Below are 55125 nucleotides of genomic sequence, written 5' to 3' on the forward strand. Positions count from 1 at the left end.
TGGCAGTGCTGCCGCGCCGCGAGCTCGACGAGCTGCTGCGGCGGGAGGCCGTGGCGCACGGCGCCCGCTGGCTCGCGCCGGCGCGCTTCGAGGCGCCGCTGTTCGATGCCGACGGCCGGGTGGCGGGTGCCAGGCTGGCCTTGCCGGACGGCAGCTCGCGGGCGCTGCGGGCCCGCTGGACGGTGCTCGCGACCGGCGCGGCCGCCGGGCCGCTGGTGGCGGCCGGCGTCTGCGAGCGCCGCCTGCCCAGTGGCATCGCCCTGCGGGGCTACGTGCGCAGCGAGGCGCTGGCCGTGCGCGTCGCCGGGCTCGAGGTGGTGTGGCACCGGGCGCTGCGGCGCGGCTACGGCTGGATCTTTCCGTGCCGGGACGGGGTCTTCAACATCGGCGTCGGACTGACGCGGGGCCGGGGCGCCGGTGCCGTGCCGCCCGAGGCCAACCTGCGCGAGCTGTTCGACGCCTTCGTGCGCCTGCATCCGACCGCGCGCGAGCTGATGGCGACCGGCCAGTCCCTGGGGCCCTTGAAGGGCGCGCCGCTGCGCTGTTCGCTCGAAGGGGCACGCTGGTCGCGGCCCGGGCTGCTGGTCGCGGGCGAGGCGGCAGGCAGCACCTACCTGCTAACCGGCGAGGGCATCGGCAAGGCGCTGGAGGCCGGCCTGCTCGCGGCGCAGGCCATCGCCGAGGGGTGCGAGGCACGGGCGCCCGATGGCGCGGTGCGCGCGCGCTACGAAGCCGGCCTGCACGCGCTGAAGCCGCGCTTCGCCGCCTACGAGCAGGCCAACCGCATCAACGAGCACCCATGGCTGGCCGATCTCGTGATCTGGCGCGCCCGCCGCAGCCGGCGCCTGGTGCGTCAGCTCGGCGAAGTGCTCGAGGAAAGCCGCAGCCCGGGCCCGCTCGGGAGCGCCGGGGGCCTGCTGCAACTGCTGCTGCCGCTCGGCGGCTCCTCTTGATTAGGGCCAGCCTTGAGCCTATAAGTCGTTCATGGTTTCCTGGCTCGTCGCAAGACGAAAAGGAGGGTGCCGTGAAAAGACGCATCTACTGGCTGATGCCGGACCTGGCCAGCGCCAGGCGTGCCATGCGCGACCTGCTGCAGGCCCGCGTCGAGGTCGCGCATATCCATTTCGCCGGGCCGGAAGGCATGGACATGACCGGCCTGCACGCGGCCAACGTGTGGCAGACCTCGGACGTGGTCCATGCGGCCAAGACCGGGTGGACGCTGGGCACCGCCTGCGGCATCGCCGCCGGCTTGGTGGCCGCGCTGCTGTTCCCGCTGGTCGGCGAAGAGCCCGAATGGGGATTCGCCGCGCTGGTCGGGGTCCTGGGCGGCGTGGTCGGCGCCTGGTCGGCCAGCATGGTCGGCATCTCCATCCCGAGCCCGCGGCTGCAGCGCTTCGAGGGCGCCATCGCGCAGGGCCAGATCCTGCTGATGGTCGACCTGCCGGCGATGCGCGTGCGCGAGATCGAGGACCTGCTGCAGACCGCGCATCCCGAGGCCCGGTTCGAGGGCGAGGAAGGGCAGATCCCGGCATTCCGCTGAGGCGCGTCCGCGCGCCGCAGCGTCGATGCCGACCCCGGGGGAACGCACATGACCATGGCCGTCGTCCTGCTGCTCATCGTGGTCGGGTCGGTGCTGTTCCACGTCTTCAATCCGTGGTGGACGACCCCGCTGGCCTCGAACTGGCAGCAGATGGACGACACGCTGACCATCACGCTGGTGATCACCGGCGCCTTCTTCGTCGCGATCAACCTGTTCGTCGTCTATGCGCTGGTGCGCTTTCGCCACCGAGAGGGCCGCCGGGCGACCGAGCAGCCCGAGAGCAAGCGGCTGGAGCGCTGGCTGATCGGCGGCACGACCGTCGGCATCATGGCGCTGCTGGCACCCGGGCTGGTGGTCTATGCGAACTACGTGCGGGCGCCGCACGACGCGCTGGTGCTCGAGGTCGTGAGCCAGCAATGGCAATGGCGCTTCCGCTTCCCGGGCGCGGACGGCAAGCTGGGGGCGAGCGATGCGCGCTTCGTCGGCGCCGCCAATCCCTTCGGCCTCGACCCGGCCGACCCCGCTGGTCAAGACGACCTGCTGGTCGCGGCCGACGAGGTGCACCTGCCGCTGGGCCGGCCGGTGCTGGTCCTGATGCGCTCGCACGACGTGCTGCACGACTTCTTCGTGCCGTCGTTCCGCGCCCGCATGAACACGGTGCCGGGCCAGGTCAGCCGCTTCTGGTTCACGCCCACCGTCGCCGGGCGCTACGAAGCCCTGTGCGCCCAGCTCTGCGGCGTCGGCCATCCCAACATGCGCGGCTTCGTGGTGGTGCAGGACGTGGCCGCCTTCAATGCCTGGCAGGCCGCGCTGCCGACCTTCGCCAGCACCCAGGCCAAGGCCGCCGCCCCGGCCGGCGCGGCGGCGGGCTCCGCCGTCGAGCAGGGCCGCGCCCTGGCCGACGCGAAGGGCTGCACGGCCTGCCACACGATCGACGGCAGTCCGCGCGTGGGGCCGACCTGGAAGGGCCTGTACGGCAAGACCGAGACCATGGCGGACGGAGGCAGGGCGCTGGTCGACGAGGCCTACCTGCGCGCCTTCATCCGCGATCCGCAGGCCCGCCAGGTGAAGGGCTTCGCGCCGGTCATGCCCAAGATCGACCTGAGCGACGAGGAGCTGGCGGCGCTGGTGGCCTACATCCAGAGCCTCGGCAGTGCGCCGACGCAGGCCGCCACCGACAAGGGGGTGCAGCGATGAAGCCCGCGACCAAGAAGTTCCTGACGCACTATGTCTGGAGCCAGGACCACAAGGTGATCGCGATCCAGTACGCCTGCACCGCCATCGCGGTCGGGCTGGTGGGCGTGGTGCTGTCCAACCTGATGCGCCTGCAGCTCGGCTTTCCGGGCCAGTTCGAGTTCATCAACGCCGAGCGCTACTACCAGTTCGTGACCATGCACGGGATGATCATGGTGATCTACCTGCTGACCGCGCTGTTCCTCGGCGGCTTCGGCAACTACCTGATTCCGCTGATGGTCGGCGCCCGGGACATGGTCTTTCCCTACCTCAACATGCTGAGCTTCTGGGTCTACCTGCTGTCGGTGGTGGTGCTGATGGCGAGCTTCTTCGTCGAGGGCGGCCCCACCGGCGCGGGCTGGACGCTGTACCCGCCGCAGTCGATCCTGCCCGGCACGCCCGGCCATGCGGGCGGCATCGTGCTGATGCTGGTGTCGCTGGTCATCTTCATCGTGGCGACCACGATGGGCGGCCTCAACTACGTGACGACCGTGCTGCAGGCGCGCTGCGAAGGCATGACGCTGCTGCGCATGCCGCTGACCGTCTGGGGCATCTTCGTCGCCACCATCCTGGCGCTGCTCGGCTTCCCGGCGCTGTTCGTGAGCGGCGTCATGCTGCTGCTCGACCGCACGCTCGGCACCAGCTTCTTCATGCCGGCGCTGGTGTCGATGGGGCAGGCGAGCGGCTACAAGGGCGGCAGCCCGCTGCTGTTCCAGCACCTGTTCTGGTTCTTCGGCCACCCGGAGGTGTACATCGTGGCGCTGCCGGCCTTCGGCATCGTCTCCGACCTGATCAGCGTGCACGCCCGCAAGAGCATCTTCGGCTACCGCATGATGGTCTGGGCGATCGTGGCGATCGGCGGCCTCAGCGTGGTGGTGTGGGCGCACCACATGTTCGTGAGCGGCATGAACCCGTACTTCGGCTTCTTCTTCGCGACCACCACGCTGATCATCGCGGTGCCCACGGCCATCAAGGTCTACAACTGGGTGCTGACCCTGTGGCATGGCGACATCCACCTCTCGGTGCCGATGCTGTTCGCGCTGGCCTTCGTCTGCACCTTCGCGATCGGCGGCCTGACCGGCCTGTTCCTGGGCAACGTGAGCGTGGACATTCCGCTCTCCGGCACCTACTTCGTGGTCGCGCACTTCCACATGGTGATGGGCGTGGCGCCGCTGCTGGTGGTGTTCGGCGGCATCTACCACTGGTTCCCGAAGATCACCGGCCGCATGCTGGACGACCGGATCGGCAAGATCCACTTCTGGATCACCTTCCTCGGCACCTACGCCATCTATTTCCCGATGCACTACCTGGGCGTGCTGGGCATGCCGCGGCGCTACTACAGCTTCGAGGGCTACCAGTTCATCCCGGCCTCGGCCTTCAGCCTCAACACCTTCATCACGGTGGTCGCCCTGGTGGTCGGCGCGGCCCAGCTGCTGTTCGTCTTCAACCTCGCCTGGAGCGCCTGGCGCGGCCGGCCGGCCACGGCCAATCCCTGGCGCGCCGCCTCGCTCGAATGGCAGACCCCGACGACGCCGCCGGGCCATGGCAACTGGGGGCCGCAGCTGCCGGTGGTCTATCGCTGGGCCTACGCCTACGGCGTGCCGGGCCAGGGCGAGGACTACATCGCCCAGAACGCGCCGCCCGAGGCCGGGGGGCTGGAGCCCGAGGCGCGCGGCCGAAGCGAGGGTGAGGCCCGGGGGGCGCCTGCATGAGCCGCCGGGCCGCTCCCAAGGCGAATACCGTAGCGCTGCTGCGCGGAGGTATGCCAATGAACGCCAGCGCTGCCTTGCGCGCCGGCGTCGCCCGCGGCGGCCGGCCGCCCGACACCCGGGCCAGCGCGGCCGGCATCGGGCTGTGGGTGTTCATGGGCGTGGCCACGGCCTTGTTCTCGCTGTTCGTCATGGCCTACGTGATGCGCATGAACGGCAGCGATGCGGTCGCCATCCCGCTGCCCTGGCAGCTCTGGCTCAGCTCGACGCTGCTGGCCATCGGCAGCGTCGCGCTGCAGCGGTCCGCCACCGCGGCGCGCGGCGCCGAACCGGCGCGGGCCCGCCGCCTGCTGTGGGCCGGCGGCCTCTGCGCGCTGGCCTTCCTGGCGGTGCAGCTCTGGGCCTGGCAGGCGCTGACGAGCACGCAGGTGACGCCGGCCGGCAATCCGGGCGCCGCGTTCTTTTACCTGCTCACCGCCATGCACGGGCTGCACGTGATGGGCGGGCTGGCCGCATGGGCCTGGACGGTGCACGCCGCCTGGCCCGACCCCGCCGCGGCCGCCTGGCGGATCGCGCTGTGCGCGCGCTACTGGCATTTCCTGCTGGCGGTGTGGGGGGTGCTGTTCGCCCTCTTGGGCTGGGTGACGCCGGAGGTGGCGCGTGCCATCTGCGGCACGCCGTGAAGAGTAGGAGGCCGCGATGAACGCCGTGTCGATCGCACCAGGGATGCCGAGTGCTGCCACGCCGGCCACCGGATGGCGCGGGCTGATCGCCGACTGGTCGTCCGACCGCCAGGCCTTCCACGTCTCGTGGGGCAAGGCGATGATGTGGATCTTCCTGTTGAGCGACACCTTCGTCTTCAGCTGCTTCCTCACCGGCTACATGACGGTGCGGGTCTCGACCACCGTGCCGTGGCCGAACCCGAGCGAGGTGTTCGCGCTGCATGTGGGCGGGGCCGACATTCCGCTGCTGCTGATCGCGATCATGACCTTCGTGCTCATCAGCAGCAGCGGCACGATGGCGATGGCGGTCAATTTCGCCTACCGCCGCGACCGCGTGAACGCCGCCACGCTGATGCTCGTGACCGCCACCTTCGGCGAGCTCTTCGTCGGCATGCAGGCCTTCGAATGGTCCAAGCTGATCCTCGAAGAGGGCGTGCGGCCCTGGGGCAACCCGATGGGGGCGGCGCAGTTCGGCTCGACCTTCTTCATGATCACGGGCTTCCACGGGCTGCATGTGTCGGCCGGCGTGGTGTTCCTGTTCATCGTCGCCTTCAAGCTGGTCCGCGGCGACTACGAGAAGACCGGCAACTACCAGATCGTCGAGATCGCCGGCCTGTACTGGCATTTCGTCGACCTGGTGTGGGTGTTCATCTTCGCGCTGTTCTATCTCTGGTGAGGTCGATCATGAATCCAGCCACCGCCCAGCAACAACATCCGATCAGCCTCTACCTCAAGATCTGGGGGCTGCTGTTCGTGCTCAGCACGCTCTCGTACCTGGTCGACTACTTCCATTTCCAGGGCTATCTGCGCTGGGGCCTGATCATCCTGTTCATGCTGCTGAAGGCGGGCTTGATCGTCTCGGTCTTCATGCACATGGCCTGGGAGCGGCTGGCGCTGGTCTACGCGATCTTGCTGCCGCCGCTGTGCCTGCTGGTGCTGGTGGGACTGATGTTCGCCGAGGCCGGCCACACCTTGCTGACGCGGCTGCTTTTCTTCCACTAGGAAGGCGCTGGCCCGACGCGCTCAGCGGTGCACGATGTAGCGCGTCACCACCGGCAGCGTCTCGCCCACGTGGAACGCCAGCCGCCGCTCGCGCAGCGCCATGTCGGCCGCGGTCGCGCGATGGAATCGCCGCAGGTGCTCGGTCCAGGTCTCGTCGACGATCTGCTCCAGGTAGCGGCCCGGTTCCCCGATGTCGTGCAGCAGTTCCCAGGCGATCGCGCCCTGGCTCAGCCGCGCGCGCCGGGTCTGGTGCATCACCAGGTGGAAGGCGGCGGCGCGCGCCGGGTCGATCAGGTACTCGACGGTGACGACCACCCGGCCGGCCTCGTCCGGCGCGCTGGCCGGCGGACCGGCGGCCCAGCCGTGCTGCGCCGGGCGGGTGTCGTCGTCCTCGCCCGCGCCGTCGGTCACGTAGCGCAGCGCCAGCCACATGCACAGGACCCCGGTGGTCGCGGCGACGCCCAGGCTGACGTAGATCGAGCTGAGCTCGGCCACCTGGCCCCAGAGCGCCGCACCCAGGGCGCTGGCGCCCATGATTGCCATCTGGTACATCGACATGCCGCGGGCCCGCACCCAGTCCGGCAGTGCCAGCTGGGCCGACACCGAGAGCGAATTGGCGACCGTGATCCAGGCCATGCCGCCGAGGAACATCGCCGGCACCGCCACCCAGGCGTTGGGCGCGACCGCCATCACCGCGGTGGCGCCGGATTGCAGCAGGGTGCCGCGCATCACCAGCTGGTCGCGCACCAGGGCCTGGCGCAGCCGCGGCAGGAACAGCACGGCCACGATGGCGCCCGAACCCATGGCGGCCAGCAGCAGCGTGAAGGTGCCGGCGCCGCCGCCCTGGAGATTGCGCGCCAGCAGCGGCAGCAGGGCCAGCACGGCGGTCGAGTGCAGGAAGAAGATCGAGATCCGCGTCAGCACGGCGCGCATGCGCGGCGACTGCCGCACGAACTGCACGCCGACCCGCATCGCGCTGATCAGCCGCTCGCGGCCCAGGGGGTTGGGCGTGTGCTCGCGCCGCCAGTGCAGCACCACGAAGCCCGAGGCCACGCACAGCACGGCGTTGAGCGCGAACACCCAGACCGTGCCGGCGCTTGCGATCAAGGTGCCGGCGACCAGCGGGCCGATGATGCGCGAGGCGTTCATCGAGATGCCGTTGAGTCCGAGCGCGGCCGGCAGATGGCTGCGCGGCACCAGCTCGGGCACGATGGCCGAGAACACCGGCCAGCGCAGCGCCAGCCCGATGCCGTTGGCGAAGGTCAGGGCCAGCAGCAGCGGCGCGCTCATGAGGTCGAAGACCACCGCTGCGCACAGCACCACGGCCGAGCCGGCGAGCCAGAACTGGGTGGCGACCAGCCAGCGCCGGCGGTCGAGGATGTCGGCCAGCGCGCCGCTCGGCAGCCCGAGCAGGAACACCGGCAGGGTCGAGGCCGATTGCACCAGCGCGACCCAGATCGGCGAGGTGGTCAGCGAGGTCATCATCCAGGCCGCCGCGACGTCGTTCATCCACATGCTGACGTTGGCGATCAGCCAGGTGCTCCAGAGCATTCGGAACACCGGGATCCGCAGCGGCTCCAGCGGGCCGACCCGGGAGGCTGGGACGGGCGGCGTGACGGGGGTTTCCTGGGGCGAGATCGGCGGCATCGCGGCCTATTGTCTTCGGCCCGGCCGCGCCGGCGTGTCGGCCGGGCGCCCGGGCGCCAGATGCTCGAGCGGCAGGGCCCGGCTGGCCTTGACCTCGCCGAGCGAGAAGCTGGTGTGCAGGTCCTTCACGTTGGGCAGGCTCATCAGGTGCTGCAGCGCGAAGCGCGAGAAGCTGTCGAGGTCCTGCGACACCACCTGCAGCTCGAAGGTGCCGGTGCCGCTGATGTAGTGGCAACTGGTCACCTCGGGCAGCCTGCGGATGGCGTCCTCGAGCTTGCGCGTGGCGTCGACCGTGACCCGCTCGGTGTCGACGCGCACGAAAGCGAGCACGCCGAGCCCGATCTTGTGGCGGTCGATCTCGGCGTGGTAGCCCTTGATGTAGCCGGCTTCCTCGAGGGCGCGCACCCGGCGCCAGCAGGGGGCCGCCGACAGGCCCACGCGCTGCGACAGCTCGGCATTCGTCAGGCGGCCGTCGGCCTGCAGTTCTTGCAGGATCGCGAGGTCAAACTTGTCGATGCCTTCCATTTGGTGCCATTTTAAGCAAGAGTCTTTCAAGAAGGTGGCTTGAATGGGTACAAAACGCAAACACCTGTCGAGACAGCAGGCATACACTTTGCGTCATGATGGCCGAGGGGCAGCCGACCCGGCTGCCCCGCAAAGCCACGCCCACAAGGCCCAGCCCTGGAGACAGACACGATGAACGCCCCCCTGCCCGAGCACATCCGCCGCGCCCTCGAAACGGTCACGCTCGACGACAAGTACTCGCTCGACTACGGCCGCGCCTTCATGAGCGGCGTCCAGGCGCTGGTCAAGCTGCCGATGCTGCAGCGCCTGCGCGACCAGCAGCAGGGCAAGAACACGGCCGGCTTCATCAGCGGCTACCGCGGCTCGCCGCTCGGCGGCTACGACCAGGCGCTGTGGAAGGCCAGCAAGTTCCTGAAAGAGCAGAACATCGTCTTCCAGCCCGGCGTCAACGAAGAGCTGGCCGCCACCGCGCTATGGGGCACCCAGCAGCTGGGTTTCTCGCCGGCGGGCACCAACAAGTTCGACGGCGTCTTCGGCATCTGGTATGGCAAGGGCCCGGGCGTGGACCGCTGCTCGGACGTCTTCAAGCACGCCAACATGGCCGGCACGACCGAGTTCGGCGGCGTCATCGCGGTGGCCGGCGACGACCACATCTCGAAGAGCTCGACCGCGGCGCACCAGAGCGACCACATCTTCAAGGCCTGCGGCACGCCGGTGTTCTTTCCCGCCAACGTGCAGGAAATCCTCGACCTCGGCATCCACGCCTTCGCGATGAGCCGCTTCGCCGGGATCTGGTCGGGCATGAAGACGATCCAGGAGATCGTCGAATCCAGCGCCACCGCGATGATCGACCCCGAGCGGGTCGACATCGTCATCCCGACCGATTTCCAGATGCCGCCCGGCGGGCTGCACATCCGCTGGCCCGACCATGCGCTCGAGCAGGAAGCGCGGCTGATGCACTACAAGTGGTACGCCGCCCTCGCCTACATCCGCGCCAACCGGCTCAACCACAACGTGATCGAAGGCCCGAACGACCGCTTCGGCATCATGGCCAGCGGCAAGGCCTTCAACGACACGCGCCAGGCCCTGATCGACCTCGGCCTCGACGACGCCGCCTGCCGCCAGCTCGGCATCCGGCTGCACAAGGTGGCCGTGGTGTGGCCGCTCGAGGCGCAGCTCACGCGCGAATTCGCCACCGGCCTGCAGGAGATCCTGGTGGTCGAGGAAAAGCGCCAGGTCATCGAATACCAGCTCAAGGAAGAGCTCTACAACTGGCGCGGCGACGTCCGGCCCAACGTGGTCGGCAAGTTCGACGAGGGCGAGGTGCACGAGGCCGAGGGCTATTCGGGCGGCGAATGGTCGATGCCGAACCCGACCGCGCACACGCTGCTGCGCGCCAACGCCGACCTGAACCCGGCGCTGATCGCCAAGGCGATCGCCCAGCGCCTCAAGAAGACCGGCCTGCTGGCTGCGGCCGGCGCCGACATGGCGGCTCGCATCGACGCCCAGCTGGCGATCCTCGAGGCCAAGGAGCGCGCGATGGCCGCGCCCAAGTCGCTCGGTGCCGCCGACGCCACCCGCCAGCCCTGGTTCTGCTCGGGCTGCCCGCACAACACCAGCACCGTGGTGCCCGAAGGCTCGCGCGCGATGGGCGGCATCGGCTGCCACTTCATGGCGACCTGGATGGATCGCTCGACCATCGGCTTCACGCAGATGGGCGGCGAGGGCGTGCCGTGGGTCGGCCAGCAGCCCTTCACGACCGACCAGCACATCTTCGCCAACCTCGGCGACGGCACCTACTTCCACAGCGGCCTGCTGGCGATCCGCCAGAGCATCGCGGCCGGCGTCAACATCACCTACAAGATCCTCTACAACGACGCGGTCGCCATGACCGGCGGCCAGCAGGTGGGCGAGCGGCCCGAGGGCCATTCGGTGCTGCAGATCGCCGAGAGCCTGCATGCCGAGGGCGCGGTCAAGGTGGTGGTGGTCACCGACGAACCCGAGAAGTACCAGGGCGTCAACGTGCCGGGCGAGAACGTCAAGGTGCGGCATCGCGACGAGCTCGACGAGATCCAGCGCGAATTCCGCGAGATCAAGGGCACCACCGCCATCATCTACGACCAGACCTGCGCCACCGAGAAGCGGCGCCGCCGCAAGCGGGGCACGGCGGTCGATCCGGCGGTGCGGGTGGTCATCAACGAGCTGGTCTGCGAAGGCTGCGGCGACTGCAGCGTCAAGAGCAACTGCCTGTCGGTGGAGCCGCTGGAGACCGAATTCGGCCGCAAGCGCACCATCAACCAGAGCACCTGCAACAAGGACATGCGCTGCCTGAAGGGCTTCTGCCCCAGCTTCGTGACGGTCGAGGGCGGGCAGCTCAAGAAGAAATCGAAGAGCAAGGGCGCCTCGCCGGCCGAATTGGGTGCGCTGCCCGACCCCGAGATTCCGGTGCTGGGCGAGGGCCAGGTCTGGGGCGTGGTGGTGGCCGGCGTCGGCGGCACCGGCGTCATCACCATCGGCCAGCTGCTCGGCATGGCGACCCACATCGAGGGCAAGGGCATCGTCACCCAGGACGCGGCCGGCCTGGCGCAGAAGGGCGGCGCCACCTGGAGCCACGTGCTCATCGGCGAGACCCAGGACGCGATCCGCACCACCCGCGTCGGCACCGCCGCGGCCGACCTGGTGCTGGCGGCCGACCCGCTGGTGGCGGTCAATGCCGAAACCACGGCGCGCATGCGCGAAGGCCGCACGCGGGTCGCGCTCAACAGCCACAGCACGCCGACCGCCGCTTTCGTGCGCAACGCCGACTGGGTCAACCCGCAGCAGGATTGCGCCAACGAGATCGCGCGGGTGGTCGGCGCCGATGCGGTCGGCGCCTTCGACGCCGATGCCGCCGCCACCGCGCTGATGGGCGACAGCCTGTACGCCAACCCCATGCTGCTGGGCTTCGCCTGGCAGAAGGGCTGGATTCCGCTGGACCACGCGTCGCTGATGCGGGCGATCGAGCTCAACGCCGTGGCCATCGACAACAACAAGCAGGCCTTCGAGTGGGGCCGCCAGGCGGCCGAACGCCCGGCGGAGCTGCAAAAGCGGGTGCAGCCGGGGCAGGTCATCGAGTTCAAGCGGCGCGAGACCGTCGAGGCCCTGGTGGCGCGCCGCGCCGAGTTCCTCACCGGCTACCAGAACGCCGCCTACGCCGACCAGTACAAGGCCTTCGTCGCCCGGGTGCAGCAGGCCGAATCGGCGCTCGGCAAGAGCAGCCTGACCGAGGCCGTGGCCCGCTACCTGTTCAAGCTGATGGCCTACAAGGACGAATACGAAGTGGCGCGGCTGCACGCCGACCGCAGCTTCCTCGACCGGGTCGAGGGCATGTTCGAGGGCGACTTCAAGCTCAACTACCACCTGGCGCCGCCGATCATCGCGAAGAAGAACGCCAAGGGCGAGCTGCAGAAGCAGAAGTTCGGCCCGGCGATGCTGACCGGCTTCAGGCTGCTGGCGAAGCTCAAGGGCCTGCGGGGGACCGCGCTCGACATCTTCGGGCGCACCGAGGAGCGCCAGACCGAGCGCGCGCTGATCGGCGAATACCGCGCCAGCATCGAGGAAGTGATCGCCGGCCTGACGGCCGCCAACCACGCCACGGCGCTGGAAATCGCCGGGCTGCCCGAGCAGATCCGGGGCTACGGCCACGTCAAGGAGCGCAACCTGGCCGCGGCCCGGGTGCGCTGGGCCGAGCTGATGGCCAAGTGGCGCCATCCCGAGGCGGCCGCCCGCGCCGCCGCCTGAAGCACCGGCGCCAGGGGCCGCAAAGCCCCGAAAACCCCAAGCACGGCCCCGGAATAGGGTCGTCTGCCCTCTATACAATGCCCGGTGCTGTGCGCGGCCAGGTTCCGCGCTGCGTGGCCGCTGGGTGCGGCCGCGGATGCACCGGTCCTTTCCCATCCGGAGGGCCGGCGCTCCTCTTCTTTCCCTCTGTTGGAGACTCCCTTGTTCATTTCTTCTGCTTTCGCCCAGGCCGCACCCGCCGCCGGTGGTGGCGACATGATGTCCTCGCTCGGCAGCATGCTGCCGCTGGTGCTGATGTTCGTGGTCCTGTACTTCGTCATGATCCGCCCGCAAATGAAGCGCCAGAAAGAAGCGCGCGCCATGATCGAGGCCCTGGCCAAGGGCGATGAGGTCGCCACCTCGGGCGGCATGCTCGGCAAGATCACCCAGCTCGGCGAGCAATACCTGACGGTCGAGATCGCCAAGGGCGTCGAAGTCCAGATCCAGCGCAGCGCCGTGATCCAGGTCTTGCCCAAGGGCGCGATCAAGTAAGTAGTGCCACAACACGGGCGCCGGACGCCGCGCGCCCCCGAAGGTTGAATCGATGAACCGATATCCGGTCTGGAAGTACGCGATCATCGTGGTCGTGCTGCTGGTGGGGCTTGTCTACGCCTTGCCCAATTTCTTCGGCGAGGCGCCCGCGGTGCAGGTGTCGTCGGCCAAGTCGACCGTCAAGGTCGACGCCGGCACCCAGGCCCGCGTGGCCGAGGCGCTGAAGGTCGCCGGGCTGGTGCCCGACCTGCTGACGCTCGACGCCACCTCGGTGCGGGCCCGCTTCGCCTCCACCGACGACCAGCTGAAGGCGCGCGACACCCTGCAGCACGCCCTGGTGCCCGACCCGAGCGACCCGCCGTACACGGTGGCGCTCAACCTGGTGTCGCGTTCGCCGAGCTGGCTCACTGCGCTGCATGCCTTCCCGATGTACCTGGGCCTCGACCTGCGCGGCGGCGTCGACTTCCTGCTGCAGGTCGACATGAAGGGCGCCATCGACAAGCGCGCCGAATCCTTCGCCAGCGACCTGCGCACCGGCCTGCGCGACAAGAGCGTGCGCGGCAGCGCGGTCAGCCGCAACGGCCAGACCATCGAGATGCGCTTCCGCGATGCCGCCGGCCTGGATGCTGCCAAGCGGCTGCTGCAGGACCAGTTCCCCGACCTCACGGCGGTCGAAAGCCAGGAAGGCACCGACTTCAAGCTGGTCGCCTCGATCAAGCCCGAGGCCGTTCGCCGGCTGCAGGACGCGGCCCTGAAGCAGAACATCACGACCCTGCACAACCGGATCAACGAACTCGGCGTGGCCGAGCCCGTGATCCAGCAGCAGGGTCTGGACCGCATCGTCGTCCAACTGCCCGGCGTCCAGGACACGGCCAAGGCCAAGGACATCCTGGGCCGCACCGCCACCCTCGAGATGCGCCTGGTCGACGAGAGCGCCGAGGGCCGTGCCGCCGAGTTGGGCACCGGTCCGGTGCCCTTCGGCTCGGAGAAGTTCCTCGACCGCCAGGGCCGCCCGGTGATCGTCAAGAAGCAGGTGCTGGTCACCGGCGAGAACCTCACCGACGCCCAGCCCGGCTTCGACTCCCAGACCCAGCAGCCCAAGGTCGACCTGACCATGGACGCCAAGGGCGGGCGCATCATGCGCGACGTCAGCCGCGAGAACTTCCGCAAGCGGATGGCGATGCTGATTTTCGAAAAGGGCAAGGGCGAGGTGCTGACCGCGCCGTCGATCAACGGCGAGCTCGGCAACCGCTTCCAGATCTCGGGCTCGATGAGCGTGGTCGAGGCCAACGACCTGGCGCTGCTGCTGCGCGCCGGTTCGCTGGCGGCGCCGATGGAGATCATCCAGGAACGCACCATCGGCCCGAGCCTGGGTGCCGACAACATCAAGAAGGGCTTCGACAGCGTGATGTACGGCTTCGCCGCGATCATGGTGTTCATGTGCCTGTACTACGCGCTGTTCGGCGTCTTCTCGTCGATCGCGCTGGCGGTCAACCTGCTGCTGCTGGTGGCGATCCTGTCGATGCTGCAGGCCACGCTGACCCTGCCCGGCATCGCCGCCATGGCGCTGGCCATCGGTGTCGCGATCGACTCCAACGTGCTGATCAACGAGCGCATCCGCGAGGAACTGCGCGCCGGCGCCTCGCCGCAGGCCGCCATCCACGCCGGCTACGAGCGCGCCTGGGGCACGATTCTCGACTCCAACGTCACCACGCTGATCGCGGGTGTCGCGCTGCTGGCCTTCGGCTCCGGGCCGATCCGCGGCTTCGCGGTGGTGCATTGCATCGGCATCGTGACCTCGATGTTCTCGGCCGTGTTCTTCTCGCGCGGGCTGGTGAACTTCTGGTACGGCAGCAAGAAGAAGCTCAAGACGGTGTCGATCGGCACCGTCTGGAAGCCCGACACCACCGCCGTGGCCAACGCGAAATAAGGGGCACGACAAATGGAATTCTTCCGGATCCACAGGACCATCCCGTTCATGCGCCACGCGCTGGTGCTGAACGCGGTGTCCTTCGTCACCTTCGCCCTGGCGGTGTTCTTCCTGTTCCATCGCGGGCTCCACCTGTCGGTCGAGTTCACCGGCGGCACGGTGATGGAGGTCGCCTCCCAGCAGTCGGTCGACGTCGGCCGGGTGCGCGAGACCATCGCCAAGCTGGGCTACCAGGACGTGCAGGTGCAGAACTTCGGCACCTCGCGCGACGTCCAGATCCGCCTGCCGGTGCAGAAGGGCCAGACCTCGGCCCAGCAGAGCGAGCAGGTCATGGCCGCGCTGAAGGCGGTCGACCCGACCGCCATCCTGCGCGGCAACGAGTTCGTCGGCCCGCAGGTCGGCGAGGAGCTCACCACCAACGGCCTCAAGGCCCTCGGCATGGTGGTGGTCGGCATCATGATCTACCTGGCCTTCCGCTTCGAATGGAAGTTCGCGCTGGCGACCGTGCTGGCCAACCTGCACGACGTCGTGATCATCCTGGGCTTCTTCGCCTTCTTCCAGTGGGAGTTCTCGCTGGCGGTGCTGGCGGCGGTGCTGGCGGTGCTGGGCTACTCGGTCAACGAGTCGGTCGTGATCTTCGACCGCGTGCGCGAGAACTTCCGCCGCTTCCGCAAGCTGAGCACCCCCGAGGTGATCGACAGCGCCATCACCTCGACCATCAGCCGGACCATCATCACCCACGGCTCGACCCAGCTGGTGGTGCTGTCGATGTTCTTCTTCGGCGGCCCGACCCTGCACTACTTCGCGTTGGCCCTGACCATCGGCATCTGCTTCGGCATCTACTCCTCGGCTTTCGTGGCGGCATCGATCGCGATGTGGCTGGGCGTCAAGCGCGAGGACCTGGTCAAGACGCCGACCAAGCGGGAGGGCGACCCGGACGACCCGAACGCCGGCGCCACCGTCTGATCTTGGGGTTGCCGAGCATGGAGAGCCCTTGTGCGGTTACGCTTCCCGATGCAAGCTCGTCCTTGTCGTCGAATCGAATCCATTGCCGTCCTGACCATCCATGATCCAGCGGTCCCATGCAGCCTCCCTTCAACTCTCCCGAGAGACGCGCGAGCGTTTCGTCGCCGCCACCGAGCCGCTGATCGCGCCGGTCGCCCGGGCCATCGGCGAACGGCTGACGGCCCTGGCCTCCCAGACCGGCAATGCGCGCGAGATGCAGGAGAACCGCGACGGTTTCCTGGCCTTCCAGACCCACGGCGCGAACTGGGTGGCGCAGTCGCAGGCGGCCTGGCGCAAGGCGCTGGCCAGCAGCGCGATCGAAGGGGCGTCCTCCAACTCGCTGTCGCGCCTCGAATTGATCGGCGACGAGGTGGTCGAGACCGGCATCTTGTCGTCGCGGCTCGCGCAGGCGATCCAGGACAAGGCCAGCTTCGAGCTCAACGACCTGCGGCTGCGCATCCAGCATCTCGAAGGCACCCATGAACTGGACACAAGGGACATCCTGAAGCCCGAGGCACTGGCCAAGGTCCTGGTCGACCAGTGGCTGGCGACCGGCCTGAGCCGCGGCCTCTGGACCAAGGTCCAGGAGCAGGTCCAGCAGCACATGGTCGAGCCGGTGGTCAAGGCCTACAAGGACGCCAACGCCTTCCTGGTCGGCAAGGACGTGATGCCCGAGATCGATCTCAAGAGCTTCGTGCGCCGCACCGGATCGGTCGGCTCCGGCAGCGCGCCGCTGGGTGGCAGCTTCGCGGGCGGCGCGAGCGCCAGCGCTTCGATGGGCATCGGCCAGACGCGGATGGTGCCGGGCGGCTTCGGCGCGCCGGCCGGCAGCTTCGCGCCGGCGGCGATCGGCGTCGGCCGCGGTCCGGCCGGCATGGGCCAGCAGGCGGGTGGCGACACGCTGGTGGCCACCGGCGGCTCGCCGCTGCTGATGGCGCGCCAGCGGGCCCAGGGGGTGCTGCTCAATCTCAAGCGCTTCGTGACCGCGCGCATCGGCGGCGACATCACGCTGCCGCGCGGCCAGGGCGGCGGGGAGATGGCGGGCGGAGCCGGCGGCGCCGCCTCTCCGGCCTTCGTCGCCGCGATCGCCGACGCCGAGGCGGCCTACCAGGTCGCGGCCTCGCAGTACGTGGTCGGTGAAGAGGCCACGGCCATCCACAACGCATCGGCCGAACTGCGCCGGCGCACCAGCGAACTCAAGAAGAAGGCGCCCACCACCGCCGACAAGGCCACGGTCGAGATCGTGGCGCTGATGTTCCAGGCCATCCTGGCCGAAGAGCGGATCCCGTTCTCGGCCCGCGTCTGGTTCGCGCGGCTGCAGATGCCGGTGCTGCGCGTGGCCATCGCCGAGCCCGAATTCTTCGGCACCTTGCAGCATCCGGCGCGCATGCTGATCGACCGCATGGGCTCCTGCGTGATGGGCTTCGATGCCGCCGCCATTTCGGGCAGCGCGCTCGAGGGCGAGATCCGCCGCGTGGTCCAGGTGATCGAGCAATATCCGGAAACCGGCCAGCGGGTGTTCAAGCTGGTGTTCGACGAATTCGTCGCCTTCCTCAACAAGTACCTCACGCAGAGCGACACCACCCAGCGGGTGATGAGCGTGGCGCAGCAGGTCGAGCAGAAGGAGACGATGGCGATCCAGTACACCATCGAGTTGCGCAAGATGCTCAACGACATGCCGGTGCGCGAGGAGATCCGCGAGTTCCTGTTCAAGGTCTGGGCCGAGGTGCTGGCCATCGCCGCGCTGCGCTACGGCGCCCAGGACGAGCAGACCGTGACGCTGAAGCGGGTCGCCTCCGACCTGGTCTGGGCGGCCAGCGCCAAGCCGAACCGCAACGATCGCACCCGCGTCATCCAGGACCTCCCCAAGCTGCTGCAGCGGCTGCGCCAGGGCATGACGCTGCTCGGCATCGTGGGCGAGCCCCAGGAAGCGCACATCAAGACCATCGGCGCGACGCTGTCCGATGCCTTCCTGTCGAAGACCGAGGCGATCCCGCCGGCCAAGATCGAAGCCATGGCCAAGCGCCTGGCCAACCTCGAGGATTTCGTCTCCGACGAGGGCACCACCGACCTGCCGCTGGACGCCGCGAGCATCGAGCTGCTGCTCGGCGTCGATGCCGCCTCGATCGAGGTCGTGCCCGACACCGGCACCAAGGTCAGCGAGGACATGCTGGCCTGGGCGCACGAACTGCAGGTCGGCACCTGGTTCATGCTCGACCACAACGACCGTGTGAGCCAGGTCCAGTTCGTCTGGCGCAGCGACCGCAAGCAGCTGCACCTGTTCGCGTCCAGCGACGGCCGCAGCTTCCTGATCCAGGTCGGCCGCCTGGCGTCCTACCTGCAGGCCGGCCTGCTGGTGCCGGCGGAAGAAGAAACCTTGACCGTGCGGGCCACGCGCGAAGCGCTGGCAAAACTCGACGCCAACCCCGAGCGTCTGCTGAATTAGCTAGTGCGCGACGCGGTCGCTCGAAGCGTCGCAGAGCTCGTCCAGCACCAAGGCGTCGGGTTCGACGCCGGTGCTCCAGTGCACCATCAGCACGATGATCTTGAGTTCGTCGAGCGCCAGCGGCTCGCCCGGCGTGGCCATGGCGCGCTCGACCACGATCTCGCGCATGCCGCCCGGCAGCACGCTCGCGGATTCGAGGAAGCTGATGAAGCCCAGGCACTCGGCGCCGATGTGCTCCTGCTCGGCACTGGAGTAGACGCGCATCGCATCGGCCGACTGGGGCAGCGCGGCGTCGGCCGCGATGCCCGGCAGCACGGTGGCGCTGGTGCCGTCGGCATGGCGCTCGAGCTGGACGCCCCGGGTCGCCAGGCTCAGGCCGTCGAGCCAGTGCAGCGCCTCGCGGATTTCGTCCGCATCGAAGCCTTGCGCGCTGAGCTTGCGCCCCAGCTGCTCGGGTTCGGGGCAGGCGTCGCCGCGCCAGTAGTTTTCGTAGACATACACGAGCACTTCGAACATGGGTTCAATATAGCCCACTGGAAGCGCCGGCCGTCGAAAGTTGCGCCGACACGACGTTGACCGGTCCGGCGTCCGGCTGCACAAGGCGGCCTGCGGCCCCTCGGGAGCTGCGACGCACACGCGGACGGACCCTGGTTGATGCCCCAGGAAATGTTGCAAGTCTTCCTTCGCTTGCTGCTCGGCATTCGGAAGAAACTGCCAATTCTGTCGTGATCAATTCCTGCGGACGCTCCGTAGTATTACGGACTCTTCGCGTATTCGCACGAGTATCGGTGCAGCGCCTTCTTCGAAACAATTCTGATCGGCCTTGACGTCTTGCTTTCAAAAGACGATGCGTCGGCAAGGCCGTGGCCACGATGGCATGTTCAATCAGAAAACAGGGAAGGCATCTCCGTGAAGATAAAAATGACGCTGTCCGCAATCAGCGCAATGTGTGGAATTCTGGCAGCTCCGGTTGCCATCGCAACGCCAAACGAGGAGTTGGGTTGGTATGGCTCCATCAAGGCCGCACAAACCTCCCAGCGCGTCAGCGACATGGAAGATTCGTTGCGTCCGGCAGGCGCGGTGCTGCCGCAGGAGACGAGGCAAGAATTTGTCAATGGCTCCTTGGGGATGGGTTACCAGTTTGGCGCTGGCTGGCGTGCCGAGGTGGAATACACCTTGCCCCAGAAACAGGAGTACACCAGCGACGTCGCAGGGCGATTTCGTGGCAGCCTGAATCACCATGAAGTGGATGCCGAGCGCATGATGGCCAATGCCTATTACGATTTGCCCGTCAAGGAAGATATCGCCGTGTTTGCTTCTGCCGGTCTTGGCTGGGCCAAAGTCAAGTCTTCCGGTTGGCAGGGCAATGTCGCCCGTCAATTCGAAAGCAAAACTGTCAATAACCTGGCCTACTCGGTAGGCGCAGGGGTGACGTATTCTCCCGTGAAGAAAATCTCGCTCGACGTGGGTTACCGCTATGTTGATATGGGCCGCATTGAAAGCGGCTTGAACAACTTCGCCAATGCTCGTGGTTTGCGCGATGAAAAAATGAAGGCCAAACTGGTCAGCCACGAGATTTATATTGGCGGCCGTTATCGCTTTTGATGGCGGCCTGCGGCTCCTTCGGGGCCAGTGGCGCCATTCAACCAACCGCGATGCGCTGAAACAATCCGCCCGGCAGCCGCGCGACGTGGCCGGAAAGCTCGAGTTCGAGCAGACGGACTTGCAGCATGGCTGGAGAAAAACCGGTGCGGGCGCACAAGGCGTCGAGGCTGACCGGGTCGAAGCCTACAGCGCGCAGCAGCGCCGGTTCGGCCGCCTCGGCGTCGGCACCGGAATCGGCGGAATTGGCGGAGACGAAGGGGCGGGGCCGCGCAGGCTCGTCGGCCAGCCGCAACTCCTCCAACACGTCGGCCACCGATTCAACCAGCTTGGCGCCTTGCCGGATCAATTCGTGGCAGCCCCGCGATTGCGGCGAGTGGATCGAGCCCGGAATCGCGAAGACCTCCCGCCCCTGCTCGGCCGCGAGCCGGGCCGTGATCAGCGAGCCGGAGCGCAGCGCGGCCTCGATCACCAGAGTGCCGCGCGCGAGCCCGGCGATGATCCGATTGCGCTTGGGGAAGTTCTGGTTCAGCGGCGGCGTGCCCAGCGGGTACTCGCTCACGATCAGGCCACGCCCGGCGATCCGGTGCGCGAGCTCGCGATGGCGGGCGGGGTAGACGCGGTCGAGTCCGGTGCCGACCACCGCCACCGTGGCCAGCCGGTCAGGTCCGCCGGCCTCGAGTGCACCTTCGTGGGCGGCACCGTCGATGCCGAGCGCCAGACCCGAGACCACGGGAATTCCGGCTTCGCCGAATGCGCGTCCGAAGGCTCTTGCATTCTGGGTGCCTTGCGCCGTCGGATTCCGGCTGCCGACGATCGCGATGCTGGGGTCCAGCTGCGCGAGCTCGAAGCCGGGCGCACCGAGCAGATAGAGCAGCAGCGGCGGATCGCCCGTTTCCAGCAGCGAGGCCGGGTAGCCCGGGTCGCCGAGCGTCAGGAGACGGCGGACGGCACCCTGGTCGTCGCTGCCCTGAAGCCAGTCGAAGGTGCGCTCGAGCAGCGGGGCCAGCGTGGCAGGCAAGCGCTGCAGCGCCCCGGCCTGCGCGCTGCCGACGACCTGCAGCAGGGCCTCGTGCGATTGCGTGAAGATCGCGGCCGGCAGTCCGAAGGCCGCGAGCAGCGTGCGGGCGGTGGCGTTCCCGATGCCTGGCGTCAGCGAGAGGCGGAGCCAGCTCGCGAGTTCCTCACGTTCCACGCCAAGATGACGCTCGCGTCAGGGGTTGACCAGCAGGTCGCCGACCCGCGGGGTGTCGTTGATCTCGAGCACCAGCGCGTAGGAGGCCTTTTCGAACGGCCGGAACACCATCAGCAGGCCGATGCGCTCGTTCGGCAGCTTGAGCACTTCCTTGCCGGTGTCGTTGGGCGCGCCGGCGCGGTCGACGATGGTGTCGCCGTTCTTCAGGATGGCCAGCACGTGGCCGGACTCGATGCCGTCGCGGGTTCCCTTGTTGATGACCACCACCTGGTTCTGGGCCGCGAACTGCACCGCGTTGCCGTAGACCGAGACGATGCGCCCGTCGATGATCTGCTCGGGCGCGCGCGGTGCATAGCTGAGCAGCTGGCGCGTCGGCTCGGGCAGCAGGCGGTCGCCCGCGCGCATCTCCTCGCGCGCGGCCACGATGTCGATGGTCGCGGGGACCACGTTGACCACGTCCTTGCCCTCGACCAGTTGGGTGGCGACGGTCTGGCTGCGCTTGAGCTGGGCCTTGCCGAGGTAGGCCGCCTCGTAGCCGAGCAGTTCGCCGGTGGCGGGGTCCTTCAGCGGCGTCGCGTTGCGGAAGATGCGGTAGGTCTTGATCGGGCCGGCGGTCTCGATCAGCTGTTCGTCGGCCTGGCCCAGTGCGTAGGCGCGGTCGCCGCGGGCCAGCAGCACGCGGCTGTCGTTGCCGGCCACGATGTGGGGCGCGGCCTTGAGGGTGTCCTCGTCGACGATGATCGGCTCGCTCAGGAAAGGCTCGATCAGGCTCGGGTTGAGGGTCGGCAGCGCCATCCCCGACAGCGACTCGTAGCGAGCGCGCGGCGACAGCTTGATGGTGCCGTCGGAGGCGCCGCCGCGGCGGGTGCTGAGGCGGGCCCGGCCGCCGCTCTTTTCCAGGTAGAGCACCTGGCCCGGGTAGATCCGGTGCGGGTTCGAGATCTCCTTGATGTTCATGCCCCAGAGCTCGGGCCAGCGCCAGGGGCTGCGCAGGAACAGGCGGGAGATGGCCCACAGCGTGTCGCCGGGCTTGACCGTGTATTCGTCAGGCGCGTTGGGCGCCAGTTCGCCGATCGGGATGCCGGCCTGCGAGGTCTGCTGTGCCACCGCCCGCTGTTGTGGCGTGACCGGATAGTTCTGCGCGAAAGCGGTCGTCGCGCCAGCGGCCCCGAGGGCGACGGCCGCCAGGGTGGCCAGAAGGCTGGGTCGCAGGCTATCGTTGATTCGGAGTTTGGTCATGGTTTATGGTGTGCACACACTACGCCACGCAGGATGTACGAATCCTCACAATTTGCTACGAATTTTGCGCTGAAGCCCTTGATAGGGCAACGTATTCGGGCTGTTCCCCGGCAGGGCGTCGCGGAAATGGCGAAAATAGCGACAACTTCTCCTCGCTTTCATGGCAAAAAGAACCATTTTGAGTTACCCGGATCCCCGCCTGCACACGGTGGCCAAGCCGGTCCAGGGCGTCGATGCGCGCATCAAGACGCTGGTCGCCGACATGCTCGAGACCATGTACGACGCCAGCGGCATCGGCCTTGCGGCGACCCAGGTCGACGTCCACGAGCGGCTGGTGGTGATCGACATCTCCGAAGAACGCGACAAGCCGATCGTCCTGATCAATCCCGAGATCGTCTGGGCCAGCGACGAGAAGGTGCTCAATGAAGAAGGCTGCCTCTCGGTGCCGGGCATCTATGACGGCGTCGAACGCTCGACCTCCGTGCGCGTGACCGCGCTCGATGCCGACGGCGAACCGCAGACGATCGAGGCCGAGGGCCTGCTCGCGGTCTGCATCCAGCACGAGCTGGACCATCTGCTCGGCAAGGTGTTCGTCGAATACCTGTCGCCGCTGAAGCGCAACCGGATCAAGAGCAAGCTGCTCAAGCAGCAGCGCGAAGACCAGAAATCGGAACAGCGCGAAGGGCGGCGTTGAGCATGCGGGGCCTGTGGCCGGCGGCGGCGGCGCTGCTGGTGGCGCTGTCCGGCTGCGCGCTCGACCCGACGCGGCTGCCGCTCGGCAGCACCCGCGCCGAGACGCTCCAGAAGCTCGGCCAGCCGACCGCCACCTATGCGATGCCGGGCGGCGGCGAGCGGCTCCAGTATTCGCGTGCGCCATCGGGCTTCGCGGTCAACAACGTCGACCTCGACGCCGGCGGCCGGGTGGTCTCGATCCGCCAGGAGCTCGAAGACGGCATGTTCGACATCACGATCAAGCCCGGTGTCTGGCGGGTCGACGACGTCCTGCGCAGCTACGGCCGGCCGTTCGAGATTTCGCAGGTGCGGCCCTTCGACGGCGATGTCTGGGCCTGGCGCTTCAAGTCGCAGAACAACCCGCGGCTGCTCTATATCTATATCGACCTGGACGGCGTGGTCGACCACTACCACACGGCTGACGACCTGCGCCAGCTGATGACGGACCAATGAGCTCACTGAAAGTCGCGTTCGCGGGCACGCCCGAGTTCGCCCGGGTCGCCTTGGAGGCGATCGCGGCGGCCGGATTCGAGATCGTCCTGGTGCTGACCCAGCCGGACCGTCCCGCCGGCCGCGGCATGAAGCTGCAGGCTTCGCCGGTGAAGCAGTTCGCGGTCGGCCGAGGCTGGCCGGTGGCGCAGCCGCGCAGCCTGAGGCTCGACGGCAAGTATCCGGACGACGCGGCCGCCGCGCGCGAGGCCATCGCGGCCGCGGGGGCCGACGTGATGGTGGTCGCCGCCTACGGCCTGATCCTGCCGCAGTGGGTGCTGGATGCGCCGCGGCTCGGCTGCCTGAACATCCATGCCAGCCTGCTGCCGCGCTGGCGCGGCGCGGCGCCGATCCACCGGGCCATCGAGGCCGGCGACGCGCAGACCGGCGTCACGATCATGCAGATGGACGCCGGCCTCGACACCGGCGACATGCTGCTTCGCGAAGCGCTCGACATCGGCGCCGACAGCACCGCACGGCTGCACGACCGGCTGGCCGGAATGGGCGGCCGGTTGATCGTCGATGCCTTGAGGCAGGCGGCGGCCGGCACGCTGAAGGCCGAGCCGCAGCCGACCGAAGGCGTGACCTACGCCCACAAGGTCGAGAAGGCCGAGGCCCAGATCGACTGGTCGCTGGACGCCGCGGCGATCGCGCGCCGGGTGCGCGCCTTCGACCCCTTCCCCGGCGCCAGCAGCCTGCTCGACGGCGAGACGATCAAGCTGTGGGCCGCCGAGGCCGAGCCGGGCGGGCCCGTGGAGGCGCCCGGCACGGTGCTGGCCGTGACGCCTTCGGGCATCGCCGTCGCGGCGAAGGACTCCGTGCTGCGGGTCACCGAACTGCAGCGCGCCGGCGGCAAACGCCTGGCGGTCGCCGACTTCCTGCGTGGATTCGACGTCAAGCCCGGCCAGCGCTTCCACTGATGTTTCTCTCCTCCGCGATCCGGCGCCAGCCGGAATTCCGCCAGGGCGTGAGAGACATGTCCACGGTCGCCATGGGCATCGGCGCCTGGGGCCTGATGACCGGCGTGGCGATGCTCAAGTCGGGCATGAGCGTGTTCGAGTCGGTGGCGATGACGCTGCTGGTCTACGCGGGCAGTTCGCAGCTGGCCGCCATCCCGTTGCTGATGGCGGGCGCGCCGGCCTGGGTCATCCTGGCCACGGGCTTCTGCGTCAACCTGCGCTTCGTGGTCTTCAGCCTGCACCTGCGGCCCTATCTGATGCACATGCCGCGCTGGCGCCGCATCACCCACGGCTATCTCACGGCCGACATGAGCTATGCGCTGTTCACCCGCAAGTACGCGCAACCGCCGCGCACCCGCGCCGAGGAGCAGGCCCAGGAGGCCTACCTCACCGGCAACTACTGCGTGACCTGGTGCGCCTGGATGAGCATGAGCCTGCTCGGCATCGTGCTGGCCAACATGATTCCGCAGAGCTGGGGCCTGGGCTTCGCCGGCGTGCTGAGCCTGGTGGCGATCGTCTGCTCGATGGCGACCACGCGGCTTCGGCTGCTGGCGGTGCTGATCGCCTCGGCCACCGCGGTGGCGGCCTATGCGCTGCCGCTCAAGCTCAACATCGTGGCCGCCATCGGCGTCGCGGTGCTGGCCTGCTTCTGGCTCGAGAAGCAGTTCGGGCTGGATGTCGATGCGGAGGATGACAAGTGAGCGCAGCAATCGAGGGCACCGACCTCTGGACGCTGGCCGTGATCCTCGGCCTGGCCGGCGTCACCGTGCTCACGCGCTGCTTCTTCTTCATCCTCGACCGGCCCTGGGGCCTGCCGGAGTGGGCCCACCGGGCGCTGCACTACGCGCCGGCGGCGGCGCTGGCGGCGGTGATCGCGCCCGAGATCGTCATGACGCAGGGCCACCTGATCTCGACCCTGCACGACGCCCGGCTCTACGGCGCCGTCGCCGGCACCGCCTATTTCTTCTGGCGGCGCGGCGTGCTCGGGACGATGCTGGCGGGGATGGCGGTGTACCTGCCGCTGCACCTGGGGCTGGGCTGGTAGCAGGTCCGCCGCCGGGCCGCCCTCAGCCGCGCAGCGTCTGCCACAGTTCGCGGTCGCGCTCCGCGGTCCAGACCACCGGGTGCTCGATGCCGCGCAGCTCGTCATAGGCGCGCGACACGTCGAATGGCAGCACGTGCTGGAACACCGGCCAGTCGCCGAAGCGCGGCTTCATCGCCAGCTCGGCGCGCTCGAAGCAGCCGCGCAGGCTGTCGCCGGCAACGATGCCCGAGCGCACGCTGGCCAGCAGCGTCGACAGGAAGGCTTTCGTGAGTTCGATCGCCTCGGCGCAGCCCGCCGCGCCTTTCACCACCGCGCCGCGACCCGGCACCAGCACCTCGGGGTTGAGTGCGGCGACGGCATCGAGCGTGCCGGCCCAGTCCTGGATGTAGGCGTCGCCGGCATACACGCCGCAGCGGTTCTCGACCACGTCGCCCGAGAACAGCACGCCGCAGTCGGGCAGCCAGGCGACCGTGTCGCCGCCCGAGTGGCCACGGCCCAGGCACATCAAGCGCACCTCGCGCGGGCCGAGCCACAGGCTCATCTCGCGCTCGAAGCTCATCGTCGGCACCGTGAGTCCGGGGATCTCCTCGACGCCGGCAAAGAGGCGCGGAAAGCGCCCGACCTCGGAATCGAAATCGGCCTGCCCGCGCTCGCGCACCCAGTCGAGCGTGCCCTGGCTGGCGATGATGGCCTGGACCTCGTCGAAGGCGCTGGCGCCCATCACGCGCACCGCGTGGTAGTGCGTGAGCACGATGAACTTGATCGGCTTGTCGGTGACCGCGCGGATGTCGGCCAGGAAGTCGCGCGCCATGCGCGGCGTGGGCCGCGTGTCGATCAGCACCACATGCGCATCGCCGACGATGAAGCCGCAGTTGGGATCGAAGTCGCTGATGTAGCCGTACACGTTGGGCGCGAGTTCGCGCACCTGCGGCTTCTGCTCGCGGGTGTCGGAGGCGGAGGCGAAGGAAACGGAAGCGGTCATGCGGGGCTTCGAGGTGGGGTTTCGGACGGCGTGCCGGCTTCTCGCGCGGCATCGATGCAGGCCAGCAGCACGGCCTGGTCGCCGCACTGGTTGGCCAGCAGCAGCACGAGGCGGGCATTGAAATCAGCGCTCTGCGCCTCGGTCAGCCCTTCATGGGCGCCGACCCAGGCCGCGTAGAAGCCGTCGGGATCGGGGATGTGGGGTTCGGTGATCATGTCTTGTGACCTTCAACGGTGCGCCAGCGCGGCGTGGACCGCGGCCGAGATCGACGCCGGCGTGGGCTTGTCCAGCAAGGTGGCGCGATAGGCGTCCGGACGCACCAGGCACAGGCTGCCCGGGGCCGGGTTGCCGAGGTGGCGCGCCAATGCCTCGTCGGGCTGCAGCGCAGGCAGGCCGCTGTCGCCGCCCACCGCGACCAGCCGCAGCGGCAGCGAGGCCGCGACATCGGCCGCGGCTTCCGCCTGCGCGCGCGTCGGCGCGAACCACAGGCCCAGGCAGCGGGTGCCGTCGGCCAGCAGTTCCATCAGCGTGGTCGGCGTGCCGTCGAGGTGGCGCAGCGGCAGGTTCTGCACGCTGCGTCCGCCCTCGGGCAAGTGAGGTGCCGCAGGGTAGTCGTTGGCGACCGACATGCGGCCCGTGTTCACCAGTGCGCGGGCGAAGGCATGGCGCGATGCGAGCGCGACCACGGCCCGGCGGAGCGTGTGCTCGGCCGGCGTCCGCGGTGCGAGGAAGCGTGCCGAGCGGCTGGTGACGCGGAGGTTCTCGATCGCCGCCGGGCGGCGTTCGGCGTCGTAGGTGTCGAGCAGCGCATCGCCGGCAAGACCCTGCGCGACCAGCGCCAGCTTCCATCCGAGGTTGGCCGCGTCCTGGATGCCGCTGTTGCCGCCGCGGGCGCCGAACGGGCTCACGACGTGGGCCGAATCGCCGATGAACAGGATGCGCCCGTGCCGGAAGTTGTCGAGCAGATGATCGCGGTAGCCGTACGGGCCGATCCAGACGAACTCGAATTCCACGCCGGGGCCGAGTTGCTCGCGCAATCGCGCGCCGGCCACTTCGGGCCGGCTGATGTGGGCCGTGTCGCAGTCCTCGGGCATCTGGTAGTCGATGCGCCAGACGCCGTCGCCCATCAGGTGCTGCCACACGGCGCGGCCCTCGTTGAAGGGCGCATCGACCCAGGTCCAGCGCTCGGTCGGCAGCGGCTTCTTGAAGCGCACGTCGCTGATGCACCAGCGGTCGGTGCTGCGCGACGGGTGCGCGTCGATGCCGAGCCGGGTGCGGATCGGGCTGTTGGCGCCGGTGGCGTCGATCAGGTGGTCGGCTTCGATCGTGTAGCGGCCGGCGGGTGTTTCGACCTCGATGCGCACGCCGTCGGCGAGCGGCGTCACGTCGACCACGCGGTTCTTCCAGCGCAGGTCGGTCAGGCCGAGTTCGATGATGCGCTCGACCAGGAACCACTCGATGTAGAACTGCTGCAGGTTGATGAAGGGCGGCTGCGCCGAGACGCTGTCGGTCTTCAGGTTGAAGTTGTAGACCTCCTGCTGGTCCGAGAAGGTGCGGCCGAAGGACCAGGTGATGCCCTTCTCTGCGACGCGCTCGTAGATGCCCAGCCGGGCGAATATTTCCAGGCTCTTCTGCGCATAGCAGATGCCGCGCGACGAGGCGCCGCGCACGCCGACCGTGTCGTCCTCGTCGAGCAGCAGGGCGCGCACGCCGCGGCGGGCGAGATCGCAGGCCAGCGTGAGTCCTGCCGGGCCAGCGCCGACGATCACGATCGGGTGGCGCGCGACGCTGTCGCTGCCGAGTTCGGGCGGCGCCACGAAGGGCCAGCTTGGCAGTTCGTAGGCGGGGGCGAACTTGTACCTTTCCATGGCAATGCTCACAGCGCGTGCGCCCATTCGGCGATCGCATCGGCGGCTTCCTGCACCAGTTGCGGCTGGCCCGCCAGGTAATGGTTGCCGCCGACGATGTCGACGTTGCGGATGCGCGCACCGCCGGCGGCCAGCCAGGCATCGCGGGTGCTCGGGAAGGTCGACTGGTCGCCGGTGTAGGTCAGCAGCAGCTTGGGCACCGTGGTGCGCGCCAGGTTCGACGGGCCGTCGGCCTGAGAGCGCGACGACCACTGCGAGAGAAACGCGGTCAGCGAGGTGGTGCGCCCCATCGCGTTGGCTGAATAGTTGACCTGCCGCGCATCGCCCCAGACGCTGCCGGGCGCGCGGTCGTTGGCGTCGATCGACAGGTCGACGCAGCGCGGATCGGCATGGGTGCGGTAGACGATGAAGGCCTGGTCGCGCGGCGCGCCCGGGGTGCTGCGCAGCTGGCGAAGCCGTTCGAGCGACCAGCGCTCGATGCGCTCGAGCCGGGCCTGCTGGGCGGCGCTGAAGCGGGCCAGGAATTCGTCGCTGTACGGCAGCGCGTGGCGGGTGTCGTACATGTCGAGTTCGGGGTCGACCGACAGCGGGTCGTGCTCGTCGGTCACCGAGGGATCGATCCAGTCGCGCATCAGCTTCGAGCGGCCCTGGTGCGCTGCGCAGAGCGAGATGCCGTCCACCGGCGGCAGGTCGTCCGGGTGCAGGTGGGTCGGGTCGCCGTCGGCGAAGCGGTGGGCCGTGAGCTGCTCGGCCTGCGCCTGGTAGAAGCTGGCCAGCGCGGCGCCGCCCGAGTTGCCGATCAAGACGACCTTCTCGTAGCCGGCCGCGCGCAGGAACTGCACGCCGGCGCCGAGGTCCTGGATCGCGCGCTCCATCAGCAGCACCGTGTCGTTGCCCATGTAGCGCGAGTTGAGCCCCATGCAGCAGATGCCGCGCGCGGCCAGCGGGCCGATCAGGTAGTGGCCCATGAAGTTGCTCGTGGGATGCATCACGATCGCGGCGACCTTCTTCGGGCCGGCCGGCGCCTGGTAGGCGCCATAGATGCGCGGGCGCAGCATCTGCAGGCCGGACTGGCTTTCGAGCGAGGCGCCGGGCTTGACGTCGATGACGGCGAGTTGCAGCTCAGGCATGCGCAGCCTTTCCGGCGGCGGCCGCGCGCAGCCCGGCCTTGCGCTGCGTCCAGGCGTCGAGGTCGGCGCGCGCATGCAGCGCGTGGGCGTCCATCTCGGCCTGCGGAACGGTCGGCGTCGTCAGCTCGACGCGGATGCCGTTCGGATCGAAGAAATAGATCGATTCGATGATGTGGTGGTCGGTCGGGCCCAGCACCTCGATGCCGGCAGCTTCGAGCCGGGCCTTGGCGCTGCGCAGCTCGGCCTGCGAATCGACCCGCAGGGCAATGTGGTTGACCCAGGCCGGCGTGTTCGGCGAAGGCAGCGCCGCGATGTCGTCGCCGAGGTCGAAGAAGGCGATGTACGAGCCATCGCGCATCTGGAAGAAGATGTGGACGTAGGGGCAGTACTCGCCGGTGCTCGGCACGTGGTCGCTCTTGATCACGTGTACCAGCGGCAGGCCGAGCAGGTCTTCGTAGAAGCGGCGGGTCTCCTCGCTGTCGCGGCAGCGCCAGGCGAAGTGGTGCAGGCCGCGCACGGGCACGGGGGGGGGTGGGGGGTGGGGCATGGTGCGTCTCTCTTTAGTCAGTTGAGGACAGAGCAAAAACTGCTGCGCAGTTTCTTGGTCTGTCCCGCAAGGTCTCAGGTTGGTCGAGGACCGAGCAAAAACCTGCTGCGCAGTTTGTTGGTCTGTCCCGCAAGGTCTCAGGCTTGCAGGGTCGGAGCGATTGGGCCGCCATTCTTCTTATGATTCAATCGAAATAAATTCATCGATTGATGAAGCGAGGCCATGAATCTGACCCTGCGCCAACTGCGCGCCTTCGCCGCCGTGGCCGAGACCGGCAGCTTCACCGCTGCCGCCGCCACCCTGCACCTGACCCAGTCGGCGCTCAGCGTGCTGGTGCGCGAGCTCGAACGCGAAATGGGGGTGCAGCTGTTCGACCGTCACACCCGGCGCGTGCTGCTGTCCGAGGCCGGGCGCGAATTCCAGCCCTCGGTCCAGCGCCTGCTGGCCGACCTGGCGGGCGCGGTGGCCGGCGTCACCGACCTGCGCGACAAGAAGAAGGGCGTGCTGCGGCTGGCGGCGCCGCAGCTCATGGCCTGCACGCTGATGCCGCGCGTGATCGCGGCCTATCGCGAGCGGCATCCCGACGTCGATGTCCGGCTGGCCGACACGCTGCCCGAGCACCTGCTCGACGGCCTGCTGTCGGGCGAGGTCGAGCTGGCGGTCGGCCAGGATGTGGCGGTGGACGCCGCGCTGGTCGAGCGCCGGACGCTGTTTCGCGACCGGCACTGGCTGATCTGCCCGCCGGGCCACCCGCTCGAGCGCCGGCGCAAGGTGCGCTGGAGCGAGCTCGGGCCCTATACCTTCATCGCGCCGACCCGCGACTTCCGCCAGCGCGTGCTGCCCGAACTCGCCGCCGACACGCGCGACTTGATGCTGCGCGCCAGCACGCAGGAGGTCTCGTACATGACGACCGCGCTCGGCATGGTCGCCTCCGGGCTCGGGCTCACGGTGTGCCCCACCTATTCGGCCTCGCTGGTGCGGGCCCACGGGCTGCAGATGGTGCGGCTCGACCAGCCCGACTTCCACCGCGAGGTCTGCGTCTACGGGGCGGCGAAACGCTCGCTCTCGCCGGCGGCTGCGAGCTTCGTCGAATTGCTCCAGCAGGTCGCCCGCGAGCCGGGCCTGGCGGGCTGAAACCTACAATGGGCGCTGCCCGTCGTGGCCCCCTCCATCCGCTTTCAGATTGCCACCCATGAACGTCCTTCGATTCACCGACCTCTGTGCGCAAGGCAAGGCCGCCGGCCAGCGCGTTTTCATCCGAGCCGATCTCAACGTGCCGCAGGACGACACCGGCCGCATCACCGAGGACACCCGCATCCGCGCCTCGGTGCCCTGCATCCGTGCGGCGCTCGACGCCGGCGCCGCCGTGATGGTCACCTCGCACCTGGGCCGGCCCACCGAAGGCCAGTTCAAGCCCGAGGATTCGCTGGCCCCGGTCGCCGCCCGCCTGGGCGAGCTGCTCGGCCGCGACGTGCCGCTGGTGTCGGACTGGGTCGACGGCGTGCAGGTCGCGCCGGGCCAGGTCGTGCTGCTCGAGAACTGCCGCCTCAACAAGGGCGAGAAGAAGAACGACGAGGCGCTGGCGCGCAAGCTGGCCGCGCTGACCGACATCTACGTCAACGATGCCTTCGGCACCGCGCACCGGGCCGAGGCCACCACCTATGGCATCGCCCAGTTCGCCAAGGTCGCCTCGGCCGGCCCGCTGCTGGCGGCCGAGATCGATGCCATCACCAAGGCCCTGGCGCAGCCGCAGCGGCCGCTGGTGGCGATCGTCGCCGGCTCCAAGGTCAGCACCAAGCTGACCATCCTGAAGAGCCTGGCCGAGAAGGTCGACCAGCTGATCGTCGGCGGCGGCATCGCCAACACCTTCATGCTGGCCGCCGGGTTGAAGATCGGCAAGTCGCTGGCCGAGCCCGACCTGATCGACCAGGCCAAGGCCGTGATCGATGCCATGCGCGCGCGCGGCGCGGCGGTGCCGATCCCGGTCGACGTGGTGACGGCCAAGGCCTTCGCGGCCGACGCCGCGGCGACCATCAAGGACGCCACCGACGTCGCCGACGACGACCTGATCCTCGACATCGGCCCGAAGACCGCCGAACTGCTGGCCGCCCAGCTGCGCGAAGCCGGCACGATCGTCTGGAACGGCCCGGTGGGCGTGTTCGAGTTCGACGCTTTCGCCAACGGCACCAAGACCATCGCCCAGGCCATCGCCGAGAGCAAGGCGTTCTCGATCGCCGGCGGCGGCGACACGCTGGCGGCCATCGCCAAGTACGGCATCGAGGACAAGATCGGCTACATCTCGACCGGCGGCGGCGCCTTCCTGGAAATCCTCGAAGGCAAGACACTCCCCGCCTTCGAAATCCTTGCCAAGCGCGCAGCGGGTGGATAAAGCTCTTCCGGTACTCCTATAAAGTGTATACAGTACGGCATACAAACACTTTGCGGGACAGACCAAGAAACTGCCCGGCAGTTTTTGCTCTGTCCTCAACTGAATAAATGGAGACAACGATGAGCACGCCCCGCCTGCCCCGCCACGCCACCAAGATCGTCGCGACCCTCGGCCCCGCCTCGAACACGCTCGAGCTGCTCGAGCAGATGATCCATTACAAGGTCAGCGTGGTGCGGCTCAACTTCAGCCACGGCACGGCGCAGGACCACATCAACCGTGCCGCGATGGTGCGGGAGGCGGCCCGGCGCAGCGGTCGCGAGGTGGCGATCATGGCCGACCTGCAGGGCCCGAAGATCCGGGTCGGCAAGTTCGCCGAGGGCAAGGTCTGGCTCGAGCCCGGCGCCAAGTTCATTCTCGATGCCTCGCGCACCGAGCCGGGCGACGTCGACGCCGTCGGCCTCGACTACAAGGACCTGCCGCGCGACGTCAAGCCGGGCGACAGCCTGCTGCTGAACGACGGCCTGATCGTGCTGACGGTCGACGCGGTCAAGGGCGATGCGGTCCACACCACGGTGCGCCTGGGCGGCGAGCTGTCCAACAACAAGGGCATCAACAAGCAGGGCGGCGGGCTTACCGCGCCGGCGCTGACCGCCAAGGACATGGAGGACATCAAGACCGCGATGAGCTTCCAGGCCGACTACGTGGCGGTGAGCTTCCCCAAGAACGCGACCGACATGGAGATGGCGCGCCAGCTGTGCAACGTGGCGGCGGCCGAGTTCGGCCACAAGCCCGGCATGATCGCCAAGATCGAGCGCGCCGAGGCGATCCCCAAGCTCGAGGAGATCCTGCGCGCCAGCGACGGCATCATGGTGGCGCGCGGCGACCTGGCCGTCGAGGTCGGCAACGCGGCCGTGCCGGCGCTGCAGAAGAAGATGATCCGCATGGCGCGCGAGATGGACAGGGTGGTCATCACCGCGACCCAGATGATGGAGTCGATGATCACCAATCCGGTGCCGACGCGGGCCGAGGTCAGCGACGTCGCCAACGCGGTGCTCGACGGCACCGACGCCGTGATGCTCTCGGCCGAGACCGCCTCGGGCCGCTACCCGCTCGAGACGGTGCAGGAGATGAGCAAGATCTGCGAGGCCGCCGAGGCCGCCGAGGACCTGCAGCTCGACGCCGACTTCAGCGGCAAGAATTACAGCCGGATCGACCAGTCGATCGCGATGGGCGCGCTGTTCACGGCCCACCACCTGGGCGCCAAGGCGATCGTGGCGCTGACCGAATCGGGCTCGACCCCGCTCTGGATGAGCCGCCACCGGGCGCACATCCCGATGTATGCGCTGACCTCGCGGCTCTCGACCCAGCGCAAGATGGCGCTGTATCGCAACGTGCGGCCCTTGCTGATGGATTCGGAGAGCGATCGGGACACGGCGTTGGAGCAGGCCGAGGCGCATCTGAAAAAGCGCGGCATCGTGCAGACCGGCGATGTCTACGCGATCACCTGCGGCGAGCCGATGGGCGCGCCGGGTGGCACCAACATGCTGAAGATCTGCCGGGTCGGCTAGCGCGCCCCCGCGGTTGCACGGGCCATCGGAGCCGTCCTACAAGGGCCCTCGGTAGAATCCCGGGAGTTCTTTTGTCTTCATCCCTAGATTCCCGCGAGGTATTTCCATGGCACTCGTCTCGATGCGCGAACTGCTCGACCATGCCGCCGCCAACGGCTACGGCATTCCGGCTTTCAACGTCAACAACCTCGAACAGGTGCAGGCCGTGATGGAGGCCGCCAAGGAAGTCGGCGCCCCCGTCATCCTGCAAGCCAGCGCCGGCGCCCGCAAGTACGCGGGCGAAGCCTTCATCAAGCACCTGATCCAGGCCGCCATCGAGGCCTATCCCACGGTGCCGCTGGTGATGCACCAGGACCACGGCCAGAGCCCCGATGTCTGCCGCGGCGCGATCGACCTCGGCTTCAGCTCGGTCATGATGGACGGCTCGCTCGAAGCCGACGGCAAGACCATCGCCAGCTACGACTACAACGTCGACGTCACGCGCAAGGTGGCCGACATGGCGCACAAGGTCGGCGTCACGGTCGAAGGCGAACTCGGCTGCCTGGGCTCGCTCGAGACCATGAAGGGCGACAAGGAAGACGGCCACGGCACCGACGACACCATGACCCGCGAGCAGCTGCTGACCGACCCCGAGCAGGCCGCCGACTTCGTCAAGCGCACCCAGATCGACGCACTGGCGATCGCCATCGGCACCAGCCACGGCGCCTACAAGTTCACCCGCGAGCCCACCGGCGACATCCTGGCGATCGACCGCATCAAGGAAATCCACCGCCGCATCCCGAACACCCACCTGGTGATGCACGGCTCGTCGAGCGTGCCGCAGGAGCTGCTGGCGATCATCCGCCAGTACGGCGGCAACATGAAGGAAACCTACGGCGTTCCGGTCAAGGAAATCCAGGAGGCCATCAAGCACGGCGTGCGCAAGATCAACATCGACACCGACATCCGGCTGGCGATGACCGGCGCGGTGCGCAAGTTCCTGGCCGAGAACCCCGAGAAGTTCGACGCCCGCGAATGGCTCAAGCCGGCGCGCGAAGCCGCGCGCCTGATCTGCAAGCAGCGCTACCTCGAGTTCGGCTGCGAAGGCCAGGGCCCGAAGGTCAAGGGCGACACCCTGCAGGTGGTCGCCGCCAAGTACGCCAAGGGCGAGCTCGCGCAGCAAGTGGTCTGACCCTTCGCTTGCGCCTGAAAGCCACCTTCGCGGTGGCTTTTTTCTGCGCCCGCCGCTGCGCGCGCACAATCTCCGGCGTCACCCGCCCCGCTTCATCCATTTCGCCATGACCACCGTCCATACCTCCTCCATCAAAAGCCTTCCGCTGCTGGCGCGCGGCAAGGTGCGCGACAACTATGCGGTCGGCAGCGACCGCATCCTGATGGTCGCGAGCGACCGCCTGTCGGCCTTCGACGTGATCATGGGCGAGCCCATCCCTGGCAAGGGCGTGATCCTGACGCAGATGGCGCTGTGGTGGTTCGACCGGCTCGGCCACCTGTGCCCGAACCATCTCACCGGCGACGCGCCCGAAAGCGTCGTGACGCCCGAGGAGGTCGCGCAGGTCGAAGGCCGCTCGATGCTGGTCAAGCGCCTGACGCCGATCCCGGTCGAGGCCGTGGTGCGCGGCTACCTTGCCGGCAGCGGCTGGAAGGAATACCAGGACAACCGCGCCGTCTGCGGCGTCCCGCTGCCCGAGGGGCTGACCAACGCCAGCAAGCTGCCGCGGCCGATCTTCACGCCCGCCGCCAAGGCGGCGGCCGGCGCGCACGACGAGAACATCAGCTACGACAAGGTGGTCGAGGTGGTCGGCCCGAAGCTGGCCCAGCAGATCCGCGAGACCAGCATCGCGATCTACGAGGCCGCGGCTGCGATCGCGCTGACCAAGGGCATGATCATCGCCGACACCAAGTTCGAGTTCGGCCTCGACGAGGCCGGCACGCTGGTGCTGATGGACGAGGTGCTGACGCCCGACAGCTCGCGCTACTGGCCGGTCGAAGGCTACGAGGCCGCGCTGGCCGCCGGCGCCAACCCGCCGAGCTACGACAAGCAGTTCGTTCGCGACTGGCTCGAGGCCACGAAGATCAACGGCAAGCCCTGGGACAAGACGCCGCCGGCGCCGCGCCTGCCAGCCGAGGTGATCGAGAAGACGGCCGCGAAGTACCGCGAAGCCCTTCAGCGGCTCACAGGCTGACTGCTGCCTGATCCGGCCGCGGAATGTAAATAGATCACAAAATCCGCGGCAATACTCACCGCACGCCAGCCTCGCAGTCTTCCAAACTCTTTTCATCCCCCCAGATGAGGAGAGCACCATGGAAACCGCAGCAGATTTCGAGATCACCTACCTGGAGCGCTTTGGCCGCGACGTCACCGCCTCGCCGCCGGACGCGCTGCAGCCCGGCATGCTGGCCCGGGTGCTCGACGAGATCGACCATGGCCTGCTGCTGCTGGACCTGACCGGCCGCATCCTGCATGCCAATTTCCCGGCCCGGCGCGAACTGGCCGCGGCGCGCGCGCTGCGCAGCGGCGAGGGCATGCTCTGCGCCGGCAATGCCGCCTCCCAGGCGAAGATCCGCCAGGCCCTCAAGGATGCCGAGCGCGACTGCCGCAGCATCGTCGAGCTCGAGGACGGCGAGGATTCGCTGTCGGTGGCCTTCATTCCGCTGGCCGCGGTGCACGGCAGCGGTACCGTCGACACGGTGCTCGTGATGTGCAGCCGCCGTCCCGGCTGCGAGACGCTGACGATGCAGATGTTCGCCCGTGCCCGGCACCTGACCCGGGCCGAGCAGAACGTGCTGGCCCGGCTCTGCGCCGGCCATGGCGCCGAGGAGATCGCCTGCCTCGAAGGCATCCGGATGTCCACGGTGCGCACCCACATCAAGAATGTCCGGCAGAAGACCGGCAGCAGCAGCATCCGCGAGGTGGTGCACCGCGTCTCGCGGATGCCGCAGATCGTGTCGGCGCTGAGATTCGGCGAGTGACGGCCGGCGGGGGCGGCCCCGCTGACCTTATATTCGACGGATGCCCGCTGCCTCCGGTGTCGAAAACGTCCCACTCCCGCCCGCCCTGCTGCAACTCGCCCAACGCGGCATCCAGCGCCGCTACCGAACGCGGGCGCGGCTGATCGAGGAAGGCGAGCAGGGCGGCTCGATCTACATCGTGCTGTCTGGACGGCTGCGGGCCTTTCTCTCGGACGCGCGCGGCCGCGAGATCACGCTGGGCCTGCACGGGGCGGGCGAATATGTCGGCGAGATGTCGCTCGACGGCGGCCCGCGTTCCGCCAGCGTGGAAGCGGTCGAGCCGACCGTCTGCGCCGTCGTCACCCGCGAAACCATGTTGCAGCACATCGCCGACCATCCCGATTTCGCGCTGGCGCTGATCGTGCGGCTGATCCGCCGCGCCCGGCTGGCCACCGAGAGCGCGCGCAGCATGGCGTTGCTCGACGTCTACGCGCGCCTGAAGCGCCTGCTCGAGGAACGCGCGTCGGCGCCGGCGGCGGACGGCAGCCGGCCGATCGCCGAGCGGCTGACGCACCAGGCGATCGCCAGCGAGATCGGCTGTTCGCGGGAAATGGTGAGCCGGCTGCTCAAGGACCTCGAGCAGGGGGGCTACGTGGCGGTCGCGCAGCGCCAGCTGACGCTGCTGCGGGAGTTGCCGGCGCGCTGGTAGCCGGGGGGTCTCAGCGCGCCGCGCTCAGCGTCGCCACGGTGCGACCGCTCGCATCGAGCAGGGCCAGCCGGGTCGGACTCTGCAGCCGGTAGCTGGCGGTGGCCTGCAGGGCGGCAAAGAACTGTTGCTCCTTGGTGCCGAGCGCCGGGTCGGCGCAGGCCATCCGGGTCGAGGCCAGCTGGCTCAGCTTGAGCGTGCTGCCGCTGCGCTCGAAGGTGCCCGACAGCTGGTTGCAGCCGCCCGAGCCGCTCACGCGTCCGCTGCTGCGATTGAACACCACCTGCGGATCGCGCCGCGGATCGCTGCCGGCGGCCACCGGCTCGCCGCCGAGCTGGTCGAGGCGCCAGACCGGGCCTTCGATCGGTTCGTCGAGCGGGATGGCGCTGCCGCAGCCGGCCGTCAGCATCGCTGCCAGCAGGGCGGCCGTGAAAAGGGGGATGGCGGCAGGGCGGGAGCGCATGGGCTGTGTGTCCTTGTGCAACATATTCGCTGCATGGTATTCGACACGGCCTGCGCACTCAATCCGGCTCGGCCTGCGCACTCAATCGCAGCGCGTCCGGGGGCGCTCCATCTGATCAGTCGAGGACAGAGCAAAAACTGCTGCGCAGTTTCTTGGTCTGTCCCGCGAAGTTTCAGCTCAGGACCACGCTGCTCAGTCGACGCCGGTAGCTGGCCACGGTCGGGTCGTCCGGCGGAATCTGGCCGTCGGCGACCTTGACCTTCGGCGGTTCGATGATGTCGAGCACCGCGATGTAGGTCTTGCGCGCCAGGTCCTCGTTCCAGCTCTTGTCGCGCATCAGGATGTCGAGCAGCTCATCCATGGCGTCGGTCCAGCGCCGGGCGGCCATCAGCAGGCGGGCGCGGTCGAAACGGGCGTCGAAGTCGCGCTTGTTGGCGGCGATCCGGCCGTCCAGGTCGGCCAGCGCGGGTGCCGCCGCCCCCGTGGCCGGGGCCGCGAAGTCGATCGCGTCCATCCAGCGCTGCAGCGAATCGAAGCGGCGCACCAGCGAGGTCTTGGCGATCACCGGGGCGAACGCGACCTTGGCGTCGTCGGTGCGGCCTTCCTGCAGCAGCAGCTTGACGTAGTCGAAGCGGGCGTCGTCGTTGGCCGGGTCGGTGGCGACCGCGTGCTGCAGCTTCTCGAGCGCGCCCTGGGTGTCGCCCTCGGCCAGCGCCTGCTGGGCCGAGACTTCTTCGTCGAGCGGCGGCGCGTCCTCGTCGCCCGGCGGCACGTGCTTGTCGAGGAAGGTGCGGATCTGGTCGGCCGGGATCGCGCCGACGAAGCCGTCGACCGGCTGGCCGTCCTTGAACATGACGCAGAACGGGATGCTGCGCACGCCGAACATCTGGCTCAGCTGCTCGGAGATCTGCGGCACCTTGTCGGCATCGAGCTTGGCCAGCGTGAAGCGGCCGGCGTACTCGACTTCGAGCTTTTCGAGCACCGGCCCGAGCTGTTTGCAGGGCCCGCACCATTCGGCCCAGATGTCGAGCAGGACCGGCGTGGTCATCGAGCCGTCGATCAGCTCGGACTGGAAATTTTCGAGGGTGATGTCGATCATCGCGGGAAGGTGGGGGTGAAACGTAAAATTGGAACCATGAAGCAAGCAATTCAGGTCGGCGTGGTGATGGGCTCGAACTCCGACTGGGAGACGATGCGCAACGCGGTCGAGATTCTCCAGCAATTCGGCATCGCCCACGAAGCCCGGGTGGTCTCGGCCCACCGGATGCCCGACGATTTGTTCGCCTACGCCGAAAGCGCCGCGCCGCGCGGGCTGGCGGCGATCATCGCCGGTGCCGGCGGGGCCGCCCACCTGCCGGGCATGCTGGCGGCCAAGACCACGGTGCCGGTGCTCGGCGTGCCGGTCGCCAGCCGGCACCTGCAGGGCCTCGATTCGCTCTACAGCATCGTCCAGATGCCCAAGGGGGTGCCGGTGGCGACCTTCGCGATCGGCAATGCCGGGGCGGCCAACGCGGCGCTGTTCGCGGTCGCCATGCTGGCGGTCGGGGATCCGGCGCTGCGGGCGCAGCTCGACGCCTTCCGGCTGCGGCAGACCGAGGCCGCGCAGGCCATGACCTTGCCGCCGGGCGATGCCGAGCCGGTGTCGCCGTTCTCGCCGCAGGGCGGGGGGGCATTGTGAGCCGCCGGGCCGCTCCCAAGGCGAACACCGCAGCGCGCAGCGCGGAGGTGTCGAAATGAGCGTCGTGTTGCCGGGCGCCACGCTCGGGGTGCTCGGGGGCGGCCAGCTGGGGCGGATGTTCGTGCATGCGGCCCAGACCATGGGCTATTTCACCGCGGTGCTCGACCCCGACGCCGACAGCCCGGCCGGGCGGGTGAGCCACCACCACATCCACACCGACTACACCGACGTCGACGGCCTGGCGCGGCTGGCCGGCCTGGCCGATGCCGTGACGACCGAGTTCGAGAACGTGCCGGCGCCCTCGCTCGCGCACCTGGCAACGGCCCGGCCGGTGTCGCCGGGCGCCGACGCGGTGGCGATCGCCCAGGACCGGATCCGCGAAAAAAGCCATTTCGTGCGCTGCGGCGTCGAATGCGCCCCTTACGCCGTGATCGAGACCGACGTCCAGCTGGCGGCCGTGGCGGACGAACTGCTGCCCGGCATCCTCAAGACCGCGCGGCTCGGCTACGACGGCAAGGGCCAGCGCCGGGTGGCGACCCGGGCCGAGCTTCAGGCCGCCTGGCACGACGCCGGCGACGTGCCTTGCGTGCTCGAACAACTGCTGCCCCTCGACTTCGAATGCTCGGTGATCGTCGCCCGCGGCGAGGACGGGCAGATGGTGAACTTCCCGGTGCAGCGCAACCTGCACCGCGACGGCATCCTGGCCGTCACCGAGGTCCATCCCCACAACATGCCCGAGTCGACCGCCCGCCGCGCCGTGGCCGCGGCCCGCTCGATCGTCGACGGGCTGGCCTATGTCGGGGTGCTGTGCGTCGAGTTTTTCGTGCTCGGCGACGGCCGGCTGGTGGTCAACGAGATGGCGCCGCGTCCCCACAACAGCGGCCACTGGACCATGGACGCCAGCGACGTCTCGCAGTTCGAACTGCAGGTGCGCACGCTGGCCGGCCTGCCGCTCAATCCGCCGCGCCAGCACAGCGTGGCGATCATGCTGAACCTGCTGGGGGACCTGTGGTTCGTCGACGGCGAGACGCCGCAGGAGCCGCGGTGGGCCGACGTGCTGGCCCTGCCCGGCACCCACCTGCACCTCTACGGCAAGACCGAGGCGCGCCGCGGCCGCAAGATGGGCCACCTCAACATCACCGGCGACGGCATCGAGACGGTCCGCAGCACCGCCGACTTCGCGGCGGCCTTGCTGGGCCTGGCGATCCCGTTGTCCGAATGAGCGGGGGCACCGGGATGATCCGCGATGGCCGCCTGCCCGAGGCGATCGCCGAGGCGGCGCAGGTCCTGCGCGCCGGCGGCCTGGTCGCCTTCCCGACCGAAACCGTCTACGGACTGGGCGCCGACGCCGGCAGCGATGCCGCGGTTGCCGGCATCTTCGCGGCCAAGGGCCGGCCCAGCGACCACCCGCTGATCGTCCACGTGGCGGCGGGCGCCCGGGGCACCGAGGCGCTGGCGCATTTCGCCCGGCCCCTGCCGGCCTTCGCCCAGAAGCTGGTGCGCGCCTTCTGGCCCGGCCCGCTGACGCTGATCGTCGAACGCCAGCCCGGCGTCGGCGCCGCGGCCGCCGGCGGCCAGGACACCATCGGCCTGCGTTGCCCGGCGCATCCGGTGGCGCAGGCCCTGCTGGCCGCCTGCGCCGAACAGGGCGTGCTGGGCGTCGCCGGGCCGAGCGCCAACCGTTTCGGCCGCGTCAGCCCGACCACCGCGCTGCACGTGCAGCAGGAGTTCGGCGACACGCTGCTGGTGGTCGACGGCGGACCGTGCGAGGTCGGCATCGAATCGACCATCGTCGACTGCAGCCGCGGCGCGCCGGTGCTGCTGCGTCCCGGCGCGATCACGCGCACGCAGATCGAGGCCGCCGGCGGCGAGCCGCTGCGCGACAAGGACTCGCTCGGGGCGCCCGACCCGCGGGCCTCCGGCACCCTCGAAGCGCATTACGCGCCGAGCGCCAAGGTGCGCCTGATGGACGCCAAGGCCTTGCAGGCCGGCCTCGACGTTCTGGGGGCGAACGCCGCCAACATGGCGATCTGGTCGCGGACCGTGTTGAACAGCCGGTCGCAGCGCCTGCTGCAGCGGCGCATGCCCGACGACGCAAGCGCCGCGGCGCAGCAGCTTTTCGCGGTGCTGCGCGCCTTCGACGCCGAGGGCGTCAAGCTGATCTGGGTCGAGACCCCGCCGCCCGGCCCCGAGTGGGAAGGCGTGCGGGACCGGCTGACGAGAGCGTCGAAGGGTTAGCCCCCCGAAGCCAGCACCCCTACAAAAAACCCCCGCGCCGCCGCAATGCAGAACGGCGGCACCAGCGTGCCGTGATAAGCCTGCACCACCGCCTGCTGCTGGTTCGCGGTCGTTCCGCCGGCGCTGGTCGCGGCGCCGATCTTGGCCTGCGCGAAGCCGGCCCGCGCGGCCGAGAAGGCGTCGGTGGCGTTGATGTCCTCGAGGTCGACGACGGTCAGCGCCGAGGCCGGCATGCCGCTGGCGCGGAAGTAGCCGGCCGTGGCCCGGGTGCTCAGGAAGTTCACGGTCGGGTCGTTGGCGCCGCCGCACATCAGCACCGGGCGCGTCGGCAGCCAGTTGCGCAGGTCGTTCGCCAGCGCCGCCCTGCGGAAGCCGAGCAGCGGCTGGCAGCCCAGCGGTGACGCGTTGTTGAGCGAGGCCGGCGTCGCCGGCAGCGCATTGCCCGGGCAGGGGTTGACCTGGATGTCGGTGGCGGCCTGCGTCAGGTAAGTCTGGCGGACCAGGTTGTTGGGCGCATAGAACATCGCGAACGACGGATCGACCGGGCCCGGCACCGCGTTCGGCGGAAAGAGCGCCAGCGGTGGCAGCTTGCCGGTGGTGTAGAGCGTGTTGCTCGGCGTCAGGCTCGGCAGCAGGGTGTCGATGCCGGCGGCGTACTGGGTTTCGTAGATGTCGGCGGTGTTGTTGTAGACGTAGCCGAACTGCTTCTGCCAGCTGGTCGACAGCAGCGGCGTGAACAGCGTGCTGCCCAGCGCCGGCCAGCCGCTGAAGGTGTAGTCGGTCAGCAAGCTGATGGCGGCCGGCGCGGACAGCGGCGCCGACGCCGCCACCTTGGCGCCGATGGCCTGCAGCTCGCGGTGCGCCGCCAGGGCGACATAGCCGCCCTGCGAATAGCCCGTCACGAACAGCGCGCCGGCGTCGCTGGCGTCGATGAAGGGGAAAGTCTTGCGCGCCGCGGTCAGCGCATCGACCATGTCCTTGCCCTGCTGGTTGCCGTTGAGGTAGGGGTGGTAGGTGAGGGTCGACTTGTCGTAGCCGGCGTAGTTCGGCGCCACCACGATGAAGCCCTGGGCCGCGAACATCGCCGCCACGATCACCCCTTCGGCTGCCGCCGGCTGGCTGGTGTCGGTCCAGCGGGCGATGTTGTAGCTGCGTTCCACGGCGGTGCCGTGCGCGTACAGCACCACCGGGCGGGGACCGTTGCAGGCCGGGTCGGTTCCGGCCGGCACCATGATCGCGGCGGTCGCGTTGGTGGCCTCGCCCTGGCCGCCGATGGTGCGGTATTCGAGGTAGCGCAAATCGACGCCGCACTTCGGCGTGCCGGCGATGGTCTGCAGCGAACGGCCCTGCGCAGTGACCTGCAGCAACGCCGTGAACTGGTCGGTCGTGAGCCGCTGCACCCGCTCCGGCGGCTGGGTCACGACCGAGCCGCGCCCGGTGTCCGCCGGCACGTTGACGGCGAAGCCGTCGTTGCCGCCGCCTCCACAGCCAGCGAGGATCATCAGGGCGACGCCCGAGCGGGCGAGGGCTGGGAGTCTGTTCATGGGATGCGTCTCCTGCGGGGTTTCGACCGGCAACCGATTCTGGTCACCGCCCGCCCCATGCGCAAGCGGCCGCCGCCTACACGGCGAGCGCGGGGTCAGTCCTGGGCGGCCCAGTCGACCAGGGCGTCGAAGGCCGGACGCGCCGCGACCGCATTGGCGTGGTTGGCGATCGCGACCACCACCCAGCGCCGGCCGCTGGCTCCGTGCACGTAGCCGGCCACGCCGGCGGCATCGCGCAAGGTGCCGGTCTTCAGGTGCGCGGCGCCGCCCGAACGCAGCGCCCGCTTGCGCAGGGTGCCGTCGACGCCGGAGGCCGGCAGCGAGGACGCCAGCTCCGGCATCAGAGGAGAGCGCCAGGCCACCTGCAGCATCCTGCCCAGCGCGGCGGCGCTGATGCGCTCGTCGCGCGACAGGCCCGAGCCGTTGTCGATCACCGGCTGGCCCTCGCCGGTGCCGATGCGCTCGTTCCACCACTGGCGCAGCGTGGCGCGCGAGGCGTCGAGCGTGCCGCGCTTCTTCTGCTGCAGCCCGAGCGTCAGGAAGAGCTGCTGCGCCATCACGTTGTTGCTGTACTTGTTGATGTCCCGGATCACTTCGGCCAGCGGCGGCGATGCCGCCTCGAACGCCGGCCGCAACCCGGCGGGGACCCGGCCGTCGCGCACCTGGCCCTGGAGCCGGCCGCCCATCTCGGCCCAGAGGCCGCCGACCGCGCGCTCGGCGTAGCTGCGCGGATCGGCATAGGCCACGGCCCAGGTCTTTTCGCCGCAGGCGGCCGGAAAGCTGCCGGCGAATCCGAGCCGCGCCGGATCGGCGAAGTCGCTGCCCAGGGCGCTGCGCCAGTCGCCGCATTCGCCAGTAGCCAGCGGCACCGCGGCCTGCATCGCGACGCCGGCCAGCGGGGGTTCGTAGCTGACCCGCGCGGTCTGCGCGCCGCGGTCGGGCACGAAGGTCATGACCACCGACTTGAAGTTGACCAGCAGGGCGTCCGGGGCGGCGTTGTAGGGGCGCTGGCCCTCGCCGTCGAAGGCATTCGGATCGCTGTCGGCCACCTCGAAGGCGCTTCGATCGAGCACGATGTCGCCCTGCACGGCCTGGATGCCGAGCCCTTTCACCCGGCGCAGCAGCAGCCACAGCCGTTCGATCACCAGCTTCGGGTCGCCCTGGCCCTGGATGTAGAGATTGCCCTCGAGCACGCCATTGCGCACCGGGCCGTCGACGTACACCGGCGTCTGCCAGGTGAAGGCCGGGCCCAGCAGGTCGAGCGCCGCATAGGTGGTGACCAGCTTCATGATCGACGCCGGGTTGACCGGCACCTGGGAGCGCCAGGCGAGCCGCGGCGGCTGTACGCCCTCGGCATCCACCACCAGCATCGTGACCGCGTCGCGCGGCACCTTGGCGCGGGCCAGCGCCGCCTCGACCTCGTTCGGCAGACCCTGGGCCAGGACCGGCGCCGCGGCGGCGGCGAGTGCGAGGACGAAAGCCAGGGGGCGGGCAAGGCGCGAGCGGCGGTGCTCGGACGGCGGGGCGACGGTCATGCCGGGATTATCCCGGGCCGGCGCCGGCTCTCGCGGCCGGCGGCTGCAGGCCGGCCGCCCACCCTGGATAATCCCCCGATGCCCGCAGCCCCCCGTTTCTCAGCCCGCACCATCGGCATCGGCGCGGCCGTCGTCACGGTGGGGGTCTGGACCGCGTTCATCGTCATCGCGCGCGCTTCCGCCGGGCGCTCGCTGACGCCCTTCGACCTCGCCTTCGCCCGCATCTGCGGCGCCAGCCTGGTGCTGCTGCCCTGGGGCGCCTGGCTGGTCATGCGCGCCCGCGCCGAAGGCTCGGCCCGCGACTCCTTCTTCGGCCTCTCGCCGCTGCCGCTGCGACTGACCGCGCTGGCCGGCGTCTGCGGCGGCCTGGCCTACGCGCTCCTGGCCTATACCGGGTTCTTCTTCGCGCCGGCCAGCCACGCCTCGGTGCTGATGCCCGGCAGCCTTCCTCTGTGGACCACGCTGCTGGCGGCCCTGATCCTGCGCGACCGCATCACGCCGCTGCGCGCGCTCGGGCTGGCGCTGATCGTCCTCGGCGACCTGTTCGTCGGCGGCGCCAGCCTGCTGCACGCGCTCGAAGGCGGCCAGATCTGGAAGGGCGACCTGCTCTTCATGAGCGCGGCCTTCAGCTGGGCCTGCTACAGCATCGTCGTCCGGCGCCACGGGCTCGAGGCGGTGCGCGCCACCATCGCCATCACCGTGTTCGCCTTCGCGGCCTTCGTGCCGGCCTATGCGCTGCTGACCGCGGCCGGCCTCGTCCGCAGCCACCTGGCCAGCGCGCCGGTCGGCGAGATCCTGTTCCAGATGGCTTTCCAGGGCCTCGGTTCGGTGGTGATCTCGGGCATCGCCTTCACGCGGATGATCCAGTACTTCGGGCCGGTGCGCTCCACCATGATCACGGCGCTGGTGCCGGGGCTGTCCGCGTTCGGCGCCGTGATCTTCCTCGGCGAACCGCTGAGCTGGAGCCTGTTCGCGGGCCTCATGCTGGTGACCGCCGGCATCCTGTTCGGCGTCCAGCGCAGCCGGGCGCCGGGTGTGCGGCCGATTCCCGGGGTGGCCGTGGCCGGAGGGCGTGCCGATGGCTAGGCTGCTCGCCTTCGACACCAGCACCGAGGCGCTGTCGATCGCGGTGCGCCACGGCGACCTGCTGTTGGAGCACAGCGGGACCGGCGGTGCGCAGTCGTCGGCCAGCCTGATTCCCCTGATCCAGCAGCTGCTCGGGGCCGCCGGCCTGAGCTTGCGCGAACTCGACGCCATCGCCTTCGGCCGCGGACCGGGCTCGTTCACCGGGCTGCGCACGGCCTGCTCGGTGGCGCAGGGGCTCGGCTACGGCGCCGGCGTCCGGCTGCTGCCGATCGACACCCTGCATGCCGTGGCCGAGGAAGCCCACGACCGCTTCGGCGCCACCCGCGTGGTGGCGGTGCTCGATGCGCGCATGGACCAGGTCTATGCGGCCGGCTACGACTTCGGGGTCGAGTGGGTCGCCAGCGAGGCCGAACTGATGGCACCCGAAGGCGTCGTGGTGCCGGAGGGCTGGGCGCTCGCCGGCAATGCCTTCGCCGCCTATGGCGAGCGCCTGCCGCGCGCGGTGGCGCGCCACGAGGTGCTGCCCACCGCGGCCGCGATGCTGCGGCTGGCGCCGGCGCTGCTGGCCGCCGGCCGGACAGTGGCGCCGGCCGAGGCCTGGCCGCTGTACGTGCGCGACAAGGTGGCGCAGACGACCGAAGAGCGCGCGGCGCTGAAGGGAACAGCGTGAGCGCCGTCCTGTCGTCGCCGCGCGAGGCGCGCCTCGAGCCGATCACGCTCGAACGGGTGCCGGCCGTCTGCGCGATCGAACGCAGCGCCTTCACCCATCCCTGGACACCGGCCAACTTCACCGATTCGCTGGCCGCCGGCTACCACTGCCAGTGCCTGGTGGCGCCGCCGCCCGAGAGCGATCCCGCCGAGGCCCCGCGGGGCGCCCGCGCCCTCTGGCACCGGGTGGTGGCGCGCGAGCCCGGCGAGACGCTGATCGGCTATTTCGTCGCCATGAAGGGCGTCGACGAAGTGCATCTGCTCAACATCACCGTCGCGCCGGCCTTCCAGGGCCAGGGCTGGGCGCCGCTGATGCTGGAGGCCCTGGCCGGCTGGTCGCGCGGCCAGAACGCGCAGTGGCTGTGGCTCGAGGTGCGGGCCAGCAACCTGCGCGCGCTGGCGGTCTACGAGCGCAACGGATTCCGGCGCGTGGGCATGCGCAAGGGCTACTACCCGGCGCAAGGCAGCGCCCGCGAGGATGCGGTCGTGATGAGCCTGCGCCTGCACGAATCAACGAGCGCCTGGGGCGGACTGAAATGACTTCCGAAGCTTTGACACTCGATGCGCGCCAGCGCGCCATGCTCGACGAAATGGGCATCAAGCTCTTCTGGTGGCGCCAGCCGGAAGCGGTCGAAGCGCCGGTGCCGGAAGCCCCCGCGGCCCGGACGGCGCCCGCCATCGAGGCCGAGGCACCGGCGCTCCCCGCCGCGGCGCCCGCGCGAGCGGCACCGGCCGTCGCCGCACCGGCGCCCGTCGTCCAGCGCGCACCCGCGGCGGCGGGGCACGGAGCCGCCGTGCTGGCCGAGGCGCCACGTCGCCTCGCCGGCGATCCGGCCGCGGCCCAGGGAGGCTGGCTGATCGTGGCCGACATGCCGCCGGCGCTGGATGGCCGTCATGGCGATCCGTTCGACGGCGATGCCGGCCGGCTGCTCCACAACATGCTGAACGCGCTCCAGTTGCATGGCGGCGCGCTGCCGGTGCACCTGATGCGCACCCACCGCGGCGTCGCCTCGGGCCAGCCCGGCAGCCCGCGGCCGATCGACGAAGCGCTGGCGGAGGGCGCCGCGGCGCTGGCGCCGAGCGTGGTGCTCGCCATGGGGCCGCTGGCGGCCCAGAGCCTGATGCAGACCAGCGAGCCGCTCGGCAAGCTGCGTGGCCGCGTGGTGCCAATGGACCTGCCGGGCCTGCCGGGCCTGCCGGCGCTGCCGGTGGTCGCGAGCTACCACCCCGCCTACCTGCTGCGCAATCCGGCCGACAAGGCGCGCGCCTGGGCCGACCTATGTCTCGCCGCGGAACGGGTGTCGGCAGAGCGCGCCGGCCCCAGCCCCGACGCCTGAGTCGAGCCAGCCACCGGCCGACCTAAAATTCGGCCCATGACCTTCCTGGACAAGCTGCGCGCCGCCGAGCGCCAAAACGGCTCGCTGCTGTGCGTCGGACTCGATCCCGAGCCGACCAAATTCCCCGCCGCCCTGAAAGGCGACGCCAGCCGGATCTACGACTTCTGCGCCCGCATCGTCGACGCCACGGCCGACCTGGCAATCGCCTTCAAGCCGCAGATCGCCTATTTCGCTGCCCATCGTGCCGAAGACCAGCTCGAACAGCTCATGGAGCACATGCGCCGCAACGCGCCGCACGTGCCCACCATCCTCGACGCCAAGCGCGGCGACATCGGCTCGACCGCCGAGCAGTACGCCCGCGAGGCCTTCGAGCGCTACGGCGCCGACGCCGTCACCTTGTCGCCGTTCATGGGCTTCGATTCGGTCGAGCCGTACCTGCGCCACCAGGGCAAGGGCGCCTTCCTGCTGTGCCGCACCAGCAACCCGGGCGGCGCCGACCTGCAGGGTCAGCGGCTGGCCGACGTCGACGGCCAGCCCTTCCTCTACGAGCACGTGGCCAGGCTGGCCCAGGGCCCGTGGAACCTCAACGGCCAGCTGGGCCTGGTTGTCGGCGCCACCTACCCGGCCGAGATCGAACGCGTGCGAGCGCTCGCGCCCACCGTGCCGCTGCTGATCCCCGGCGTCGGTGCGCAGGGCGGCGACGCGGTCGCCACGGTCCGCGCCGGCTGGCGTCCGGACGCGCCGATCGTGGTCAACTCCTCGCGCGCCATCTGCTACGCCTCGGCCGGGGATGACTTCGCCGAAGCGGCCCGGCGCGAGGCCCTGCGCACCCGCGACGCACTCCAGGCCGCCAAGCCCTGAGCGACATTCCGCGTCAGTCCGCAAGCCGTCGGTTGTATCGATGTGACGAAAAAAGTCACATTTGTTCACAACTGTCGTACTAAACACTTCTACTGGCCGCATCCACCCGCCCGAAAACGGCGGGCATGGCACTTGCCTGATGAGGGTCGGCGCGTCCGCGTCGAGGAGTGAGGCATCCCATGGTGGAAGACATCGCAACCGGCCGCGACACGGCGGCCGACGAAAGCGCGCGCGTGCCCGAGACGGCCGCGCCAATCCCGGCAGGCGCAAGGTCTCGCCCCCTGCCCCTCGCGGCCGCCCTGGCCGCGTCGGCGGCGGCGCTGGCGGCCTGTGGTGGCGGCGGCGGTGGAGGCGGCGGCGCGGGCTTCGCGGCGGTCGCCGAGTCGCCCCCGGCCACCGTCCAGGCCGGCTCGCTGAGCGCGCTGGCCAGCACCCCGACCGCGCAGACCTATGTCTACACCCAGGCCAAGACCGACGAGGAGGCCGCGCGCTTCCTGCTGCAGTCGCAGTTCTCGGCCTCGGAAGCGGACATCGCCGCCGTCCGCAGCAAGGGCTACCTGCCCTGGCTCGGCGAGCAGGTCGACCGCCCGGCCGAGCAGGGCGGGCGCGACTGGATCCTGGGCAAGGCCGCCAACACGGTCAACGCCGACGACATGATCTGGAACCAGCTCATGACCGCGCCGGACGGCTTCCGCAAGCGCATGGCGCTGGTCTTCAGCGAGATCTTCGTGGTCTCGCGCAACGACATCGGATCGAGCTGGCCCGATCTCATGATGGCCCAGTACTGGGACATGCTGGTGGCCGGCGTCACGACCAACTTCCGCAAGCTGCTGGAGGACGTGACGCTCAATCCGGCGATGGGCTACTACCTCAACACCAGGGGCAACCAGAAGGAGAACGCCCAGGGCCGCCAGCCGGACGAGAACTATGCGCGCGAGGTCATGCAGCTCATGACGATCGGGCTCTACCAGCTCAACGGCGACGGCAGCGTCAAGACCGGCGGCGACGGCACGCCGCTCGACACCTACAGCCTGGACGACGTGACCAACCTGGCGCGCGTCTTCACCGGCTACGACCTCGACATCCGGGCCAGCGACGTCGACACCAGCGCCTGGACCGCGCGGCCGATGGCGCTCACGGCGGCCCGGCATTCGGTGCTCGAGGCCCGGTTCCTGGGCGCCTCGGTGCCGGCCGGCACCGAAGGCAAGGCGGCGCTGAAGATCGCGCTCGACACGCTCTTCAACCACCCCAACGTCGGCCCGTTCATCGGCAAGCAGCTGATCCAGCGGCTGGTCACCAGCAACCCGAGCCCGGCCTACGTGAAGCGGGTGTCGGATGTCTTCGCCGACAACGGGGCCGGCGTGCGCGGCGACATGAAGAGCGTCTTCGCCGCGGTGCTGCTCGACAACGAGGCGCGCAGCCCGGCCGGCCTGTCGGACCCCGGCTTCGGCCGGCTGCGCGAGCCGATGCTGCGCTTCACGCAGTGGGGCCGCACCTTCGGTGCCGGCTCGACCAGCGGCAACTGGAAGATCGGCGACCTCTCGCGGCCCAACGACCAGCTCGGCCAGAGCCCGCTGCGCTCGCCGTCCGTATTCAATTTCTTCCGGCCCGGCTACGTGCCGCCATCGACCTCGATCGCCGCCGCCAGGATGGTCGCGCCCGAGTTCCAGCTGGTCAACGAGACCAGCGTCGGCGGCTACCTGAACTTCATGCAGAACAGCGTGCTGCCGAAGAGCACCGGGCGGGATGTCAACGCCGCCTATGCGCGCGAGCTGGCGCTGGTGCTCGACCCGGCGGCCCTGGTGCAGCGGCTCAACCTGCTGCTGACCGCCAACCAGTTGTCGGCGGCCACCCAGGCGCTGATCGCCGGTGCGCTGGCCAATCCCGCGGTGTCCGTCAACAGCACCGACGCGGTCAAGCTCAACCGGGTCTACGCGGCGGTGCTGCTGGTGATGGCCTCGCCCTCCTACCTGATCCAGAAATAAGGGACCGCGCGATGTACCTGATCGATCCTGCCGCGCACACGCGACGTGCCTTCCTGCGCCGCTCCGGCCAGCTGGCGATGGCCGGCACCGCGCTGCCCTTCGCCCTCAACCTGGCCGCGATGGGCGAGGCGGCGGCGCAGGCCGCCCCCGCCGACGACTACAAGGCACTGGTCTGCGTCTTCCTGTTCGGCGGCAACGACTACGCGAACACCGTCATCACCTACGACGACCCGAGCTACAACGCCTACAGCACGATCCGCGTGCCGCAGGGCGCGGGCGGGGTGGCGATCGCCAAGGATGCGCTCGCCGCCACGCTGCTGGCGCCGACCGTGGCGCTGCCCGACGGCCGCCAGTACGCTCTGCACCCGTCGATGACGCAGCTCGCCGGCCTGTTCAACACCGACGGCAAGGTCGCGGTGCAGCTCAACGTCGGCCCGCTGGTGGTGCCGCTGACCCGCGCCCAGTACAACAACAGCAACAAGAAGCTCTACCCGCAGCCGCCCAAGCTGTTCTCGCACAACGACCAGCAGTCGACCTGGCAGTCGTCCTCGCCCGAGGGCTCGACCGTGGGCTGGGGCGGCAACGTCGGCGACCTGGTGCTGGACCAGCGGCAGAACACCAACGCGCTGTTCACCTGCATCTCGGTCGCCGGCAACGCCGTGTTCCTGTCGGGCGACCAGGCCCTGCAATACCAGGTCAGCACCAGCGGCGCGGTCGGCATCCGCAGCATCAAGGACGGCACCACCTACGGCTCCAGCAGCGTCAAGGCCGCGATGGCGCAGCTGGCGCAGGAAACCCGCGGCCACACGCTGGAGAACGAATACAACAAGGTGACCCAGCGCGCGGTCCAGGCCGAGACCACGGTCACCAGCGCGATCCAGACCGCGACCTTCGCGACCGACACCTTCGGCTCGCTCAACACCGGACTCGCGAACCAGCTCAAGATGGTCGCGCGGCTGATCCGCGGCCGCAGCACCCTGGGCGCCAAGCGGCAGGTGTTCTTCGTCTCGATGGGCGGCTTCGACCTGCACGACAACCTGATCGCCAACCAGCCAGGCCTGATGCAGCAGCTGAGCGATGCCATGGCCGCCTTCCATCGGCAGATGGTCGCCCAGGGCCTGGCCGACAAGGTCACGGCCTTCACCGCCTCGGACTTCGGCCGCACGCTGGCCAGCAACGGCGACGGCTCCGACCATGGCTGGGGCGGCCATCACTTCGTGGTCGGGGGCGCGGTCAACGGCAAGGCGTTCTATGGCACGCCGCAGGTGGTCAGCATCAACAACGACCCCAAGCTGGCGGGCTACGAAGGCCACGTGGGGCAGGGCCGCCTGATCCCGACCACCTCGGTCGACCAGTACGGCGCCACGCTCGCCAAGTGGTTCGGCGTGCCCGACGCCGAGCTGCCGGGCATCCTGCCGAACCTGAAGAACTTCGGCGGCAATTTCAACGGCATCGAGTATCCGAAGAACGTCGGCTTCATGGCCTGAGGCCGCGGTGTAATCTGCGGGTCCCAGCGCCGGAGACTTGCCCGATGACCGATCCCGTCCACCCGGATTCCTTTCCGATCGAGGGCGGCTGCACCTGCCGTGCGGTCCGCTACCGCATGGCCAGCGCGCCGCTGTTCGTGCACTGCTGCCATTGCCGCTGGTGCCAGCGCGAGAGCGGCTCGGCGTTCGCGCTCAACGCGATGATCGAGGCCGACCGCGTGCAGTTGCTCGCAGGCGAAACCGAGCGCGTGCAGACGCCGTCGGCCAGCGGCAAGGGCCAGTCCATCGTGCGCTGTGCCCGCTGCCGCATCGCGCTCTGGAGCCACTACGCCGGCAGCGGCGACGCGGTCAGCTTCGTGCGCGTCGGCACGCTCGACGACCCCGACCTGCTGCCGCCCGACATCCACATCTTCACGATGTCGAAGCAGCCCTGGGTGCTGCTGCCGCCGGGCACACCGGCCGTGGCCGAGTACTACCGCCGCTCCGAGCACTGGCCGGCGGCCAGCATCGATCGGTTCAAGGCCTTGAAGGGGTAGCCCCGAGACGCTGCGACACCTGGTCGGCGCAGGCCTTGAGCGCCACGGCGATCTCGCCGTCCCAGCGGGTGTCGAAGATCGCTGCCGGTCCGATGGCGGTGACCGCCAGCACGATCGCGCCCGTGCTGTCGAACACCGGCGCCGACATCGCGCTGATGCCCGGCAGGATCTCGCCTTCGGAGCGGCTCAGGCCGTGGGCCCGCACCTCGTGCAGCTGCGCCTCGAAGGCCGGCCAGCCGGGCAGCCGCTGGGCCGGCGGCATGCCACGCTGTGGCGGCTGCGCGGCGCCTTTCTGCTCGCGCTGGCGCTCCTGCTCCAGCAGGCCGCGCACCACTTCCGGGTCGAGGTAGGCGCCGAAGAGCCGCCCCGAGGCCGTGTGGGTGAGCGAGAACACCGTCCCGTGGCGCATGTTGACGTGCAGCGGGGCCGGCGATTCGGCGATCCGCACGATGGTCGCGCCGCGGTCGCCCCAGACCGCGATCGCCACCGTGTGGCCGATCTGCTGCGCCAGCTCGGCGATCAGCGGTGTCGCGATGTGCACCGGATTGGCCTGCTGCAGGCTGATCAGTCCCAGTTGCAAGGCCAGCGGTCCGAGCAGATAGTGGCCGGTGGTGCGGTCCTGCTCGATCAGCCCGAGGCGGCCGAAGCTGACCATGTACGGGTGCGCCTTGGCGGCGGACATCTCGGCCTCGCGCGCCAGGTCCTTGAGCGCCATCGGCCGGCCATGGTGCACCAGGGCGCGCAGCAGCTGGCCGCCCACCTCGATGCTCTGGATGCCGCGCTGGGCGCGATCGGAGTCAGCCGCCATGGGATTTCGTCATTCGTTGATACAGAAGGCATTAGACATTAACTGATCCTCGATTTACACTGCGTCCATTCGTCCCATGCGAATTCATTCACTTTAGACAAATTTCAGGAGACTCCGCGATGTCAGAGACCAAGAAGTTCGCCAGCCAGGCCGATCTCGAAGCAAAGAAGATCACCTTCAGCCAGATTTCGGAGCACGCTTGGGCCTACACGGCCGAGGGCGACCCCAACACCGGGATCGTCATCGGCGACGACTGCGTGCTGGTTGCCGACACCCAGGCCACGCCGGCGATGGCGGCCGACGTGATCCGCCGCATCCGCGAGGTGACCGACAAGCCGATCAAGTACGTGGTCCTGACCCACTACCACGCGGTGCGCGTGCTCGGGGCCAGTGCCTACGGCGCCGACCACATCCTCGCCAGCCAGGACACCTACGACCTGATCGTCGAGCGCGGCGAGCAGGACAAGGCGAGCGAGATCGGCCGCTTCCCGCGCCTGTTCGCAGGGGTTGAGACCGTGCCGCCCGGCATGACCTGGCCGACCATGACCTTCACCGGCAAGATGACGCTGTGGCTGGGCAAGCTCGAAGTGCAGCTGCTGCAGCTCGGCCGCGGCCACACCAAGGGCGACACCGTCGTCTGGCTGCCCGGGGAAAAGGCGCTCCTGTCGGGCGACCTGGTGGAATTCGGCGCCACGCCCTATGCCGGCGACGCCTATTTCAAGGACTGGCCGAAGACGCTCGAGAACCTCGCGGCGCTGAAGCCCAAGGCGCTGGTGCCCGGCCGCGGCGCCGCGCTCACCACGCCTGATGAAGTGGCCAAGGGCCTGGACGAAACACGCGCGTTCATCTCGGACGTCTACGCCAATGTCCAGAAGGGCGTCGCCGCCGGCAAGGACCTGAACGCCGTCTACAAGGATACCTACGCGGCGTTGAAGCCCAAGTACGGCCACTGGGTGATCTTCGACCACTGCATGCCCTTCGACGTCACGCGCTGCTACGACGAAGCGACCAAGTACACCGATCCGCGCATCTGGACCGCCGAGCGCGACATCGAAATGTGGAAAGCCCTCGAAGGCTAAGGTCATGCAGGGCCTCGCATCGCACGACGCGGCATCGCTCGACTACCAGTCGCTGCGCTTCGACTACAAGCGGCACCCCGACCAGGATGCCGCGACACCGGCCCACCATCCAGTGGTGGTGGTCGGCGCCGGCCCCGTGGGCCTGGCGCTGGCGATCGACCTCGCCCAGCGGCAGGTCCCGGTGGTGCTGCTCGACAACGACTGCACCCTGTCGACCGGCTCGCGCGCGATCTGCTTCGCCAAGCGCACGCTGGAGGTGTTCGACCGCCTGGGCTGCGCCGGGCGCATGGTCGACAAGGGCGTGTCGTGG

Annotated in this window: 53 protein-coding genes (1 of these 53 only partly in view); 38 read left to right on the plus strand and 15 right to left on the minus strand. The window is 69.3% G+C overall.

Features of this window, described 5'->3' with window-relative positions:
* From AC1DF3_RS11525 to AC1DF3_RS11555, 7 genes are all read left to right on the plus strand, one after another.
* A partial coding sequence (locus AC1DF3_RS11525) for an NAD(P)/FAD-dependent oxidoreductase (protein WP_478139688.1) occupies positions 1-953 on the plus strand: 953 nt, incomplete at its 5' end.
* 71 nt (positions 954-1024) lie between these two features.
* Positions 1025-1540, plus strand: coding sequence for a DUF1269 domain-containing protein (locus tag AC1DF3_RS11530; RefSeq protein WP_478139689.1), 516 nt, complete (start codon positions 1025-1027; stop codon positions 1538-1540).
* 48 nt (positions 1541-1588) lie between these two features.
* The gene (locus AC1DF3_RS11535; protein WP_478139690.1) at positions 1589-2737 is read left to right on the plus strand and encodes a cytochrome c oxidase subunit II; all 1149 of its coding nucleotides are present in this window, start codon (positions 1589-1591) and stop codon (positions 2735-2737) included.
* Complete coding sequence (ctaD, locus tag AC1DF3_RS11540) at positions 2734-4485, plus strand: cytochrome c oxidase subunit I (protein WP_478139691.1); 1752 nt, start codon at positions 2734-2736, stop codon at positions 4483-4485. Before AC1DF3_RS11535 ends, ctaD begins: the two co-directional genes overlap by 4 nt.
* Positions 4486-4541: 56 nt before the next feature.
* Positions 4542-5165 carry a cytochrome c oxidase subunit 3 family protein gene (locus AC1DF3_RS11545; protein ID WP_286533450.1) on the plus strand — a complete coding sequence of 208 codons (624 nt, stop codon included), beginning with the start codon at positions 4542-4544 and terminating at the stop codon, positions 5163-5165.
* A 16-nt stretch (positions 5166-5181) separates the two neighbouring features.
* Positions 5182-5880, plus strand: coding sequence for a heme-copper oxidase subunit III family protein (locus AC1DF3_RS11550; protein ID WP_286519804.1), 699 nt, complete (start codon positions 5182-5184; stop codon positions 5878-5880).
* An 8-nt stretch (positions 5881-5888) separates the two neighbouring features.
* On the plus strand, positions 5889-6206 hold the full coding sequence (locus AC1DF3_RS11555; protein WP_286519805.1) for a cytochrome C oxidase subunit IV family protein: 318 nt from the start codon (positions 5889-5891) through the stop codon (positions 6204-6206).
* A 21-nt stretch (positions 6207-6227) separates the two neighbouring features.
* On the opposite strand, the gene AC1DF3_RS11560 is transcribed toward AC1DF3_RS11555, so the two are convergent.
* Both AC1DF3_RS11560 and AC1DF3_RS11565 read right to left on the minus strand, forming a co-directional pair.
* Complete coding sequence (locus AC1DF3_RS11560) at positions 6228-7853, minus strand: MFS transporter (protein ID WP_286533453.1); 1626 nt, start codon at positions 7851-7853, stop codon at positions 6228-6230.
* 6 nt (positions 7854-7859) lie between these two features.
* Positions 7860-8378 carry an Lrp/AsnC family transcriptional regulator gene (locus AC1DF3_RS11565; RefSeq protein WP_286533454.1) on the minus strand — a complete coding sequence of 173 codons (519 nt, stop codon included), beginning with the start codon at positions 8376-8378 and terminating at the stop codon, positions 7860-7862.
* Between the two features lie 171 nt (positions 8379-8549).
* Between AC1DF3_RS11565 and AC1DF3_RS11570 the strand changes: the two genes are divergently transcribed.
* The 5 genes from AC1DF3_RS11570 (at position 8550) to AC1DF3_RS11590 (ending at position 18070) form a co-directional block, all read left to right on the plus strand.
* Complete coding sequence (locus AC1DF3_RS11570) at positions 8550-12158, plus strand: indolepyruvate ferredoxin oxidoreductase family protein (RefSeq protein WP_478139692.1); 3609 nt, start codon at positions 8550-8552, stop codon at positions 12156-12158.
* Positions 12159-12359: 201 nt separating this feature from the next.
* On the plus strand, positions 12360-12689 hold the full coding sequence (gene yajC, locus AC1DF3_RS11575) for a preprotein translocase subunit YajC (RefSeq protein ID WP_286509705.1): 330 nt from the start codon (positions 12360-12362) through the stop codon (positions 12687-12689).
* Between the two features lie 52 nt (positions 12690-12741).
* Complete coding sequence (secD, locus tag AC1DF3_RS11580) at positions 12742-14619, plus strand: protein translocase subunit SecD (protein ID WP_286533458.1); 1878 nt, start codon at positions 12742-12744, stop codon at positions 14617-14619.
* A gap of 12 nt (positions 14620-14631) precedes the next feature.
* Complete coding sequence (gene secF / locus AC1DF3_RS11585) at positions 14632-15585, plus strand: protein translocase subunit SecF (protein ID WP_286519811.1); 954 nt, start codon at positions 14632-14634, stop codon at positions 15583-15585.
* 100 nt (positions 15586-15685) lie between these two features.
* The gene (locus AC1DF3_RS11590) at positions 15686-18070 is read left to right on the plus strand and encodes a DUF1631 family protein (RefSeq protein WP_478139693.1); all 2385 of its coding nucleotides are present in this window, start codon (positions 15686-15688) and stop codon (positions 18068-18070) included.
* On the opposite strand, the gene AC1DF3_RS11595 is transcribed toward AC1DF3_RS11590, so the two are convergent.
* Entirely contained in the window at positions 18071-18586 is a 516-nt protein-coding gene (locus AC1DF3_RS11595; protein ID WP_286533460.1) for a Smg family protein, read from the minus strand.
* 405 nt (positions 18587-18991) lie between these two features.
* Here AC1DF3_RS11595 and AC1DF3_RS11600 point away from each other — a divergent pair, with 405 nt between their 5' ends.
* Complete coding sequence (locus AC1DF3_RS11600) at positions 18992-19675, plus strand: outer membrane protein (protein ID WP_478139694.1); 684 nt, start codon at positions 18992-18994, stop codon at positions 19673-19675.
* A gap of 37 nt (positions 19676-19712) precedes the next feature.
* Here AC1DF3_RS11600 and dprA read toward each other — a convergent pair whose 3' ends face one another.
* Both dprA and AC1DF3_RS11610 read right to left on the minus strand, forming a co-directional pair.
* On the minus strand, positions 19713-20867 hold the full coding sequence (gene dprA / locus AC1DF3_RS11605) for a DNA-processing protein DprA (RefSeq protein WP_478139695.1): 1155 nt from the start codon (positions 20865-20867) through the stop codon (positions 19713-19715).
* Positions 20868-20885: 18 nt separating this feature from the next.
* Positions 20886-22106 carry a LysM peptidoglycan-binding domain-containing protein gene (locus AC1DF3_RS11610; RefSeq protein WP_286533463.1) on the minus strand — a complete coding sequence of 407 codons (1221 nt, stop codon included), beginning with the start codon at positions 22104-22106 and terminating at the stop codon, positions 20886-20888.
* A 160-nt stretch (positions 22107-22266) separates the two neighbouring features.
* Here AC1DF3_RS11610 and def point away from each other — a divergent pair, with 160 nt between their 5' ends.
* Genes def through AC1DF3_RS11635 form a run of 5 tightly spaced genes read left to right on the plus strand, consistent with a single transcriptional unit; the run spans position 22267 to position 25331 of the window.
* The gene (gene def, locus AC1DF3_RS11615) at positions 22267-22800 is read left to right on the plus strand and encodes a peptide deformylase (protein ID WP_286519816.1); all 534 of its coding nucleotides are present in this window, start codon (positions 22267-22269) and stop codon (positions 22798-22800) included.
* A 2-nt stretch (positions 22801-22802) separates the two neighbouring features.
* Entirely contained in the window at positions 22803-23291 is a 489-nt protein-coding gene (locus tag AC1DF3_RS11620; protein WP_478139696.1) for a hypothetical protein, read from the plus strand.
* Complete coding sequence (gene fmt, locus AC1DF3_RS11625) at positions 23288-24247, plus strand: methionyl-tRNA formyltransferase (protein WP_478139697.1); 960 nt, start codon at positions 23288-23290, stop codon at positions 24245-24247. Before AC1DF3_RS11620 ends, fmt begins: the two co-directional genes overlap by 4 nt.
* The gene (locus AC1DF3_RS11630) at positions 24247-24987 is read left to right on the plus strand and encodes an AzlC family ABC transporter permease (RefSeq protein WP_286519820.1); all 741 of its coding nucleotides are present in this window, start codon (positions 24247-24249) and stop codon (positions 24985-24987) included. Before fmt ends, AC1DF3_RS11630 begins: the two co-directional genes overlap by 1 nt.
* 8 nt (positions 24988-24995) lie before the next feature.
* On the plus strand, positions 24996-25331 hold the full coding sequence (locus AC1DF3_RS11635) for an AzlD domain-containing protein (protein ID WP_286533820.1): 336 nt from the start codon (positions 24996-24998) through the stop codon (positions 25329-25331).
* Positions 25332-25353: 22 nt separating this feature from the next.
* Here the strand turns inward: AC1DF3_RS11635 and AC1DF3_RS11640 are convergent, their stop codons facing one another.
* From AC1DF3_RS11640 to AC1DF3_RS11660, 5 genes are read right to left on the minus strand one after another with little or no spacing between them, the layout of a single operon-like run.
* Positions 25354-26313, minus strand: coding sequence for an MBL fold metallo-hydrolase (locus AC1DF3_RS11640; protein WP_286533469.1), 960 nt, complete (start codon positions 26311-26313; stop codon positions 25354-25356).
* Positions 26310-26528 (minus strand): DUF2783 domain-containing protein, encoded by a 219-nt coding sequence (locus AC1DF3_RS11645; protein WP_478139698.1) that lies wholly within the window; start codon positions 26526-26528, stop codon positions 26310-26312. Before AC1DF3_RS11645 ends, AC1DF3_RS11640 begins: the two co-directional genes overlap by 4 nt.
* A 12-nt stretch (positions 26529-26540) precedes the next feature.
* Entirely contained in the window at positions 26541-28181 is a 1641-nt protein-coding gene (locus AC1DF3_RS11650) for an FAD-dependent oxidoreductase (RefSeq protein ID WP_478139699.1), read from the minus strand.
* An 8-nt stretch (positions 28182-28189) separates the two neighbouring features.
* Positions 28190-29311 carry an alpha/beta hydrolase family protein gene (locus AC1DF3_RS11655; protein ID WP_478139700.1) on the minus strand — a complete coding sequence of 374 codons (1122 nt, stop codon included), beginning with the start codon at positions 29309-29311 and terminating at the stop codon, positions 28190-28192.
* Positions 29304-29858 carry a VOC family protein gene (locus tag AC1DF3_RS11660; RefSeq protein WP_478139701.1) on the minus strand — a complete coding sequence of 185 codons (555 nt, stop codon included), beginning with the start codon at positions 29856-29858 and terminating at the stop codon, positions 29304-29306. Before AC1DF3_RS11660 ends, AC1DF3_RS11655 begins: the two co-directional genes overlap by 8 nt.
* A gap of 222 nt (positions 29859-30080) precedes the next feature.
* Between AC1DF3_RS11660 and AC1DF3_RS11665 the strand changes: the two genes are divergently transcribed.
* The 7 genes from AC1DF3_RS11665 (at position 30081) to AC1DF3_RS11695 (ending at position 37473) form a co-directional block, all read left to right on the plus strand.
* Positions 30081-30992, plus strand: a complete 912-nt coding sequence (locus AC1DF3_RS11665) for a LysR family transcriptional regulator (RefSeq protein WP_478139702.1) — start codon at positions 30081-30083, stop codon at positions 30990-30992.
* Between the two features lie 58 nt (positions 30993-31050).
* Positions 31051-32247: a phosphoglycerate kinase gene (locus AC1DF3_RS11670; protein WP_478139703.1), complete on the plus strand. Its 1197-nt coding sequence runs from the start codon at positions 31051-31053 to the stop codon at positions 32245-32247.
* A gap of 119 nt (positions 32248-32366) precedes the next feature.
* Positions 32367-33815 (plus strand): pyruvate kinase, encoded by a 1449-nt coding sequence (pyk, locus tag AC1DF3_RS11675; protein WP_478139704.1) that lies wholly within the window; start codon positions 32367-32369, stop codon positions 33813-33815.
* Positions 33816-33921: 106 nt separating this feature from the next.
* On the plus strand, positions 33922-34986 hold the full coding sequence (gene fba / locus AC1DF3_RS11680; protein WP_286533477.1) for a class II fructose-bisphosphate aldolase: 1065 nt from the start codon (positions 33922-33924) through the stop codon (positions 34984-34986).
* 106 nt (positions 34987-35092) lie between these two features.
* The gene (locus tag AC1DF3_RS11685; protein ID WP_478139705.1) at positions 35093-35998 is read left to right on the plus strand and encodes a phosphoribosylaminoimidazolesuccinocarboxamide synthase; all 906 of its coding nucleotides are present in this window, start codon (positions 35093-35095) and stop codon (positions 35996-35998) included.
* A 118-nt stretch (positions 35999-36116) separates the two neighbouring features.
* Positions 36117-36785 (plus strand): helix-turn-helix transcriptional regulator, encoded by a 669-nt coding sequence (locus AC1DF3_RS11690; protein WP_286533480.1) that lies wholly within the window; start codon positions 36117-36119, stop codon positions 36783-36785.
* A gap of 40 nt (positions 36786-36825) precedes the next feature.
* Positions 36826-37473 carry a Crp/Fnr family transcriptional regulator gene (locus AC1DF3_RS11695; protein ID WP_286533481.1) on the plus strand — a complete coding sequence of 216 codons (648 nt, stop codon included), beginning with the start codon at positions 36826-36828 and terminating at the stop codon, positions 37471-37473.
* A 10-nt stretch (positions 37474-37483) separates the two neighbouring features.
* Here AC1DF3_RS11695 and AC1DF3_RS11700 read toward each other — a convergent pair whose 3' ends face one another.
* Both AC1DF3_RS11700 and AC1DF3_RS11705 read right to left on the minus strand, forming a co-directional pair.
* On the minus strand, positions 37484-37933 hold the full coding sequence (locus tag AC1DF3_RS11700; RefSeq protein WP_478139706.1) for an META domain-containing protein: 450 nt from the start codon (positions 37931-37933) through the stop codon (positions 37484-37486).
* Between the two features lie 172 nt (positions 37934-38105).
* On the minus strand, positions 38106-39032 hold the full coding sequence (locus AC1DF3_RS11705; protein ID WP_478139707.1) for a tetratricopeptide repeat protein: 927 nt from the start codon (positions 39030-39032) through the stop codon (positions 38106-38108).
* A gap of 36 nt (positions 39033-39068) precedes the next feature.
* Between AC1DF3_RS11705 and purE the strand changes: the two genes are divergently transcribed.
* The 3 genes from purE to AC1DF3_RS11720 are packed head-to-tail and all read left to right on the plus strand — an operon-like array spanning position 39069 to position 41849.
* The gene (gene purE, locus AC1DF3_RS11710) at positions 39069-39611 is read left to right on the plus strand and encodes a 5-(carboxyamino)imidazole ribonucleotide mutase (protein WP_286533484.1); all 543 of its coding nucleotides are present in this window, start codon (positions 39069-39071) and stop codon (positions 39609-39611) included.
* 55 nt (positions 39612-39666) lie between these two features.
* Positions 39667-40833 carry a 5-(carboxyamino)imidazole ribonucleotide synthase gene (locus AC1DF3_RS11715; RefSeq protein ID WP_478139708.1) on the plus strand — a complete coding sequence of 389 codons (1167 nt, stop codon included), beginning with the start codon at positions 39667-39669 and terminating at the stop codon, positions 40831-40833.
* Between the two features lie 14 nt (positions 40834-40847).
* Positions 40848-41849 (plus strand): L-threonylcarbamoyladenylate synthase, encoded by a 1002-nt coding sequence (locus AC1DF3_RS11720; RefSeq protein ID WP_478139803.1) that lies wholly within the window; start codon positions 40848-40850, stop codon positions 41847-41849.
* Here AC1DF3_RS11720 and AC1DF3_RS11725 read toward each other — a convergent pair.
* The gene (locus AC1DF3_RS11725; protein WP_478139709.1) at positions 41846-43393 is read right to left on the minus strand and encodes an alpha/beta hydrolase family protein; all 1548 of its coding nucleotides are present in this window, start codon (positions 43391-43393) and stop codon (positions 41846-41848) included. The genes AC1DF3_RS11720 and AC1DF3_RS11725 overlap by 4 nt on opposite strands.
* A 95-nt stretch (positions 43394-43488) precedes the next feature.
* Entirely contained in the window at positions 43489-44928 is a 1440-nt protein-coding gene (gene dacB / locus AC1DF3_RS11730) for a D-alanyl-D-alanine carboxypeptidase/D-alanyl-D-alanine endopeptidase (RefSeq protein WP_478139710.1), read from the minus strand.
* Between the two features lie 78 nt (positions 44929-45006).
* Here dacB and AC1DF3_RS11735 point away from each other — a divergent pair, with 78 nt between their 5' ends.
* The 8 genes from AC1DF3_RS11735 (at position 45007) to AC1DF3_RS11770 (ending at position 52928) form a co-directional block, all read left to right on the plus strand.
* Positions 45007-46014: a DMT family transporter gene (locus AC1DF3_RS11735; protein ID WP_286533488.1), complete on the plus strand. Its 1008-nt coding sequence runs from the start codon at positions 45007-45009 to the stop codon at positions 46012-46014.
* Positions 46007-46684, plus strand: a complete 678-nt coding sequence (gene tsaB, locus AC1DF3_RS11740; RefSeq protein WP_286533489.1) for a tRNA (adenosine(37)-N6)-threonylcarbamoyltransferase complex dimerization subunit type 1 TsaB — start codon at positions 46007-46009, stop codon at positions 46682-46684. The genes AC1DF3_RS11735 and tsaB overlap by 8 nt, the downstream gene beginning before the upstream one ends.
* Complete coding sequence (rimI, locus tag AC1DF3_RS11745) at positions 46681-47262, plus strand: ribosomal protein S18-alanine N-acetyltransferase (RefSeq protein ID WP_286533491.1); 582 nt, start codon at positions 46681-46683, stop codon at positions 47260-47262. The genes tsaB and rimI overlap by 4 nt, the downstream gene beginning before the upstream one ends.
* On the plus strand, positions 47259-48059 hold the full coding sequence (locus AC1DF3_RS11750; protein WP_478139711.1) for a uracil-DNA glycosylase family protein: 801 nt from the start codon (positions 47259-47261) through the stop codon (positions 48057-48059). Before rimI ends, AC1DF3_RS11750 begins: the two co-directional genes overlap by 4 nt.
* A gap of 36 nt (positions 48060-48095) precedes the next feature.
* Entirely contained in the window at positions 48096-48920 is an 825-nt protein-coding gene (gene pyrF, locus AC1DF3_RS11755) for an orotidine-5'-phosphate decarboxylase (protein ID WP_478139712.1), read from the plus strand.
* 179 nt (positions 48921-49099) lie between these two features.
* Positions 49100-50905: a DUF1800 domain-containing protein gene (locus tag AC1DF3_RS11760; protein ID WP_286533494.1), complete on the plus strand. Its 1806-nt coding sequence runs from the start codon at positions 49100-49102 to the stop codon at positions 50903-50905.
* An 11-nt stretch (positions 50906-50916) separates the two neighbouring features.
* Positions 50917-52392: a DUF1501 domain-containing protein gene (locus AC1DF3_RS11765; RefSeq protein WP_301811235.1), complete on the plus strand. Its 1476-nt coding sequence runs from the start codon at positions 50917-50919 to the stop codon at positions 52390-52392.
* Positions 52393-52436: 44 nt separating this feature from the next.
* Positions 52437-52928, plus strand: coding sequence for a GFA family protein (locus AC1DF3_RS11770; protein WP_478139713.1), 492 nt, complete (start codon positions 52437-52439; stop codon positions 52926-52928).
* Here the strand turns inward: AC1DF3_RS11770 and AC1DF3_RS11775 are convergent.
* Complete coding sequence (locus AC1DF3_RS11775) at positions 52909-53736, minus strand: IclR family transcriptional regulator (protein WP_286533497.1); 828 nt, start codon at positions 53734-53736, stop codon at positions 52909-52911. The two genes, AC1DF3_RS11770 and AC1DF3_RS11775, sit on opposite strands and share 20 nt — an antisense overlap.
* 119 nt (positions 53737-53855) lie before the next feature.
* Between AC1DF3_RS11775 and AC1DF3_RS11780 the strand changes: the two genes are divergently transcribed.
* Positions 53856-54815, plus strand: a complete 960-nt coding sequence (locus AC1DF3_RS11780) for an MBL fold metallo-hydrolase (RefSeq protein ID WP_478139714.1) — start codon at positions 53856-53858, stop codon at positions 54813-54815.
* A gap of 4 nt (positions 54816-54819) precedes the next feature.
* On the plus strand, positions 54820-55125 hold the start of the coding sequence (locus AC1DF3_RS11785) for an FAD-dependent oxidoreductase (RefSeq protein ID WP_478139715.1). 1374 nt of this gene lie beyond the right edge of the window; 306 of the gene's 1680 nt are visible here — the first part of the coding sequence; the start codon lies at positions 54820-54822; the stop codon falls past the right edge of the window.

The organism is Variovorax sp. 10N432, from assembly GCF_056394465.1.

Excerpts from the sequence above, each read along its gene's own strand:
- AC1DF3_RS11535 (WP_478139690.1), top strand. The coding sequence starts at position 1,589 with ATGACCATGGCCGTCGTCCTGCTGCTCATCGTGGTCGGGTCGGTGCTG.
- ctaD (WP_478139691.1), top strand. The coding sequence starts at position 2,734 with ATGAAGCCCGCGACCAAGAAGTTCCTGACGCACTATGTCTGGAGCCAG.
- AC1DF3_RS11545 (WP_286533450.1), top strand. The coding sequence starts at position 4,542 with ATGAACGCCAGCGCTGCCTTGCGCGCCGGCGTCGCCCGCGGCGGCCGG.
- AC1DF3_RS11550 (WP_286519804.1), top strand. The coding sequence starts at position 5,182 with ATGAACGCCGTGTCGATCGCACCAGGGATGCCGAGTGCTGCCACGCCG.
- AC1DF3_RS11555 (WP_286519805.1), top strand. The coding sequence starts at position 5,889 with ATGAATCCAGCCACCGCCCAGCAACAACATCCGATCAGCCTCTACCTC.
- AC1DF3_RS11560 (WP_286533453.1), bottom strand. The coding sequence starts at position 7,853 with ATGCCGCCGATCTCGCCCCAGGAAACCCCCGTCACGCCGCCCGTCCCA.
- AC1DF3_RS11565 (WP_286533454.1), bottom strand. The coding sequence starts at position 8,378 with ATGGAAGGCATCGACAAGTTTGACCTCGCGATCCTGCAAGAACTGCAG.
- AC1DF3_RS11570 (WP_478139692.1), top strand. The coding sequence starts at position 8,550 with ATGAACGCCCCCCTGCCCGAGCACATCCGCCGCGCCCTCGAAACGGTC.
- secD (WP_286533458.1), top strand. The coding sequence starts at position 12,742 with ATGAACCGATATCCGGTCTGGAAGTACGCGATCATCGTGGTCGTGCTG.
- secF (WP_286519811.1), top strand. The coding sequence starts at position 14,632 with ATGGAATTCTTCCGGATCCACAGGACCATCCCGTTCATGCGCCACGCG.
- AC1DF3_RS11590 (WP_478139693.1), top strand. The coding sequence starts at position 15,686 with ATGATCCAGCGGTCCCATGCAGCCTCCCTTCAACTCTCCCGAGAGACG.
- AC1DF3_RS11595 (WP_286533460.1), bottom strand. The coding sequence starts at position 18,586 with ATGTTCGAAGTGCTCGTGTATGTCTACGAAAACTACTGGCGCGGCGAC.
- AC1DF3_RS11600 (WP_478139694.1), top strand. The coding sequence starts at position 18,992 with ATGACGCTGTCCGCAATCAGCGCAATGTGTGGAATTCTGGCAGCTCCG.
- AC1DF3_RS11610 (WP_286533463.1), bottom strand. The coding sequence starts at position 22,106 with ATGACCAAACTCCGAATCAACGATAGCCTGCGACCCAGCCTTCTGGCC.
- def (WP_286519816.1), top strand. The coding sequence starts at position 22,267 with ATGGCAAAAAGAACCATTTTGAGTTACCCGGATCCCCGCCTGCACACG.
- AC1DF3_RS11620 (WP_478139696.1), top strand. The coding sequence starts at position 22,803 with ATGCGGGGCCTGTGGCCGGCGGCGGCGGCGCTGCTGGTGGCGCTGTCC.
- fmt (WP_478139697.1), top strand. The coding sequence starts at position 23,288 with ATGAGCTCACTGAAAGTCGCGTTCGCGGGCACGCCCGAGTTCGCCCGG.
- AC1DF3_RS11630 (WP_286519820.1), top strand. The coding sequence starts at position 24,247 with ATGTTTCTCTCCTCCGCGATCCGGCGCCAGCCGGAATTCCGCCAGGGC.
- AC1DF3_RS11640 (WP_286533469.1), bottom strand. The coding sequence starts at position 26,313 with ATGACCGCTTCCGTTTCCTTCGCCTCCGCCTCCGACACCCGCGAGCAG.
- AC1DF3_RS11645 (WP_478139698.1), bottom strand. The coding sequence starts at position 26,528 with ATGATCACCGAACCCCACATCCCCGATCCCGACGGCTTCTACGCGGCC.
- AC1DF3_RS11650 (WP_478139699.1), bottom strand. The coding sequence starts at position 28,181 with ATGGAAAGGTACAAGTTCGCCCCCGCCTACGAACTGCCAAGCTGGCCC.
- AC1DF3_RS11655 (WP_478139700.1), bottom strand. The coding sequence starts at position 29,311 with ATGCCTGAGCTGCAACTCGCCGTCATCGACGTCAAGCCCGGCGCCTCG.
- AC1DF3_RS11660 (WP_478139701.1), bottom strand. The coding sequence starts at position 29,858 with ATGCCCCACCCCCCACCCCCCCCCGTGCCCGTGCGCGGCCTGCACCAC.
- AC1DF3_RS11665 (WP_478139702.1), top strand. The coding sequence starts at position 30,081 with ATGAATCTGACCCTGCGCCAACTGCGCGCCTTCGCCGCCGTGGCCGAG.
- AC1DF3_RS11670 (WP_478139703.1), top strand. The coding sequence starts at position 31,051 with ATGAACGTCCTTCGATTCACCGACCTCTGTGCGCAAGGCAAGGCCGCC.
- pyk (WP_478139704.1), top strand. The coding sequence starts at position 32,367 with ATGAGCACGCCCCGCCTGCCCCGCCACGCCACCAAGATCGTCGCGACC.
- fba (WP_286533477.1), top strand. The coding sequence starts at position 33,922 with ATGGCACTCGTCTCGATGCGCGAACTGCTCGACCATGCCGCCGCCAAC.
- AC1DF3_RS11685 (WP_478139705.1), top strand. The coding sequence starts at position 35,093 with ATGACCACCGTCCATACCTCCTCCATCAAAAGCCTTCCGCTGCTGGCG.
- AC1DF3_RS11690 (WP_286533480.1), top strand. The coding sequence starts at position 36,117 with ATGGAAACCGCAGCAGATTTCGAGATCACCTACCTGGAGCGCTTTGGC.
- AC1DF3_RS11695 (WP_286533481.1), top strand. The coding sequence starts at position 36,826 with ATGCCCGCTGCCTCCGGTGTCGAAAACGTCCCACTCCCGCCCGCCCTG.
- AC1DF3_RS11700 (WP_478139706.1), bottom strand. The coding sequence starts at position 37,933 with ATGCGCTCCCGCCCTGCCGCCATCCCCCTTTTCACGGCCGCCCTGCTG.
- AC1DF3_RS11705 (WP_478139707.1), bottom strand. The coding sequence starts at position 39,032 with ATGATCGACATCACCCTCGAAAATTTCCAGTCCGAGCTGATCGACGGC.
- purE (WP_286533484.1), top strand. The coding sequence starts at position 39,069 with ATGAAGCAAGCAATTCAGGTCGGCGTGGTGATGGGCTCGAACTCCGAC.
- AC1DF3_RS11715 (WP_478139708.1), top strand. The coding sequence starts at position 39,667 with ATGAGCGTCGTGTTGCCGGGCGCCACGCTCGGGGTGCTCGGGGGCGGC.
- AC1DF3_RS11720 (WP_478139803.1), top strand. The coding sequence starts at position 40,848 with ATGATCCGCGATGGCCGCCTGCCCGAGGCGATCGCCGAGGCGGCGCAG.
- AC1DF3_RS11725 (WP_478139709.1), bottom strand. The coding sequence starts at position 43,393 with ATGAACAGACTCCCAGCCCTCGCCCGCTCGGGCGTCGCCCTGATGATC.
- dacB (WP_478139710.1), bottom strand. The coding sequence starts at position 44,928 with ATGACCGTCGCCCCGCCGTCCGAGCACCGCCGCTCGCGCCTTGCCCGC.
- AC1DF3_RS11735 (WP_286533488.1), top strand. The coding sequence starts at position 45,007 with ATGCCCGCAGCCCCCCGTTTCTCAGCCCGCACCATCGGCATCGGCGCG.
- tsaB (WP_286533489.1), top strand. The coding sequence starts at position 46,007 with ATGGCTAGGCTGCTCGCCTTCGACACCAGCACCGAGGCGCTGTCGATC.
- AC1DF3_RS11750 (WP_478139711.1), top strand. The coding sequence starts at position 47,259 with ATGACTTCCGAAGCTTTGACACTCGATGCGCGCCAGCGCGCCATGCTC.
- pyrF (WP_478139712.1), top strand. The coding sequence starts at position 48,096 with ATGACCTTCCTGGACAAGCTGCGCGCCGCCGAGCGCCAAAACGGCTCG.
- AC1DF3_RS11760 (WP_286533494.1), top strand. The coding sequence starts at position 49,100 with ATGGTGGAAGACATCGCAACCGGCCGCGACACGGCGGCCGACGAAAGC.
- AC1DF3_RS11765 (WP_301811235.1), top strand. The coding sequence starts at position 50,917 with ATGTACCTGATCGATCCTGCCGCGCACACGCGACGTGCCTTCCTGCGC.
- AC1DF3_RS11770 (WP_478139713.1), top strand. The coding sequence starts at position 52,437 with ATGACCGATCCCGTCCACCCGGATTCCTTTCCGATCGAGGGCGGCTGC.
- AC1DF3_RS11775 (WP_286533497.1), bottom strand. The coding sequence starts at position 53,736 with ATGGCGGCTGACTCCGATCGCGCCCAGCGCGGCATCCAGAGCATCGAG.
- AC1DF3_RS11780 (WP_478139714.1), top strand. The coding sequence starts at position 53,856 with ATGTCAGAGACCAAGAAGTTCGCCAGCCAGGCCGATCTCGAAGCAAAG.